Annotated in this window: 39 protein-coding genes and 1 pseudogene (1 of these 40 running past the window's edge); 22 read left to right on the forward strand and 18 right to left on the reverse strand. The window is 69.2% G+C overall.

Going from position 1 to position 57671, the window contains the following annotated elements; translation table 11 throughout:
* A partial coding sequence (locus DDF62_RS19785; protein WP_133244865.1) for a cation:dicarboxylate symporter family transporter occupies positions 1–234 on the reverse strand: 234 nt, incomplete at its 3' end.
* A gap of 208 nt (positions 235–442) precedes the next feature.
* Here DDF62_RS19785 and DDF62_RS19790 point away from each other — a divergent pair.
* Both DDF62_RS19790 and DDF62_RS19795 read left to right on the forward strand, forming a co-directional pair.
* Positions 443–2287, forward strand: a complete 1845-nt coding sequence (locus tag DDF62_RS19790; RefSeq protein ID WP_116490692.1) for a sensor histidine kinase — start codon at positions 443–445, stop codon at positions 2285–2287.
* A complete protein-coding gene (locus tag DDF62_RS19795; RefSeq protein WP_116490693.1) occupies positions 2284–3624 on the forward strand; it encodes a sigma-54-dependent transcriptional regulator in 1341 nt (446 codons plus the stop codon). The genes DDF62_RS19790 and DDF62_RS19795 overlap by 4 nt, the downstream gene beginning before the upstream one ends.
* On the opposite strand, the gene DDF62_RS19800 is transcribed toward DDF62_RS19795, so the two are convergent.
* Both DDF62_RS19800 and DDF62_RS19805 read right to left on the reverse strand, forming a co-directional pair.
* Positions 3621–4385 carry an alpha/beta fold hydrolase gene (locus tag DDF62_RS19800; RefSeq protein WP_116490694.1) on the reverse strand — a complete coding sequence of 255 codons (765 nt, stop codon included), beginning with the start codon at positions 4383–4385 and terminating at the stop codon, positions 3621–3623. The genes DDF62_RS19795 and DDF62_RS19800 overlap by 4 nt on opposite strands.
* Positions 4386–4602: 217 nt before the next feature.
* The gene (locus DDF62_RS19805; RefSeq protein ID WP_116490695.1) at positions 4603–5073 is read right to left on the reverse strand and encodes a MarR family winged helix-turn-helix transcriptional regulator; all 471 of its coding nucleotides are present in this window, start codon (positions 5071–5073) and stop codon (positions 4603–4605) included.
* 154 nt (positions 5074–5227) lie between these two features.
* On the opposite strand from DDF62_RS19805, the gene DDF62_RS19810 reads away from it, so the two are divergent.
* From DDF62_RS19810 to DDF62_RS25735, 9 genes are all read left to right on the forward strand, one after another.
* Positions 5228–5659, forward strand: coding sequence for an organic hydroperoxide resistance protein (locus DDF62_RS19810; RefSeq protein WP_116490696.1), 432 nt, complete (start codon positions 5228–5230; stop codon positions 5657–5659).
* Between the two features lie 99 nt (positions 5660–5758).
* Entirely contained in the window at positions 5759–6283 is a 525-nt protein-coding gene (locus DDF62_RS19815) for a DUF1097 domain-containing protein (protein WP_116490697.1), read from the forward strand.
* The gene (locus DDF62_RS19820; RefSeq protein WP_116490698.1) at positions 6276–6740 is read left to right on the forward strand and encodes a DUF6130 family protein; all 465 of its coding nucleotides are present in this window, start codon (positions 6276–6278) and stop codon (positions 6738–6740) included. Before DDF62_RS19815 ends, DDF62_RS19820 begins: the two co-directional genes overlap by 8 nt.
* 9 nt (positions 6741–6749) lie before the next feature.
* Entirely contained in the window at positions 6750–7763 is a 1014-nt protein-coding gene (locus tag DDF62_RS19825; RefSeq protein WP_116490699.1) for an alpha/beta fold hydrolase, read from the forward strand.
* A gap of 26 nt (positions 7764–7789) precedes the next feature.
* The gene (locus DDF62_RS19830; protein ID WP_123059544.1) at positions 7790–8881 is read left to right on the forward strand and encodes a redoxin domain-containing protein; all 1092 of its coding nucleotides are present in this window, start codon (positions 7790–7792) and stop codon (positions 8879–8881) included.
* Positions 8882–8959: 78 nt separating this feature from the next.
* Positions 8960–9745 carry an alpha/beta fold hydrolase gene (locus tag DDF62_RS19835; protein ID WP_116490701.1) on the forward strand — a complete coding sequence of 262 codons (786 nt, stop codon included), beginning with the start codon at positions 8960–8962 and terminating at the stop codon, positions 9743–9745.
* Positions 9746–9767: 22 nt separating this feature from the next.
* A complete protein-coding gene (locus tag DDF62_RS19840; protein WP_116490702.1) occupies positions 9768–10601 on the forward strand; it encodes an oxidoreductase in 834 nt (277 codons plus the stop codon).
* A 152-nt stretch (positions 10602–10753) separates the two neighbouring features.
* Positions 10754–12097 carry an LLM class flavin-dependent oxidoreductase gene (locus tag DDF62_RS19845; RefSeq protein ID WP_116490703.1) on the forward strand — a complete coding sequence of 448 codons (1344 nt, stop codon included), beginning with the start codon at positions 10754–10756 and terminating at the stop codon, positions 12095–12097.
* 2 nt (positions 12098–12099) lie between these two features.
* The gene (locus DDF62_RS25735) at positions 12100–12249 is read left to right on the forward strand and encodes a hypothetical protein (RefSeq protein WP_165832308.1); all 150 of its coding nucleotides are present in this window, start codon (positions 12100–12102) and stop codon (positions 12247–12249) included.
* Positions 12250–12416: 167 nt separating this feature from the next.
* Here the strand turns inward: DDF62_RS25735 and DDF62_RS19850 are convergent, their stop codons facing one another.
* Positions 12417–14423, reverse strand: a complete 2007-nt coding sequence (locus tag DDF62_RS19850) for a glycoside hydrolase family 43 protein (protein ID WP_244286882.1) — start codon at positions 14421–14423, stop codon at positions 12417–12419.
* Between the two features lie 355 nt (positions 14424–14778).
* Between DDF62_RS19850 and DDF62_RS19855 the strand changes: the two genes are divergently transcribed.
* Positions 14779–15057 carry an HU family DNA-binding protein gene (locus DDF62_RS19855; RefSeq protein WP_101715906.1) on the forward strand — a complete coding sequence of 93 codons (279 nt, stop codon included), beginning with the start codon at positions 14779–14781 and terminating at the stop codon, positions 15055–15057.
* A gap of 127 nt (positions 15058–15184) precedes the next feature.
* On the opposite strand, the gene manD is transcribed toward DDF62_RS19855, so the two are convergent.
* Positions 15185–16393 (reverse strand): D-mannonate dehydratase ManD, encoded by a 1209-nt coding sequence (gene manD, locus DDF62_RS19860; protein ID WP_116490704.1) that lies wholly within the window; start codon positions 16391–16393, stop codon positions 15185–15187.
* A gap of 141 nt (positions 16394–16534) precedes the next feature.
* Between manD and DDF62_RS19865 the strand changes: the two genes are divergently transcribed.
* On the forward strand, positions 16535–17278 hold the full coding sequence (locus tag DDF62_RS19865) for a FadR/GntR family transcriptional regulator (protein ID WP_116490705.1): 744 nt from the start codon (positions 16535–16537) through the stop codon (positions 17276–17278).
* Between the two features lie 53 nt (positions 17279–17331).
* On the forward strand, positions 17332–19314 hold the full coding sequence (locus DDF62_RS19870; protein ID WP_116490706.1) for a TonB-dependent receptor plug domain-containing protein: 1983 nt from the start codon (positions 17332–17334) through the stop codon (positions 19312–19314).
* Positions 19315–19344: 30 nt separating this feature from the next.
* Here DDF62_RS19870 and DDF62_RS19875 read toward each other — a convergent pair whose 3' ends face one another.
* Positions 19345–21582 (reverse strand): TonB-dependent receptor, encoded by a 2238-nt coding sequence (locus DDF62_RS19875; protein WP_165832309.1) that lies wholly within the window; start codon positions 21580–21582, stop codon positions 19345–19347.
* A 157-nt stretch (positions 21583–21739) separates the two neighbouring features.
* On the opposite strand from DDF62_RS19875, the gene DDF62_RS19880 reads away from it, so the two are divergent.
* Positions 21740–23620: a glycoside hydrolase family 2 protein gene (locus DDF62_RS19880; protein ID WP_116490708.1), complete on the forward strand. Its 1881-nt coding sequence runs from the start codon at positions 21740–21742 to the stop codon at positions 23618–23620.
* Positions 23617–24534 (forward strand): polysaccharide deacetylase family protein, encoded by a 918-nt coding sequence (locus tag DDF62_RS19885; RefSeq protein ID WP_165832310.1) that lies wholly within the window; start codon positions 23617–23619, stop codon positions 24532–24534. The genes DDF62_RS19880 and DDF62_RS19885 overlap by 4 nt, the downstream gene beginning before the upstream one ends.
* A 2-nt stretch (positions 24535–24536) precedes the next feature.
* On the opposite strand, the pseudogene DDF62_RS26755 reads toward DDF62_RS19885, so the two are convergent.
* From DDF62_RS26755 to DDF62_RS19915, 7 genes and pseudogenes are all read right to left on the reverse strand, one after another.
* Positions 24537–24648 (reverse strand): annotated as a pseudogene (locus tag DDF62_RS26755) (hypothetical protein); the annotation flags it as partial.
* Positions 24649–25184: 536 nt separating this feature from the next.
* Positions 25185–28811 (reverse strand): TonB-dependent receptor, encoded by a 3627-nt coding sequence (locus tag DDF62_RS19890; protein ID WP_165832311.1) that lies wholly within the window; start codon positions 28809–28811, stop codon positions 25185–25187.
* A 480-nt stretch (positions 28812–29291) separates the two neighbouring features.
* Entirely contained in the window at positions 29292–30548 is a 1257-nt protein-coding gene (locus tag DDF62_RS19895; RefSeq protein ID WP_116490710.1) for a pectate lyase family protein, read from the reverse strand.
* A 138-nt stretch (positions 30549–30686) separates the two neighbouring features.
* Positions 30687–34163 carry a TonB-dependent receptor domain-containing protein gene (locus DDF62_RS19900; protein WP_116490711.1) on the reverse strand — a complete coding sequence of 1159 codons (3477 nt, stop codon included), beginning with the start codon at positions 34161–34163 and terminating at the stop codon, positions 30687–30689.
* A 178-nt stretch (positions 34164–34341) separates the two neighbouring features.
* A complete protein-coding gene (locus tag DDF62_RS19905) occupies positions 34342–37479 on the reverse strand; it encodes a glycoside hydrolase family 2 TIM barrel-domain containing protein (RefSeq protein WP_116490712.1) in 3138 nt (1045 codons plus the stop codon).
* Complete coding sequence (locus DDF62_RS19910) at positions 37476–40127, reverse strand: glycoside hydrolase family 3 C-terminal domain-containing protein (protein ID WP_116490713.1); 2652 nt, start codon at positions 40125–40127, stop codon at positions 37476–37478. The genes DDF62_RS19905 and DDF62_RS19910 overlap by 4 nt, the downstream gene beginning before the upstream one ends.
* On the reverse strand, positions 40127–40471 hold the full coding sequence (locus DDF62_RS19915) for an HU family DNA-binding protein (RefSeq protein ID WP_165832312.1): 345 nt from the start codon (positions 40469–40471) through the stop codon (positions 40127–40129). The genes DDF62_RS19910 and DDF62_RS19915 overlap by 1 nt, the downstream gene beginning before the upstream one ends.
* 299 nt (positions 40472–40770) lie before the next feature.
* Here DDF62_RS19915 and DDF62_RS19920 point away from each other — a divergent pair, with 299 nt between their 5' ends.
* The 6 genes from DDF62_RS19920 (at position 40771) to DDF62_RS19945 (ending at position 50358) form a co-directional block, all read left to right on the forward strand.
* The gene (locus tag DDF62_RS19920) at positions 40771–41373 is read left to right on the forward strand and encodes an RNA polymerase sigma factor (protein ID WP_116490715.1); all 603 of its coding nucleotides are present in this window, start codon (positions 40771–40773) and stop codon (positions 41371–41373) included.
* The gene (locus DDF62_RS19925) at positions 41351–42316 is read left to right on the forward strand and encodes a FecR family protein (protein WP_116490716.1); all 966 of its coding nucleotides are present in this window, start codon (positions 41351–41353) and stop codon (positions 42314–42316) included. Before DDF62_RS19920 ends, DDF62_RS19925 begins: the two co-directional genes overlap by 23 nt.
* A 44-nt stretch (positions 42317–42360) precedes the next feature.
* A complete protein-coding gene (locus DDF62_RS19930) occupies positions 42361–45372 on the forward strand; it encodes a TonB-dependent receptor (RefSeq protein WP_165832313.1) in 3012 nt (1003 codons plus the stop codon).
* Positions 45373–45717: 345 nt separating this feature from the next.
* Entirely contained in the window at positions 45718–47304 is a 1587-nt protein-coding gene (locus DDF62_RS19935; protein ID WP_279629673.1) for a flavin monoamine oxidase family protein, read from the forward strand.
* Positions 47301–47777, forward strand: a complete 477-nt coding sequence (locus DDF62_RS19940; protein ID WP_116490718.1) for a Rid family hydrolase — start codon at positions 47301–47303, stop codon at positions 47775–47777. The genes DDF62_RS19935 and DDF62_RS19940 overlap by 4 nt, the downstream gene beginning before the upstream one ends.
* A gap of 136 nt (positions 47778–47913) precedes the next feature.
* A complete protein-coding gene (locus tag DDF62_RS19945; protein WP_116490719.1) occupies positions 47914–50358 on the forward strand; it encodes a TonB-dependent receptor plug domain-containing protein in 2445 nt (814 codons plus the stop codon).
* A gap of 41 nt (positions 50359–50399) precedes the next feature.
* Here DDF62_RS19945 and DDF62_RS19950 read toward each other — a convergent pair whose 3' ends face one another.
* The 5 genes from DDF62_RS19950 to DDF62_RS19970 form a co-directional block, all read right to left on the reverse strand.
* Positions 50400–52049: a GH35 family beta-galactosidase gene (locus DDF62_RS19950; RefSeq protein WP_116490720.1), complete on the reverse strand. Its 1650-nt coding sequence runs from the start codon at positions 52047–52049 to the stop codon at positions 50400–50402.
* 112 nt (positions 52050–52161) lie between these two features.
* Positions 52162–53691, reverse strand: a complete 1530-nt coding sequence (locus tag DDF62_RS19955; RefSeq protein ID WP_116490721.1) for a tryptophan halogenase family protein — start codon at positions 53689–53691, stop codon at positions 52162–52164.
* Positions 53688–55196, reverse strand: a complete 1509-nt coding sequence (locus tag DDF62_RS19960; protein WP_116490722.1) for a tryptophan 7-halogenase — start codon at positions 55194–55196, stop codon at positions 53688–53690. Before DDF62_RS19960 ends, DDF62_RS19955 begins: the two co-directional genes overlap by 4 nt.
* The gene (locus DDF62_RS19965) at positions 55193–56722 is read right to left on the reverse strand and encodes a tryptophan halogenase family protein (RefSeq protein ID WP_116490737.1); all 1530 of its coding nucleotides are present in this window, start codon (positions 56720–56722) and stop codon (positions 55193–55195) included. The genes DDF62_RS19960 and DDF62_RS19965 overlap by 4 nt, the downstream gene beginning before the upstream one ends.
* 95 nt (positions 56723–56817) lie before the next feature.
* On the reverse strand, positions 56818–57671 hold the 3' end of the coding sequence (locus DDF62_RS19970) for a TonB-dependent receptor (protein WP_116490723.1). Its footprint extends 2515 nt past the window's final position; the window shows 854 of its 3369 coding nt (coding positions 2516–3369); its start codon lies beyond the right edge, outside the window — the gene reads right to left on this strand; the stop codon is at positions 56818–56820.

The following is a 57671-nucleotide window of genomic DNA, read 5'->3' on the forward strand; positions in this document are numbered from 1 at the left end:
GCGCATGCCGGCGATGCCGGTGACCACGGTCAGGAAGATCACCGGGGCGATGACCATCTTCACCAGCTTGATGAAGGCGTCGCCCAGCGGCTTCAGGTCGGCCCCGAACTTGGGCCAGAAGTGGCCGATCAGCGCCCCCGCCACGATGGCGACCAGCACCTGCACATAGAGGTGGGTGTACCACGGCCCCTGGCGAGGCGGCGCGCCTCCGGCGGCGTTCGTCTGCGGGATCATCGGGCGGCTCCTGGCTCTCGTTTCCTCGCGCGTCCTTTGAAGGTCGGGCGCTTGGTTTAAGAGTGCGGGATTTCCCCGCCGCCGTGAGCCGATTTCGAAATTCCGAACCAAGCCCATGAATGTTCGAAAGAAATTCCAGATTCCGCCTCGTCACGCCCACGTTCTTCGTGCCATATTTCACCCACGCAGAACCGCACCCGTGTGGAATATGACACAACCAGATCCAAGCGCCGTCGATACGCGGTCCGCGCCCGAGCGCAGCATCTCGCGCCAGGGCCTGGCCCTGTTCGCGGCGATCGCCGTACTGATCGGCGCCGTCCTCGTCCTGGCCGTGGGAAGCCTGGCCCATGACCGCGCCATGACCACCTTGCGGGCGCGCGCCAACGCCTCGGCGGCCCTGCACGCGGCGGTGCTGCGCAGCGAGCTCGACAAGCAGCGCGCCCTGCCCCTGGTGCTGGCCGATGACGCCGACCTGGGAACGGCCCTGGCCACCCGCGACCCGCGCCGGCTGGAAGCCCTGTCGCGCAAGCTGGAGCAGTTGGGCGCCCAGACCCGCGCGGCGGTGATCTATGTGGTGGCCGCCGACGGCTTCACCGCCGCGGCCAGCAACTGGCGCCAGCCGACCAGCTTCCTCGGCTCGAACTACGGCTTCCGGCCCTATTTCGCGCAGGCCCTGCGCAGCGGGTACGCCGAGCAGTTCGCCCTGGGCACGGTCAGCCGCAAGCCCGGCCTCTACCTGGCGCGCCGTGTCGAGGGCCCCGACGGTCCGCTAGGCGTCGTCGTGGTCAAGCTGGAGTTCGACGCCGTCGAGGCCGCCTGGCGCGCCATCGGCGAACCGGCCTTCGTCGTGGACGACCAGGGCCTGGTGCTGATCACCAGCGAACCGAAATGGCGCTTCCACACCCGCGCGCCCCTGTCGCCGGCCGCCCGCCAGGCGCTGCGGACCCAGGGCCAGTTCGGCGAGGCGACCTTCGATCCCCTGCCCTTGCGATCCCGACGCGGCGACGGCGTCGCCCGCACCGACATCGCCCCGGCCGACCGCCAGATCGAGACCCGCCTGCCCGACGTCGCCCCCGGCTGGACCCTGCATCTGCTCAGCCCGGCCGCCCCCGCCGACCAGACCGCCGACGCCGCGCGCTGGATCACCGCCCTGGTCTGGACCCTGCTCAGCGCGGCCCTGCTGTGGCTTTGGGTGCGCCGCCGCCGCGTCCACCTGGCCGCCCTTCGCGACCGCGAGACCCGGCTGGAGCTGGAACGCCGCGTCGAGGCCCGCACCCATGAACTGACCCAGGCCAACCGCGCCCTCTCGCACGAGGTCGACGAGCGCCAGCACGCCGAGACCCGGTTGCGCTCGCTGCAGGCCGACCTTGTGCAGGCCAACAAGCTGGCGTCGCTGGGCCAGATCGCCGCCGGCGTGGCCCACGAGATCAATCAGCCGGTCGCGGCTATCCGCGCCAACGCCGACAACGGCCTCCTGCTGATCGCCCGGGGCCGCGCCGAGGCGGCCGGCGAGAACCTCACCGCCATCGCGTCGATGACCGAGCGCATCGGCCGCATCACCGACGAGCTTCGCGCCTTCTCGCGCAAGGCCGACGGCCGGGTCGAGCCGACCCTGGTCAGCGAGGTGATCGACGGCTCGGTGCTGCTGACCGCCAGCCGCTCGCGCCGGCAGCAGGCCCGCCTGGTGCGCAAGGGCGAGACGCCGGGCCTGGCCGTGCTGGGCGAACGGGTCCGGCTCGAGCAGGTGCTGGTCAATCTGCTGCAGAACGCCTTCGAGGCGGTGGAGGACCGGCCCGACGGCGCCGTCACCCTGACCGTCAGCGAGACCGAGGACGCCGTGCGGATCGCCGTCGCCGACAACGGCCCGGGCCTCGCGCCCGAGGTCGAGCGCGCCCTGTTCACGCCGTTCCTGACCACCAAGCCCCGGGGCCTGGGCCTGGGCCTCGTGATCGCCCACGACATCGCCGCCGGCTTCGGCGGCGAACTGACGGCCGCCTCGGCGCCCGGCGCCGGCGCGACCTTCACCCTGACCCTGCGCAAGGCCGTTCCATGAGCTCCCCCGCCGGCAAGATCCTGCTCGTCGACGACGACGACGCCCTGCGCGGCGCGGTGGCCCAGGGCCTGGAGCTGCGCGGCTACGAGGTGGCGGCCTTCGACAACGCGCCGGCGGCGCTGAAGACCCTGACCCGCGACTTCGACGGCGCCGTGGTCACCGACGTGCGCATGCCGGGCATGGACGGCCTGGCGCTGTTCGAGCGCGCGCGGGCCATCGACCCCGACATCCCCGTACTGCTGATCACCGGCCACGGCGACGTGGCCATGGCCGTGGCGGCGTTGCAGGACGGGGCTTACGACTTCGTCTCCAAGCCCTTCCCGATGGAGCGCCTGACCGCCGCCCTGGCGCGGGCCCTGGAGAAGCGGAGCCTGGTGCTCGACAACCGCCGCCTCGAGGCCGCCGCCCAGGCCGGCGGCGGCTCGCCGCTGCTGGGCGACACGCCGGTGATGCAAAGGCTGCGAGCCACCATCGCCCAGTTGGCCGAGGCCGAGGTCGACGTGCTGATCCAGGGCGAGACCGGGGCCGGCAAGGGCCTGGTCGCCCACGCCCTGCATCGCGGCGGCGCGCGGCGGAGCCGGCCGATGGTCACCGTCAACTGCGCCGCCCTGCCCGAGGCGGTGTTCGAGACCGAACTGTTCGGCGCGGCCGGCGGTTCGGCCCGCCCCAGCACCGGCCGCATCGAGCGCGCCGATCGCGGCGTATTGTTCCTCGACGAGATCGAGGGCCTGTCGCCCTCCATGCAGGCCAAGCTTCTGCGGGTGGTCGAGGAGCGCGAGATCTGGCCGGTCGGCGCGGCCGAGCCTCGGCACCTGGACCTGCGGATCATCGCGGCCAGCAAGGTCGACCTTGCCGAAGCCGTGCGCGAGGGCGCCTTTCGCGCCGACCTCTACTACCGCCTGAACGTGGTCACCCTGGTCGTGCCGCCGCTGCGCGAGCGCCGCGAGGACGTGCCGGCGCTGTTCGGCCACTTCCTGGCCGAGGCCGCCGCGCGGCTGCGACGCCCCGCCCCGCGCCTGACGGCGACGACCCGCGACCACCTGCTGGGCCACGACTGGCCGGGCAATGTGCGGGAGTTGGCGCACTACGCAGAGCGCGTGGCGCTGGGCCTGCCCTCGGCGCTGGTCGGCGAGGACGGCGGCGCGCAGGGGTCAGCCGAGAGCCTTTCCGACCGCACCGGCCGCTACGAGGCGATGGTCATCCGCGAGACCCTGGCGGCCTGCGGCGGCGACGCCCGCACGGCGATGGCGCTGCTGCAGACGCCGCGCAAGACCTTCTACGACAAGCTGCGCCGCCACGGCATCGAGATCGACCGCTATCGGCCGGGCAAGGCTTAGCCGGCCAGGAACTCGACGATCGCTCGGGCAAAGGCCGGCGCGGCCACGGCCGAGCGATGGTCGCCGCTCACCAGCAGCGAGCGCGCGCCCGGGATCACCGCGGCCAGGCGCTCGGGATGCACGGCCAGCGGGTCGTCGTCGCCGGCGACGACCAGGGTCGGGGCCGTGATGCGGTCCAGCGCGATCGGCTGGGCGTGGACGACGCTGGCCTGGGCGGCCAGGGCCTTGCGGTCGGCGCCGATGGCGTCGGCGAACAGCCGGAACGGCGCGGCGGCCGGATGCTCGATCATGGACACATCCTCGACCAGCAGGGCCTGGACGATCGCGTTGCTGGGCACATGGCGGGTATCGACGCCGCCGGTGGCCACCACACCCTCGCCCACCCCGCCGGTCACGAGGCGGCGCACGCGCGGCTCCTGGCTGGCGCAGATCAGGCTGACGATCGCCCCCATGGAATAGCCGGCCAGGTCGATGGCCGGGACGTCCAGGTGGTCGATCAGCTCGGAGACGTCGCGCGCCATCCGCGCCTCGCCGTAGAAGGCCGGATCGTGCGGCTTGTCCGACGCGCCATGGCCCCGGGCGTCGATGGCGATCACCCGCCGGCCGGCCGCGAGCAGCGCATCGACGATCCCCGGCGCCTTCCAGTTGATCAGGCCGCTGGCCGAAAAGCCGTGATGCAGCACGACCGGAGGCCGCGCGGCGTCCTCGCCCCATTCATGGCAGGCGATCGACAGGCCGTCGGCGGTGGTGAAGCGGAACATGCGCGGCTCACGGTTTCAAACGAACGTTTCAACCGATACCAAGCTTCACCGACGCCCGCAACGTGGGGGCAAGCGCCAAGATCCTCCCCCTGAAGGGGAGGAGGCCCGAAGGGCCGGAGAGGAATTGGCTTCGGACTTCAAAGCTGCCGCTGCCTCACAGTCCGCTTCCCCCTCAGTCGCTCCGCGACAGCTCCCCCTTCGGGAAGAACGCCTCCACTCACGCGTCGTTGGCGACGTGGGCGATCAGGTTGTCGCGCACGCGGGTGATGGTCTTCTGCACCTGGCGGAACTCGTCGGGCTCCAGGCCCGTGGCCTTGACCAGGGTCTTCTGGCCGCCCTTTTCGCGCAGGTCGCGACCGGCTTGCGTCAGGCTGATGATCACCTGGCGCTCATCCGACGGGTCGCGGCGACGCTGCAGGAAGCCCAGGCTCTCCAGCTTCTTGAGGATCGGGGTCAGGGTGTTGCTTTCCAGGAAGAGCTTGTCGCCCAGGCTCTTCACGCTCTGGCCGTCCTCCTCCCACAGCGCCACGATGATGATCCACTGGGTGTAGGTCACGCCCAGCTCGTCGAGGATCGGCTTGTAGGCGCGGCCATAGGCGAGGTTCGCCGAATAGACGGCGAAGCACAGGAAGTCGGCGAGCCTGGGGGCTTTGCCCAAAGAGGCGACAGGCGGGGCGGAGGTCGTCATCGGAGCCTTGCATTTCGGGGGCCGCGGGCGGTTCGCGGCGGTTCGGGACAAATATAAATCGGATCCGATCAAATCGGAAGGTTGACGATGTGCGAAACTTCGATCTATGAAGTCGGTACCGATTACATCGGATCCGATTGAAAAGGAGATCGACATGACCACCGCCCCGCAAACCACCATCGACACCGTCCTCTACACCGGTCGCACCCACGTCACCGGCGGCCGCGACGGCGCTGCCCGCAGCGACGACGGCAAGCTGGACGTCCGCCTATCGCCCCCCGGCGGCGCCGGCCCGGGCACGAACCCCGAGCAGTTGTTCGCCGCCGGCTGGTCGGCCTGCTTCATCGGCGCCATGGGCCTGGCCGCCCGCGCCCAAGGCGTTGCCCTGCCCGCCGACGTCGCCGTCGACGCCGAGGTCGACCTGGGCAAGTCAGGCGAGGGCTACCAGTTGCAGGCCCGCCTGAACGTCAGCCTGCCGGGCCTGTCCGCCGACGTCGCCCGCGCCCTGGTCGAGGCCGCCCACCAGACCTGCCCCTACTCCAAGGCCACGCGCGGCAACATCGGCGTGACCCTGAACCTGATCTGACCCGCCTGATCTGACCTGGAAGACCCGAGGCGCCGCCCCGCTTCGCCCTCAAGCCGCGGCGCCTCCATCCGCCCTCCCCGAACCCAAGGACACGCCCCCATGCCCGCCTTGCCCGCCCTCTCCGCCTTCGCCACGCCGAAGTCCGCGCAGTTCCACGCCGTCTCGCTCAGCGTCGCCGCCGTCGCGGGGATCGCCACCCTGGGCGTGACCTCGGTCATGCTCCCGCCGCCGGCCATGTTCCTGGGCTGGGCCGCCTTCAACCTGGCGGGCGACGACCTGCGCGGGGGACTGGCCAACACCGTCTCGCACCTGCTGGGCCTGGCGCTGGGCGCAGGAACCGCCCTGCTGATCGGGGCCATGACGCCCGCCCTCGGCCTGCTGGCCACGCCGCTCGCCGTGATCGGCGTCGTCATCGTCGTGCTGTCGCTGCGCGAGATCGCGCCGATCAACAATCCGCTGGCCTATTTCCTGGGCCTGACCAGCTTCTTCTATTCGGGCCTGGCTCCCTCGGCCTCGACCCTGGCGATGCTGGGCTCGGCCGCCGTCATCGGCGGCGCGGCCTGCGCGGTCGCCGCCTTCGCCCAGGACGCCGTGGCCCGCGCCGGCGAGGTTCGCCATGCGTAAGCCCTTCTTCCTCGCCTTGGCCACCGCCCTGCTGGCCGGCCCCGCCTTCGCCCAGAGCCTGCCGAACCTGTCGGCCGCAGAGGTCCTGGGCCCCGCCGGCGTCGTGCCGCTGACCACGCCCCAGCCGCCCGCGCGCCTGGTCGTCGATCCGCCCCTGCCGGGTCCCCTGTCACAGGGCCGGGTGTTCATCCAGTACCGGGCCGAGAACCTGCGCATCGAGCCGGTGTTCGGCCCCGCCGCCCTGGCCGTCACGCCCCGCATCGGCCACGTGCATGTCACCGTCGACGACGCCCCCTGGCACTGGGCCGACGCCAGCGGCGAGCCGATCATCCTGGTCGGCCTGACGCCCGGGTCGCACAGCGTTCAAATCACGCTCGCCGACGCCAATCATCGCCCGCTCGACAGCGCCACGATCCGCTTCGTCGTTCCGGCCGCCCCCGCCGGCCACCAGCACTAGGCACGCCCCATGACCTCGACGTTCGACCTTCCCCGCCGCCGCCTGCTGCAGGCCGTCGCCATCGCCGGCGCCGCGGGCCTCGCCTCCCGCGCCGTCGCCGCCACGGCCGCCGCCCCTGCGCCCGCCTGGACCCTGCGCCAGGTCACGACCCCCGATCTGGTCATCGGCTATGCAGAGGCCGGTCCGGCCGACGGCGCGCCGGTGATCCTGCTGCACGGCTGGCCTTACGACATCCACGCCTTCGCCGAGGTCGCCCCGATCCTGGCGGCGGCCGGCAAGCGGGTGATCGTCCCGCACCTGCGCGGCTACGGAACCACCCGCTTCGTCTCCGACGCCGCCCCGCGCAACGGCCAGCAGGCCGCCCTCGCCGTCGACGTCATCGCCCTGATGGACGCGCTGAACATCGGCAAGGCCGTGATCGGCGGCTTCGACTGGGGCGCGCGCACGGCCTGCATCGTCGCGGCCCTGTGGCCCGACCGCTGCTCGGCCCTGGTCAGCGTCAGCGGCTATCTGATCGGCAGCCAGGCGGCCAACGCCGCCCCCCTGCCCCCCGAGGCCGAGCTTTCCTGGTGGTACCAGTTCTATTTCGCCACCGAGCGCGGCGCGAAGGGCTACGCCCAGAACCGCGACGCCTTCGCCCGGCTGATCTGGAAGACCGCCTCGCCCAGGTGGGCGTTCGACGACGCGACCTTCGCCCGCTCGGCCGCCTCGCTGGCCAATCCCGACCACGTGGCCATCACCATCCACAACTACCGTTGGCGGCTGGGCCTGGCGCAGGGCGAGGCCCGCTTCGACGCGCTGGAGGCCAAGCTCGCCCAAGGCCCGGCCATCACCGTGCCGACTATCACCATGGAAGGCGACGGCAACGCCGCCCCGCACCCGCCGCCGGCCGCCTATGCCGGCAAGTTCAAGGGCCGCTACGAGCACCGCGATGTCGGCGGCGGCGTCGGCCACAACCTGCCCCAGGAAGCGCCGCGGGACTTCGCCCGCGCCATCCTGGACGTCGCCCGCTGGGCGGCCTGAAGCTTCGTTTTCAAGGAGCGGTCGTCGTGACCCGATCCGAACATCTCTCCCGCCGCGACTGGCTGAAGGGCGCCGCCGTCGGCCTCGTCCCGCTGTCGGTCGCCGCCGCCATCGGCCTGCCGCCGGCCCGCAAGGCCCTGGCCTGGGCCAGCGGCTCGTCCTCGGCTCTGGACGCCCTTTCCCTGTCGCCCCAATGGCTGAACGGCCCAGCGCCGACGCCCAAGGCCCTGGCCGGCAAGGTCGTGCTGGTCGCCTTCTGGACCTATTCCTGCATCAACAGCCTGCGGGTCCTGCCCTATCTGCGCGCCTGGCATGCCCGCTACCGCGACCGAGGCCTGGTGGTGATCGGCGTCCACACGCCCGAATTCGCCTTCGAGAAGGACCTCGCCAACGTGCGCCAGGCCCTCGGCGACCTGGACGTTCCGTTCCCGGTCGTGCTCGACAGCGACTGGCGGATCTGGCGGGCCTACGGCAACAACGCCTGGCCGGCCTTCTACTTCGTCGGCGCCGACGGCAAGGTGCGCGGCCATGCGGCGGGCGAAGGCGACTACGACCGCCACGAGCGGCGCATCCAGGCCCTGCTGGCCGACATCCCTCGTCCGGTGATCGCGCAGGGCCTGTCGCCGATCAAGGCCGCCGGTCCCGAAGGCGCGCCGGACTTCGCCGAGCTGGGCTCGCCCGAGAGCTATATCGGCTGGGGAAAGGCCGACGCCTTCGCCTCGCCCGGCGGCCTGCGCCAGGACGCCGCCAAGGCCTACCGCCTGCCCGGCGCCCTCGACCTCAACCGCTGGGGTCTGGCCGGCGAATGGCGGGCCGGCGAGGAATTCACCACCAGCCTCGCGCCCGGCGCCGTGATCGCCAGCCGCTTCCACGCCCGCGACCTGCACATGGTGCTGGCGCCCGACCAGCCGGGCCGACCCGTACGCTACCGCGTCCAGCTGGACGGCCGGGCGCCGGGTTCCGACCACGGCTGGGACGTGACGGCAGACGGAACCGGCGTGATCGACCGGCCCCGCATGTACCAGCTCGTCCGCCAGTCTCGCCCCGTCGCCGACCACGGCTTTACGATCGAGTTCCTCGATCCCGGCGTCCGCGCCTACGCCTTCACCTTCGGCTAACCCGCCCCCCTTCGTCAGACCTGAAACCCTGAACGGCCCCACGGCCGAACCCTTCCGCACGCCTAAAGGAGAGCCTCCATGTCCAAGAAAGCCCTCGCCCTTTCCTTCGCCTTCGCCCTGACCGGCCTGGCCGCCGCCCAGGCCGCTGCGCCGCCCGCCGCCAAGCCGACGGTGGTTCTGGTGCACGGCGCCTTCGCCGACTCCAGCAGCTGGGACGGCGTGGTCGCCGACCTCCGCCGCGACGGCTATCGCGTGGTCTCGGCCGCCAACCCGCTGCGCGGCGCGGCCAGCGACGCCGCCGCCGTGCGCACGGTGATCAACTCCATCCCCGGCCCGGTGGTGCTGGTCGGCCACTCCTACGGCGGCACGGTGATCTCGGCCGCCGCCGACGGCGCGGCCAACGTCAAGGCGCTGGTCTATGTCGCCGCCTTCGCCCCGGAGGTCGGCGAGAGCACCTTCGAGCTGGCCGGCAAGTTCCCCGGCTCCACCCTGCCCGCCGCCCTCGACAAGCCGGTCGACCTGCCCGGCGGCGTCCACGATCTCTATATCCGGCAGGACAAGTTCCCCGCCCAGTTCGCCGCCGACGTGCCGCTGGCCAAGGCCCACCTGATGGCGATCGCCCAGCGCCCGCTGACCGACGCCGCCGGCGGCGAGAAGGCCGTCTCGGCCGCCTGGAAGACCATCCCGTCCTGGTGGGTCTGGGGCGGCGGCGACCGCAACATCCCGCCGGCCGCCATGGCGTTCATGGCCGACCGCGCGCATGCCAAGCAGGTGGTGACCGTGCCCGGCGCCTCGCACGTGGTGATGATCTCGCACCCGCACGCGGTCTCGGCCCTGATCGAAGTCGCCGCCAAGGCCCAGTAACGAACGGAAGAAGGACAAGCCCATGACCAAGACATGGCTGATCACCGGGGCCTCGCGCGGTCTCGGACGCGCCCTGGCCGAAGCGGTGCTGGCCGCAGGCGACCGGCTGGTGGCCACCGCCCGCGATCCCCGCGCCCTCGAAGACCTCGCCCAGCGCCACGGCGACGCCGTGCGGCTGGCGGGCCTCGACGTTTCGGATCCGGCCGCGGCCGAAAGCGCCGTGGCCCTGGCGGCGCAGGCCTTCGGCCGGCTCGACGTGGTGGTAAACAACGCCGGCTACGGCGACGTCGGCTCGGTGGAGGACACCTCGCTCGACGACTTCCGCCGCCAGATCGAGACCAATCTCTTCGGCACGATCATCGTCACCAAGGCGGCGATCCCGCTGATGCGGCGGCAGGGATCCGGCCACGTGATCCAGCTGTCGTCCGTCGGCGGACGGATCGGCGCCCCGGGCCGCGCGCCCTACTCGGCCGCCAAGTGGGGCGTGGAGGGCTTTTCGGAGTCCCTGGCGCTCGAGATGGCCCTGGTCGGCGTCAGGGTGACCATCGTCGAGCCGGGCGGCTTCCGCACCGACTTCGCCGGCGCCTCGACGACGCTGAGCGCCGGCCGGGCCGAGTACGACGCCGTGGTCGGGGCCACCGCCCGGCGCCAGGCGGCCTATGACGGAACCCAGCCCGGCGACCCGGCCCGCGCCGCCCAGGCCATCCTCGCCATCGCCGCCATGGACGAGCCGCCGTTGCGCATCGCGCTCGGCAGCGACGCCGTCGGCATTATCCGCGACACCGACCAGCGGCGGCTGGCGCAGCTGGAACACTGGCGGGACTTGAGCGTCTCGACCGACTTTCCGGCCCAGTAATTCTGATCGGCCTTGCAGCCGAGCAGACGGCGGCGTTCGAAAAGCCCAGCGAAAGCAGGATGTTGAACGCCGCCAATAGGCCTCTTGAGAACACCTGATTTGTCGCCCGCCCTCCCCCGCCGCAAGCCTGCGGCCAAGACACGGAGGCGAACATGACCACGGCCGCGAAACGCCAACTGAAACTCGGCGCCATCCTCGAAGGCGTCGGCGCCGATCACGCCAGCTGGCGCGATCCCGACCTGGCCGGCGACGCCAGCATCGACATCGGCTGGTACATCGACAACGCCCGCCTGGCCGAGGCGGCCAAGTTCGACCTCGTCTTCATCGTCGACAGCCCGTTCATCACGCCCGACACCGCCCCGCACTTCCTCAACCGGCTGGAGCCGCTGACCCTGCTCTCGGCCCTGGCGGTCTCGACCTCGAAGATCGGCCTCGTCGGCACCCTGACCACCTCGTACTGGGAGCCCTACAACGTGGCCCGCCAGTTCGGCTCGCTGGACCACATCAGCAAGGGCCGCGCGGGCTGGAACGTGGTGACCACGGGCCTTGAGGGCGCCGCCCGCAACTACGGCCGCGACGCCCACTTCGACCACGCCGTGCGCTACGAGCGGGCCGGCGAGTTCGTCGACGTCGTCCAGGGCCTGTGGGACAGCTACGAGGACGACGCCTTCCCGCGCGACAAGGCCGCCGGCGTCTTCCTCGACAAGGACAAGCAGCACGCCCTGAACCACAAGGGCCCGCACTTCCAGGTGGCCGGGCCGCTGGCGCTGAGCCGCTCCAGCCAGGGCCAGCCGGTGATCTTCCAGGCCGGGGTCAGCGGCGCGGGCCGCGACCTGGGCGCCCGCATCGCCGAGGGCGTGTTCGCCGGCGTCGACGGCTTCGAGGACGCCCAGGAATACTACGCCGACCTCAAGGCCCGCGCGGCCGCGCAAGGCCGCGATCCCGACCACATCAGCGTGCTGCCGGGCCTCTCGCCCGTCATCGCCGAAACCGACAAGGAGGCCCGCGCCCTGGCCGAAGCCCAGCGCGGATCGGTCAGCATCGACAAGCTGCTGACCCAGCTTGGCCGCGCCTTCGGCTATCACGACTTCAAGCAGTACCCGCTGGACGGGCCGTTCCCCGATGTCTCGGGCCTCAGTCTCAACAGCTACAAGGGTCACGCCGAGCGCATCGTGCGGATCTCGCGGGAACAGAACCTGACCCTGCGCCAGGCCGCCGAGCGGTTCGGGACCTGGCGCAGCGATTTCGTCGGCTCGCCCCAGACCATCGCCAACGAGATCCAGCGCTGGTTCGAAGGCCGCGCCGCCGACGGCTTCATCCTGCGGGTGACGCGCCCGCGCGACTTCGCCCTGTTCCGCGAGGAGGTCGTGCCTATCCTGCAGGCCCGCGGCCTGTTCCGCACCGAGTACGAGCACGATACCCTGCGCGGGCACCTGGGCCTGCCCGTTCCCGAGAACCGCTGGACCCGCGCGCCCGGCCAACTGGCGGCGGAATAGCGATGAGCGAGCTTCTGGAAGCCGTGATCGAGGCGGCCCCGCCGCCTCGCCCGCCCGTCGTCGACCTCGCCCTGGCGGCGCTCGACTGGCCCGCGCCGGGGCTGGCCGATCGCATCGACGTGCTGGAGCGGGCGGCGCTGGACGCGGCTTGACCTCCGCCTCCTCCGTCATCCCGGCCGAAGCGAAGCGTAGAGCCGGGACCCAGGGGCCGTCGCATTGCGTCTGCCAGGGCCGGGCGGTGGACCCAGACTCGGAGCCCAGTCCCCCTGGGTCCCGGGTCTGCGGCGCTGCGCGCCTTCGCCCGGGATGACGATTTTTGCTATCGAGCTTCAGTCCACACGAACCTTGCCCCGTCCAGCCCGTCGGACTGAGGCCCAGGACTGTCGGCCGTCCAAACGCCCGCCAGCGACACCCGCAGGAAGCGGTTTGTGACCAGCGACATCAAAGCCAGCTCCCCCGTCGGGGTCTCGATCCACTGGAAGGCCTGGGCCTTGTCGTCACGCACTTTCGAGGCGCTCACCGTCCCGTCGGCGGCGACGGTCAGGTAGCCGCCCGCCCCGCGCAGCAAGGCCCGCCCCAGCGGCTGCTTCTCGACGCTCACCACTTTTTCCTGGCCCAGCGCCGACAACGTCACCTCGCGGCCGTCCGGGATCGGCCGGCGCAGGCCGCGCGGATGCGGCTCGAACACCTCGAAGGCGTCGAAGTCAGCATGGCCGCCCTCGCCGCCGGCCTCGTTGAACGCGAACAGGCCATAGCGCACGCCCTGGAAGGTGCGCAGCTGGAACACCATCGTCATCGGCTCGCCCAGCGCCGTGAACGCCTTGCCGTCAGTCGAATAGGAGAACCGCGCCGTCTCGGCCATGAAGTCGGCGTCGGCCTGCAGCCAGATCCGTGTCCCCGAAACCTTCGCCTTGGCGCTGTGGCCCGTACGCTGGTCGCGCTGCTCGACCTCCAACCCACCGGCGACCTTGCGCACGCCGATCCAGGCATGGGGCAGGTTCAGCAGGGCCAGCCCGGCCACGTCGCCCTCGGCCAGCCCCGAGGCGTCCAGCAGCGTCCGCGGTCGCGACGCCGGACCGATAGAGCGCTGGGTCAAGGTGTTGCGGGCCGTCCAGAAGTCGGCCGCCGGCAGGGTCTTCAGCCGCAGGAAGCCCGAACGCTCGGCCAGCGACCAACGGGCGTCGACGGGCACGTGGTTCCACTGCCAGATCGGCTTGAGCTTGCCGCCCGAGAAGTCGTCGCCGCGCTCGTAGGGGGCGTGAGGCGCTTCCCCCGCCACGGGCTTGACCCAGGTGCGCGGGTTGCGGCCCAGGTTCCCCGGCAGGCCGAAATAGGGCCAGCCGTCCTTCCAGGTCACCGGCGACAGGGCCGTCAGCCGTCCCACCGAGTTGTAGTCCATCATCGAATAGCCCCACCACGCGCCGCTCGGCGTCTGGACGTAGCCGCCCTGGTGCAGGGCGGTCCGGCCGCGCGGCCGGGGATCGGGCGGAACGATCTTGAACGGCGGCTTGGGCGCTTCCAGGCGGTTGCCCTCGGCCAGGCCGAAATCCTCGCCGACGCTGATCTCGCGATTGACCTCGTAGGGCCCTTCCGGCCGGTCGGCGCGCGCCACCGGCAGGCGCATCATCCCGTCGAACCAGGCGCTGGTGATCCAGTATTTGCCGCCGACCTTGGTGAAGTGCAGCCCCTCGCCCATGCCCTGCCCGGGCGCGATGATCTCGCGCTCGGTGCCCGGCACGATGTCGGTCAGGTCGGCGTTCAGCTGCGCCATGCGGATGCCGCGATAGCCCCAGACCACGTAGACCTTGCCGTCGTCGTCGAACAGCACCGACAGGTCGTGGAAGCCGCGCTTCATCCGCGTGCGCGTCCACGGCCCGGCCGGGTCCTTGGCCGTGAAGTGGAAGGTGGCCTCGCGGTTGACGTTGCTGAAGATGTGGAAGACGCCGTCGTGATGGCGGAAGCTCGGCGCCCAGAAGCCTTGGCCGTAGACGTCACCGCCCTCTAGCCGGAAGTTCGGGCCCAGGTCCAGCCTGTCGGCCGCGTAGCCGACGAACCGCCAGTTCACCAGGTCGCGCGAGCGCAGGATCGGCAGGCCCGGCATCGCGTGCATGGTGGTGCCGGTCAGGTAGTAGTCCTCGCCCACCCGGATCATGTCGGGGTCGGAGAACTCGTCGTAGAATAGCGGATTGGTGAACGTCCCGTCGCCGTTGTCGGCGGTCCAGGTACGGGGCGAGGGCTCGGCGGCCAGCCCCGGCTCGCCGCTTCCCATCAGCAGAAACGCCGCCAGGCCGGCCAGGAACACGCGGTGAGGCTTGCTCGACGTCATGCTGCTTCTTCCCTCGTCGCCGTCTCGAGCGGCGTCTGGAGCAGCCTTGCGAAGCTGCCGACTATTTGTCGGAGTATATACGACACCCATCGTCGTCAATCACTGGACGATCTGGATATGCGTGCACATGCAATATCCGAAAACCGCATTATTGTCTGAGTAAACCGCGCTCAGCTCCCCGCGCCCGCCCCGGATCCAGGCCACATCCGCGCCACAAGGCCGGTGCAACCAGGCGGATCAGCACTTTTTCGGCCTTCCACCGGTTGCGGCGGACGCTTGACGTCACATGGCGGCGCGTGACAAGGCCGATCTCACCAGTCAGTCTGGTTCTCCCGATTCTATAAGGAGTTACTCCATGAACACCGCCGATATCGCCGAAGCTCTGGTCGCCAGCGACGACAAGCTGACCAAGACCCAGGCCAAGGCCATCGTCGACGGCGTCTTCAAGGCCATCGCTGACGCCGCCGTGAAGGGCGAAGAAGTCTCGATCCCGGGCTTCGGCAAGTTCAAGGTCCAGGACAAGCCGGCCCGCACCGGCCGCAACCCGGCCACCGGCGCCACGATCGAGATCGCCGCCAGCAAGAAGGTCGGCTTCACGCCGGCCAAGCAACTGAAGGACGCCGTCAACGGCTGATCCTGACAGGAACGGCCTTCGGGTCTAACTCGAAGAAAAAAGAGGCGGAACGTCCCAGACGTTCCGCCTCTGCTGTTTTAGGGCCGCCCATCGCCGATGCGAGGGCGGCCTCGTCATATAAGCCCGCCTACCAGTTCCACATCGTCCCGTCTTCCAGGCGGGCCACAGGCAGTTGGCGCGGCTCATAGGGGTACTTGGCGGCCAGGGCCTCGTCGATGTCGACGCCGTGGCCCGGCGTGTCGCCGACATAGAGCATGCCCTTGTCGAACCGGTAGTCGTGCGGGAACACCGCGTCGGTCTCTTCCGAATGGCGCATGTATTCCTGGATGCCGAAGTTGGGCACCCAGGTGTCGAAGTGCAGCGCCGCCCCCATGGTCACCGGCGACAGGTCCGTCGCGCCATGGCAGCCCGTGCGCACCGACCACAGCGAGGCGAAGTCGGCGATGCGGCGCAGGTGGGTCAGGCCGCCGGCCCCGACGATGGTCGTGCGGATGTAGTCGATCAGCTGTTCCTGAATCAGGTCCTTGGCGTCCCAGATAGTGTTGAACACCTCGCCCACGGCCAGCGGCGTGGTGGTGTGCTGGCGGATCAGGCGGAAGGCCTCCTGGTTTTCGGCCGGCGTGGAATCCTCCAGCCAGAAGAGGTCGTAGGGCTCCAGGCTCTTGCCCAGTTGGGCCGCCTCGCGCGGGGTCATCCGGTGGTGGCCGTCGTGCAGCAAAGCCACGTCGAAGCCGTGCTCCTTGCGCAGCGCCTCGAACAGGGTCGGCAGGTAGCGCAGGTACTTGCGGGTGTCCCAGGTGGTCTCGGTCGGCAGGGTGGCGTCGGCCGGCTCGTAATACATGTCGCCGCGGCCCACGCCGTAGGCCAGGTCCAGGCCCGGCACGCCCGACTGGGCCCGCACGGCCTTGTAGCCGGCGTCGATATAGCGGCCGACGGCCTCGACGGTGTCTTCCAGGTCGCTGCCGTTGGCGTGGCCGTAGACCAGCACGCCGTCGCGCGAGCGACCGCCCAGCAGGTCGTACAGCGGCGCGCCCAGCGCCTTGGCCTTGATGTCCCACAGGGCCACGTCGACGGCGGCGATGGCGCGCATCGTCACCGGGCCGCGACGCCAGTAGGCCCCGCGATAGAGGTACTGCCAGATGTCTTCGATGCGGCGCGCGTCGCGGCCGATCAGCACCGGGATGACGTGGTCTTCCAGATAGGCGACGACCGACTTTTCGCGGCCGTTCAGGGTGGCGTCGCCGATGCCGTAGACGCCCTGGTCGGTCTCGATCTTCAGGGTGACGAAGTTGCGGCCGGGCGAAGTGACGATCACGCGGGCGCCGGTAATTCGCATCGGCGGCAGGCCGACTGCCTTGAACGCCTCGGTTTGGCTAGTATGCACGTCGAGATTCCCGTGGTCTTCCAGTTGGAAGACCCATAACTATCGACAACTGGCTTGTCCATATTGGTCAGACCAATTTTAGGAAGTCCCCGCATGTCCGTGAAGGGCGAGAACCGTCTGTACGAACGCGTCGCCAAGGATCTGGCCGGCCAGATCGCCGAGGGCCGCTACGCCGTCGGCCAGCGCCTGCCGTCCGAACGCGACCTCGCCCAGACCTATTCGGTCTCGCGCCCCACGATCCGCGAGGCGATCATCGCCCTGGAACTGGACGGCATGGTCGAGGTGCGCCTGGGCTCGGGCGTCTATGTCAAGGCCCAGACCCCCAACGAGGGCCAGGCCGGCGCCACCGACATCGGCCCGTTCGAACTTCTGGAAGCCCGCCGCGCCATCGAGGCCGAGGCCTGCGCCATGGCCGCCAAGCGCATCACCAACGAGGAGCTCGACCAGCTCGACGGCCTGGTGGCCGAGATGCAGGCCGAGAACGCCCGCGACGTCGACCGCTCGGAAGACGCCGACAAGCGCTTCCACATGCTGATCGCCGCCTCCACCCAGAACAGCGCCATGATCGCCGCCGTCGAGCTTCTGTGGGAGGCCCGCGAGCGCTCGCCCCAGACCAAGCTGATGGGCGAAAAGGCCCACGCCGCCGGCGTCATCCCGCGCATCGACGAGCACGCCGCCATCGTCTCGGCCCTGCGCGCCCGCTCGCCCGAGGACGCCCGCGACGCCATGCGCCGCCACCTCACCCGCGTGCTCAACTCGCTGCTGGCGGCCACCGAAGTGCAGGAGATGGAAGAGGCCCGCGCTCGCATCGCCGCCACCCGCGACCGCTACACCTGAGACGGCTGGCCGGCCCTTGACCCTGTAGCCACTACAGGGTGCAGCCTGCGGCCATGACGACTCGCCAGCTCCCACGCCGCCCGCTCGCCGCCATTGGCGGCGCCCTCGCCTGCGCCGCCTTCGCCTCGAGCGTTCAGGCGCAGGAGACAGCTCCCGACGACACCGAGGTCGAGGAGGTGATCGTCCAGTCCACGCGCTCGGGCCGCCGCGTGCAGGACGAGGCCATCCGGGTCGAGGTGATCAACCAGGAGGAGGTCGAGGAAAAGGTCCTGATGACCCCCGGCAACATCGCCATGATGGTCGCCGAGACCGGCGGGGTGCGGGTTCAGGTCACCTCCCCTGCCCTCGGCGCCGCCAGCATCCGCATGCAGGGCATGCGCGGCCGCTACACTCAGCTTCTGGCCGACGGCCTGCCGCTCTACGGCGGACAGGCCCTGGGCGTCCTGCAGATCCCGCCGTCGGACCTGGGGCAGGTCGAGGTCATCAAGGGCGCGGCCTCGGCGCTCTATGGTCCCTCGGCCCTGGGCGGGGTGATCAACCTGATCTCGCGCCGGCCCGAAGCCGACCCGCTGGCCGAAATCCTGCTGAACGCCACCAGCCGCGACGGCCAGGATGTCACGACCTACGCCGCCACACCCGTTTCGGAGACCTGGAGCGCCTCCGTCATGGGCGGGCTGCACCGCCAATCCTGGAAGGATCTGGACGGCGATGGCTGGATCGACACCCCTGGCTACGAGCGCTGGACCCTTCGACCCAGGCTGTTCTGGAAAGGCCAGAACGGCGGCAGCGCCTACTTCACCCTCGGTGCGATGGGCGAGGATCGCCAGGGCGGCACGGCCGCCGGCCGGACCACGCCCGACGGCCGGCCGTTCGTCCAGAACCAGAACAGTCGCCGCCTGGACGCCGGCTTCACCTCCCAGACGCCGATCGACGGCGTGGGCGTCGTGCACCTGCGCGCTTCGGCCGTGAACCAGAAGCACGGGCATCGCTTCGGCGACAGCATCGAGAACGATCGCCACCGCACCCTGTTCGCCGAGGCCTCGCTGGCCGCCGGTTCGGACAGCGCAACCGCCTGGCTGATCGGCGCCGCGGTGCAGAGCGACGACTATCGCAGCAAGGCCTTTTCCGCCTTCGACTACACCTTCACGACGCCGGCCGTCTTCGCACAGGCCGAGCACAAGCTTGCGGACGACCTGACGCTCGCGGGCAGCGCCCGTTGGGACCATCACAGCGAGTACGGCTCGCACCTCAGCCCCCGGGTCTCGCTGCTCTATCGTCCAGGCCGGTGGACGGTGCGGGGGTCTGTCGGTCGCGGCTTCTACGCCCCGACGCCGTTCGTGGAGGAGATCGAGGCGGCTGGCCTTTCACGCCTGCAACCGCTCAAGGGCCTCAGGGCCGAAACCGCCGACACCGCATCGCTTGAAGCGGGCTACGCCGCCGGGCCGCTGGAGGCCAACCTCACCCTGTTCGGATCGCAGATAGAGAACGCCGTGCAACTGCGCGACCTGGATCCGGCCACGATCGGCGGCGCGCGGCGGGTCGAGCTGGTCAATGTGTCCGGCTCGACCCAGACGGCCGGCCTGGAAGCCCTGTTGCGCTATCGGGTGGGCGATTTCACGGTCACCGGCAGCTATGTCTATGTCGACGCCACCGAGCCCGCGCCCGCCGCAGGACGCCGAACCGTGCCGAACACGCCGCGCCACACCGCCGGCGTCGTGGGCATGTGGGAAAAGGAAGACAAGGGCCGGCTCGGGATCGAGGCCTACTACACCGGCCGCCAGGATCTGGAGGAAAACCCCTATCGTGTCAGGGGCAAAGCCTATCTAGAGGTGGGCGTTCTGGGCGAGGTGGTCTTGAACGAGAAGGTCCGTCTGTTTCTCAATCTGGAAAACCTGCTCAACGTGCGCCAGACCAAGTATGACCCCCTGGTTCTGCCGCAGCGTGGTTCGGCCGGCGAATGGACGGTCGACGCCTGGGCGCCGACCGACGGCTTCGTGGCCAACGGCGGCGTCAGGATCCGGCTGGGAGGCGGGTGAGGCGCCCGCCGCCTGACCCGCCCCGCCCCATCAGAACGTCATCGACGCCCGGATCCCGCCGTAGCGCTTGAAGTCGCGCGGCAGGAAGGCCTGCACCGCCAGCTGGTTGCCGTAGGCGCCGTAGTTGTTGACCAGGTTGGTGTAGTAGCCCTCGTCGAACAGGTTGTTGACGAAGGCCGTCACCTGGTAGCCGCGCGCCTTGTCGCGCACGCCCACCGACAGGTTGACCACCGCATAGCCCTTCTGGACGGTCAGCGGGTCCTGGCTCAGCGAGTAGTTGACGCTGCTCTGGTAGTTGGCGGCGACATTGGCCACGCCCTCCAGGTCGCCGGCCAGCGGACGCACATATTCGGCGCCGGCGCTCAGCTTCCACTTCGGGGCCTGGGGCGGACGCTCGCCGGCCAGGTTCTGGCGGGCGGGCGAGCCGGTGCAGCCCTGGGCGGCCGTCTGGCCGGGCCAGCACTGGGCGCCGGCGAACTGGGTGATCTCGGCGTCCAGATAGGCGACCGAGCCCGACAGGGTCAGGCCGTCGACCAGGCGGGCGGTGCTTTCCAGCTCGACACCGCGCGTGCGGATCGCGCCCACATTGGTCAGGCGGAAGTTCTGGGTGCCGTCGGGCAGCAGTTCGGCGCCCTGGGCCTGGAAGTCCTCGTACTCGGTGTTGAACAGCGTGGCGTTCAGGGTCACGCGGCGATCCAGGAACCGCGAGCGTACGCCCACCTGGATGTCTTCCGAGCTTTCCGGACGCACGGGACCAAGGTCGGCGCGGGCCTGGTTGAAGCCTGTGGTCAGGTCGTAGCTCTGGCCCTTGTGGCCGGTGGCGAAGGTGGCGAACACCATCACGTCGTCGGCCAGCTTGTGCTGCACGCCCAGGCGATAGGTGGCGTAGTCGTCGCTGGAGCCATCGGCCCAGGCCGCGGCCGGCCCGCCGCGCAGGTCGCGGAAGGTGTAGCCGATCTTCTCGCGGCCCAGGCGCAGGCCGCCGATCAGGGTCGTGCCCTCGACCACGTCATATTCCAGCTGGCCGAACACCGAGTTCTCGTTCGAGCCCGAGGTGGCGTCCCAGTTGGCTTGCGAGAAGGCCGGGCCGCGGAAGAAGTAGCGGCGATAGTTCACGTCGGCGTGGAAGGCGCCCAGGGTGTAGCGCAGGCGGTTGGAGCCGTCCGAGACCAGGCGGATCTCCTGGCTGAACTGGTCGGCCGAGAACAGGCCCTTGGCGTAGTTGTTGACGCTCAGCGCCGTCTCGTCCTGGTCGAAGGCGTCCAGCATCTTGTAGCGGTCGTTGGCGGTGACCGAGATCAGGGTCGCGAAACCCAGGTCATAGGTCAGCTTCAGCGACTGGGCGAAGTCCTCGTAGTCCGAGCCGGTGGTGACGTTGTTGACCACCGAGCTGTTGTTCGGACCCACGTTCACGCCCGGCGCGAACACCGCCGGCGTCCAGGCCGCGTTGCCGCGCAGGCGGGCGTCGGGCGACAGGGCGATGAACGGCCGGCCCGCCGTGGTGTCGCCCTTCAGGTAGTCGACCGCCAGGGTGGCGCTGAACTTGTCGGTCGGGTCCCAGACCAGCTTGTTGCGGGTGGCGAAGGTCTCGCGGCCGTTGACCTTCTCGCCGTTGTAGAGGTTGTCGATGTTGCCCTCGAAGCTGGTGTAGCTGTTCGAGGAGCGGAACCGCAGGGTGTCGGTGATCGGGCCCGAGATCATGGCGCCCAGGCCGACTTCGTCGTCGGTGGTGGCCAGGGCGCTGACCTTGCCGGTCAGCTCGCGGGTCGGGCCGGGCGTGACGATGTTGATCAGGCCGGCCGAGGCCGACTTGCCGTAGAGCGTGCTCTGCGGGCCGCGCAGCACCTCGATCCGCTCGACGTCGGCCAGGTCGGCGAAGGCCCGGGCCTGGAAGGCGATCGGCACGTCGTCGACGACGACGGCGACGCTGGGCTCGACCCCCACCCCAAAGGCGAAGGTGCCCACGCCGCGGATCGAGACCGAGGCGTTCACCGGATTATCGGCCGGGCGCACGATCAGCGACGGCGCCACCTTGGTCAGGTCGGTGAACTCGCGCACGGCGGCGGCTTCCAGCTGGTCGCCGCCGATCACCTGCACGGCCATCGGCACGTCCTGGACGTTCTGCGAGCGCTTCTGGGCGGTGACGACGATCTCGCCGACGACCGCGTCGTCGACCGTCTCCTGGGCATGGGCGAGGCCCGCGAAGGCGGCCAGGGCGACCCCCGCCGAAATCCCGCCGAGCGCCGTCGTGTTGAAAAGCCGCCGCATACCTGACTCCCACATTTTGAAGGGTTCTTCGACCCGATGGGAGTGCAGATAGAGATTGGTCAGACCGATTGCAATAGCGGCCTGACCATGCGCCCTGGCCAAACTTGGCCAAACGCTCTAGGAAGGTCGCAAGTACGATTTAGGGAGAACGCCGCCCATGACGCCCAGCCGTCGCCAGCTCCTGGCCGGAGCCGCCCTGACCGCCAGCGCCGCCCTCGCGATGCAGGCCCAGGCGCAGGAAAAGGCCGCCTCCCCGCCCGCCGCCAGCCCGCCCGCCGCCGGAGACGAAGAGCCGCTGCTGCTGTTCGCCCAGCACGATCGGCCGCGCGTCACGCTGGACGGTCTGTGGGCCTACATCCTCGACCAGAACGACTCCGCCTTCCGCAAGCCCAACGCCCGCCGCGCCTTCTGGCTGGACGAGCCGCAGAAGCCCGGCGGCCCGGTCGTCGAGTACGACTGGAGCATCTCGCCGCGCATGGAGATCCCCGGCGACTGGAACACCCGCGATCCGTCGCTGGAATGGTACGACGGCCCGATCTACTTCCACCGCCGCTTCCAGGCCCCGGCCGATAAGGGCGGCCGCCGTTTCCTGAGCTTCGAGGCGGTGAACTACGACGCCGTCGTCTGGCTGAACGGCCAGGAGATCGGCCGCCACGAAGGCGGTTTCACCCCCTTCGTCTTCGAGGTCACCGGCAAGTTGAAGCCCGGCGAGAACGTCGTGGTGCTGCGGGTCGACGACCGGGTTGGCCCCGAGACCCTGCCCTCGCTCGACTTCGACTGGAAGAACTACGGCGGCATCACCCGCTCGGTCTGGCTGGTCGAGACGCCCACGACTTTCCTGCGCGACGCCTTCCTGCGCCTGGAGGGCGGCCAGATTGTCGCCGACCTGCGCGCCGACGGCCCGGCGGCCGCCGGCCTGGAGGTGTCGGTCGCCATCGCCGACCTGAACCTGACGCTGAGCGGCAAGACCGGCCCCGACGGCCGCGCCCGCCTGTCCGCCAAGCCGCCGCGCGGGCTGAAGCTGTGGTCGCCCGAAAGCCCCACGCTGTACGACGTGACCTTCAAGGCGGGCGAGGACGTCCGCCGCGACCGCGTCGGCTTCCGCACGCTGGAGGCCCGCGGCCGCCAGATCCTGGTCAACGGCAAGCCGCGCTTCATCCGTGGCATCGCCCTGCACGAAGAGCCCCTGGGCGCCCAGGGCGGCCGGGTCATGACCCCGCCCGAGGCCCGCGCCCTGCTGGAAGAGGCCAAGGCCCTGGGCTGCGACATGGTCCGACTGGCGCATTATCCGCATACGGAAAGCACCGTGCGCCTGTGCGACGAACTGGGCCTGCTGGTCTGGTCGGAAATCCCCGTCTACTGGGACGACGTCGCCTACGAGAGCCCCAGGACCCTGGCCCTGGCCCGCGCCATGGCCGCCGAAATGGTGGTGCGCGACCGCAACCGCGCCAGCGTCGCCTTCTGGTCGGTGGCCAACGAGACGCCCACCCACCAGGCCCGCACGACCTTCCTGCGCCACGTGGTGGCCGACATCCGCCGCCTCGACCCCACCCGCCTGCTGACCGCGGCCCTGAACAAGAACATCGACGTCGGCGGCGCCAAGGCCGGCCAGAACCAGTTCGTGGTCGACGACCCGCTGGCGCCCGACCTCGATGTCGTGGCCATCAACCAGTACGAGGGCTGGTACGGCCCGCGCACGCCCGACCAGGCCAAGACCGTCCGCTTCTCCAACCCGCACGACAAGCCGATGATGATGAGCGAGTTCGGCGCCGACGCCCTCTATGGCGAGCGCGGCCCCAAGGAGAACCGCTGGACCGAGGAATACCAGGCCTGGGTGTTCGAGGAGACGCTGGCCCTGCTCGAGCGCGACGGCTTCGTGGGCGTCAGTCCGTGGGTGCTGAAGGACTTCCGCTCGCCGCGCCGCTGGCACGCCCGCTACCAGGACTACTGGAACCGCAAGGGCCTAGTCAGCAACGAGGGCCACCGCAAGCTCGCCTTCGACACCCTGCGCCGCTACTACGCCGGCAAGGCCTCGTGAGGGCCGCCGCCCTTCTCGTCCTGGCCCTGCTGGCGCCCGGCGCGGCGCTGGCCCAGACCCAGGCCCAGGGCTTCGACGTCGCCGTGACGGTCGACGACCTGCCCGTGCACGGCGACCTGCCGCCGGGCATGACCCGCCCGTCGATCGCCCGCTCGCACATCGAGACCTTCAAGGCCCACGGCGTGAACGAGGCCTTCGGCTTCGTCAATTCGGCCAAGGCGACCGACGCGCAAAGCAACGCCGTGCTCGACGCCTGGCGGGCGGCCGGCCATCCGCTCGGCAACCACACCGCCAGCCATCTCAACCTCGAGAAGGCCGATACCCTGGAGGCCTGGATCGCCGACCTCGAGGCCGGCGAGCCGGCGTTGGCCGAGCGGATGAAGGGCCAGGACTGGCGGTATCTGAGGTTTCCCAACCTGACGGCCGGCACGCGCCCCGAGCGCCACCAGGGCGCGGCGGCTTACCTGGCCGCCCACGGCTACAAGGTCGCCCACGTCTCCCTCTCGTTCAGCGACTGGAGCTACAGCGACGCCTACGCCCGCTGCCAGACCAAGGGCGATCAGGCCGCCATCAGAACGATGGAAGGCCAGTACCTGCGCGGCGTCGACGAGGAGCTCGCGCACATGCAGGCCGTTTCCCAGGCGGTCTACGGCCGGATGATCCCGCAGGTGCTGCTGACCCATATCGGCGGCTGGTCGGCGCACATGCTGCCCCAGGTGCTCGACCGCCTCGACGCCGCCGGCGCCCGCTACGTCACGCTGGAGAAGGCCCAGAGGGATCCGGCCTATGCGCAGGCCCAGGCCATTCCCGGCGGCGGCGGGATCATGGAGCGCACGGCCAGGGCCCGTGGCATCGCGCTGCCCGCCGCCGCGCCGGCCGTCGAGCGCGTGGATCCCAAGATGCTTTGCCGCTGAGGGAGTCGTCCTCGTCCTTCGACAAGCTCAGGATGAGGACGACGGACAGCTCGGGCGCTTGAGAGCCTCCCCCTGAGCCTGTCGGAGGACGAGGCTCCAACCCCGCGACCGCACAAAAAAAGGCCGACCCGTCGTCGTGGTCGGCCGGAGGGGAACTATGAAGGTTGTGGTCGGCTCGCAGACGCCGAACACCCTTTATTTCTATCGGAAGGCGTCTGCCCACGCAACAGCGGCCTGACCAATTATCGCAACCTTCACGCTAATAGCGCTGTCATTGTCAAAACGAAAAATCCATGAACTATAACGACTTCCATTGACAAAGCGGATCACCCTCGCCTTCCCGCCACACCGAAGTGGGGACGCTTTTCGCAGCCTGGTCAGACCAATAGGCCGATGCCCCTGAGAGATATAGCCCCCCCCTTCAAAGGGAAAAGGGGTCGCGCCCCAAGATCCTCCCCCTCTGGGGGAGGTGGCCCGAAGGGCCGGAGGGGGGCCGTTCTCAGCTTGCGAGGAGCCGGAAAGTCACCTCCCCCACCGATCGCTGACGCGATCGCCTCCCCCACAGGGGGAGGTTCGCGGATCCAGCCGCCACAGCAAAAGGCCCTCCCCTGTTTCCAGGGAAGGGCCAGGAGCCGACCGGAACGGAGAGTCTAGTTCCGGTAGGTGAAGCCGAGGGCGAAGCGCGAGCCGCCGTACTGGACCGACCAGGGATTGGCGCGGCCTTCGAAGCCGCGGTCGTCCGAGCCCACCGACAGGCGGGCGGCCTGCAGAAGGTTGCGGCCTTCCAGGTAGACCTCGAGGTTCTTGTTGATCCGCCGCGAGATCTTGGCGTCGAGGTACTCGTACTGCTCCGAGTAGTAGGGCTCGCTCGGATTGTACGGGAAGCGCACGTAGTTGCCGATGTTGGTGTTGGGCGCGTTGGCCACCGGCGAGGCGCTGGTGTTGCCGCAAGGCGAGATGCAGGTCAGCACCCGGTCGCGGGTCTGGTAGGCGATACGGGCCTTGGTGACGCCGTCGTCATACCAGAACACCAGGTTGGCGAAGTACTTCGACTGCCCTTGCGGGTCGAGCGCCTCGGCGGTCAGCGGGTCCATGTAGGTGACCGCCGTGCCCGACTTGGTGGTCGAGATGTTGAAGTCCATGCCGGTCTTGCTGAGCTTCCACGGCAGGTAGGTGAAGGCGGTCCGCGCCACGAACTCCCAGCCCGACTGCACATAGCCAGGGCCGTTCTCGTAGGTGGTCATGCCGAACTCGTAGTCCGAGAACTTCTTGCCGCCGGTGCCCGGGATCTCGATGTCGGTGCCTTCGAAGACGTTGACGTTCTTGACCGGCACGGCCAGCGGCCCGCCGACCCGCACCTTCTGGCGGTAGTAGGCCAGGCTGAATGAGGTGTCCTTGTTGGGATACCACTCCAGGCTCGTGTTGTTCTTGGTCGCCTGGTACGGCTTCAGCTCGGCATTGCCGAACGTGCCGCAGGTCATGTCCTGCTCCGAACCGTCGACGTCGGTCACGCCGTCGCGACGCTCGTCGTAGGTGCAGGTGCCGCCCGGCCACAAGAACTTCATCGCCGGCGGGGCGATGGTCTTGGCCCACGAATAGCGCAGCACCACCTTGTCCGGGATCGCCCAGACGGCGGCGTTGTAGGACGGCAGCCAGCCGGTGTAGCTCTTGTTGATCGACACCGGGCGGACGCGGTTGGTGGTGACGATGCCCGCGGCGGCGTTGGGGTTGTTGGGGTCGAAGGCCGGGGTCTTGAAGGTGGTGGCCAGGGTCACGTAGCCCGAGCCCTCGACCTCGGTCTTGAACATCCGCGAGCCCAGGTTGCCGCGGAACTCCATGCCGAACGGCAGATCGTGAGCCAGGTCGGCCATCCAGTACCAGGAGCTCATGGTCTCCTCGGTCTCGTTGAACGGCTGCTTGTAGACCTTGCCGTCGCTGGCCGTGCACTCCTTGAGGCAGTCGAAGTTGTAGTTCACCGCGCCGGCCAGCTGCGAGAAGGCCTTCTTGACGTCGATGCTGTCCCACAGCTCCAGGCCCGAGACGCCCTTGTAGCCCGGCATGAACTTGCCCGAGTTATGCTCGATCGAGTTCTGGAAGATATCGATCAGCTGGGCCTGCGTGAGGGTCTCCAGGCCGTACAGGAAGTTGACGCCGGTGGTCGGGTTGGGGGCGTAGCCGTAGGCGCAGGCGTTGGCCGGCAGCGTCGAGGCCACGTTCGCGCAGGCCCGCACGTCGCCGCGCAGGGTCAGGGTCGGAACGAAGACGTTCGGGTCGGGCGAATAGCCGCCGCCGCCCCACGAGTTGGCCGAGGCCTTGCGATAGAGGATGCCCGCCTTGAAGCGCGTGAACAGCGGCATGTCGGGCAGGTAGGTGACGTCGAACTTCAGCTGGTCTTCGCCGCTCTCCACCTTCCGCGGGTTGAAGACCAGGCGGTAGGCGTTCGAATAGGCCGGCTGGCCCACCGCGGTCGGCGCGTTCAGCTGGGCGTAGTTGCGCATGTCGGTGTCATCGAAGTTCGACGGCATGTCGATCGTCCAGATGCCGTTCTCCAGCGCGCGCATGGTGGCGTTGCCGTAGGTGTAGCTGCGCGAGAAGCGCAGGTCGGTGCGCGAGTATTCGCTCTCGTTGCGGCCGAAGATCAGGTCCATGGTCAGCGGACCGCGATTGTAGTTGGCGCCGCCGGAGATGTAGTTCGTCTTCCAGATCTGGTCGTTCTGGATCTGGTCGATGCCCAGCGCGGCGTTGGTGATGTCGAACTGGGTCAGGTGGTGGTTGCCGTCCATCTGGATGGAGCCCGGCACGATGTTGGCCGCCACGCCCATCAGGGGGAACGAGTTGTTGGTCACGCTCGAGCCCGGCGTCGTGTCGATCGTGTAGGGCGCCGTCGGCATGCCGGGGTTGTAGATGTAGAAGCCGCCGCCGGGGATCGCGGACAGCACGTTGGGCGTGCCGGCCGGATAGAAGGTGTTGGTCAGCATCGAGACCGCGGTCTGGTTCTGCGAGATGCCGTACAGCGAGGTGATGCCGCCGCGGGTGCGCTGGCGGTTGTTCTCGTTCTGCTCGCGGTTGGCGACCTGGTACTTGGCGAAGATCGTCAGGTCGTCGGTGACGCGATAGTCGAAGCGCAGATCCCAGGACAGGCGGTCTTCGTACTGGGTCAGGTTCTGGTCGCGCACCAGGTTGGGCGCGTAGTCGTTCCACTGGTTGAGGCAGCTGATCTGGGCGTTGATCTGGGCGGCCTGGGCGGCCTGGCGGTTGGCGCCGTTGCTGCCGGCCACGATCGTGCCCAGCTGCGCGTCGGTCAGCGTCGGGAACGCGGTCAGGCACTCGGCCTTGGTCTTGGCCGCCGCCGACTTGGTGTAGACGTCCAGCGGCGTGGGCGCGTTGAACAGCCCTCCGCCGACCAGGGCCCAGGAGGCGATCGGGTCGGTGGCGCCGACGCCGTTGGCCGTCGCCGGATTGTAGGTGAAGGTCTTGTCCGGCGAATTGTCGAAGTCGGCGAAGCGGGTGTAGCCCTGAGCGTTGTTCGAGCCGCCGTTGTTCAGCGCGTGGCTGTCGTTCAGGCGCTTGCTGTAGCTGATGTTGCCGATCACCCCCAGGCGGTCGTCGAGGAACTTGCGCGAGGCGACTACGCCCAGTTCCGGCGAAGCCTTGCGCGACAGCGAGTTGCCGGCCGCCGCGCCGCGGATCGACAGATAGGGCTTCTTGAAGTCCAGGCCCGTGCGGGTCTGGATCTGCACGGTGGCGCCCAGGCCGCCAGGCGTCATGTCGGCCGTCTGGCCCTTGATGACGTCCAGGCTCTTGATCATCTCGGCCGGGAATTCGCGAAGGTCGGCCGCGCGGCCGCCGCCGTCGCCGACGGCCAGGCTGAAGCCCGAGGCCGCGACGCCCATGCCGTCCAGCTCGACGCGGGTCAGGTCGGCGCCGTTGCCGCGGATCGACACGCCGTCGCCTTCGCCGAAGCCGTTTCGCTCGATGGCGACGCCGGCGATGCGCGACATGGCTTCGTTGACGTTGCTGTCGGGGAACGAGCCGACGTCGTCGGCGACGATCGAGTCCTGGGCCGTCGCGCTGCGCTTCTTGCGCGCGATCGACGACTGCTGCGAGGCGCGGGCCCCGACGACGATGGCCTCGACCTCGGTCGGAGACTCGACCGATCCGGAGGTCTTGACGGTTTCGGATTGTGCGGCGGCTTGCTGGACCGGCCAGACGGCCGCGCTCAAGGCGATGATCGACACAGCCGCGGCCGTGCGGCCGCGCGCGCTGAAGCGCTTCATTACTTCCTCTCCCAAAGTCTTCTTATTTCTCGCGGGGAGCATCTTTGGCCGCCCGCCAGGCTCATGGACTGCAATCGGCGACGTCGCCCGGCCCTCCCTTCGCGGGACGGGTCCGGGCCGTCGCTATGCGCCAGCCGGTGCTGTCTTGATCATCGTTTTCTCCCGCCCTCGCTGACGGTCTTCGCCGTCAGGCCTCGCCATATTTGGCCTGACCACTCTGTTGCATAACCGAGATACTCAGACAAGTTATTGTTATGATCAATGCGACAAGGCTGCCGCTGCATATCCGCCGATGACAACGTTGACATATTGCCGGGCGAATTAGGCCTGAAAGCTCAAAACCTTCGACGAAACAACGAACAACGCTCGCCCAGGCGCGTCAGCCCGGGCGAGCGGTATGGCCACCTGAGGCAGCCATAAAAACTCCTACAAGTGGTCGGTGTTTTTCTAAAAGTGGCCGAAAAACGTCGGTTAGAGACGTCAGGCCTTCTTCCCGCCGGCCGTCGCGTAGCCGCCGACCTCGGCTTCGTCGTCGATCACCCGGCCGGTCCAATCCCTCACCTGGCGAAGGATTCGGACATCGACGGCGTCGCGGTCCCAGGGGCGAGCCCCGGCCCCGGCCAGGACGCTGGCCTCGACGGTCGAAGCCGGCAGGGCTCTCAGTCCCTTAAGCCAGAGCGGCGCGGCCGCCAGGCGCCGGACCTGCGGCAAGGGCGTGGTCGGCAGCACCCGAAGCTCGGGCATAGCCGCGCCGCCGGCATAGGTCGCGCGGTTGTCGTGGACGTAGAGATCGAGGTCCCCCTGCCCTTCCACGATCAGGAACGGCAGGTCGGGTCGGGTCGAGGCGCCGCCGCGCACGACATTGCCGACCAGGGCCAGCCGACCGACCTGCCAGGCCCGCCCCTCCCACTCCGGCGCGTTCAGCGCGTAGTGCATGGCCCGCGTGCCGGGGTCGTAGACCAGGTTGTTGACGGAAACCGCATGCACCGCCCCCTTGAACAGCTGGTTGCGCTCCAGGTTGTGGGCGTAGAGGTTCCCGGCGATCAGCACCTGCGTCGCGTTGTCGTGGATCAACGTGCCCTTGGAGTGCTCGCCCTTCACGTGGCTGGCGTGCGAGAGCCCCTCGGAGACGATGTTGTTGCTGAAGGTGATCCGGTGCGAGGTCCCCTTGCGCCAGGCCTCGACCGTGTCGCCGCCGTCGAAGCGCGGCCCAGAGGCCGACAGGTTCTCGTCGGTGGCCCAGGCTATGGAGCAGTGGTCGACGATGACGTCACGGGCCTTCCAGCAGGTGACGCCGTCGACCTCCCAGCCGCTGCGATCAGGGGCGCCGTCGCGGCCGGCCCGCACCCGCAGGTGACGCAGCACGACGTCGTGGCTTTCGATCTGGATGCCGCCGCGGATGAAGGTGATCCCCGGCGACGGCGCGGTCTCGCCGGCCACGGTCAGGAACGGCTCGCGGATCCGGATGCTCTTGCGGCCAAGGTCGATGACGCCTGCGACGTCGAACACCACCTTTCGCGGCCCCGAAGCCTCGACGGCGGCGCGGAACGAGCCCGGCCCATCGGCGGCCAGGGTGGTGACCCGCAAGGTGCGCCCGCCCTCCCCGCCCTTGGCGCTGGCCCAACCCAGCTTGGCGAAGTCGGGCGCCTTGGCCCACGCCGCCGACGGCGCCAGCAAGACCGCCCCGGCGCCCGCGAGCACCGTCCGACGCCCCACCACCAGGTCACTCGTCTTCATCGCCAACTCCTGGCCGAACTGAAAAAGAAGCGGCGGAGGACCGCGACGATCCTCCGCCGAGGCCGCCTTCGAGCCCTGGGGAAAGCCGAAGGGGTTGGCCGCCGCGCGGAGGGGCGCGGCGGCCAGTCTCGGGCAGCGCTAGTATTTGTAGCGCACGCCGATCCGGTAGTTGGGGCCGCTGCCGCCGTACGAGAGGATGACCGGATCGTTGTAGACGAACCGCTCGGACTTCTCGTCGGTGATGTTCAGGGCCTCGAAGGTGATGCTGACCTGCTTCATCGGCTGGTAGCGCATCGATAAGTCGACGTTCATCGTCGACTTGGCGCCTTCGAACTCGTTGATCAGCGGACCGTCGCAGGCCGAGCCGTTGGCCTGCAGGCCCGGATCGCAGTTGCCCGAGGCGATCGGGTACTTGGTGTAGTACTCGTCGCGCTGGGCCATCGAGACGCGGGCGTTGAACTTCTTTGTCTCGTAATAGACCGTGAAGTTGATCCCCTTGGGCGAAGCGCCCAGCCAGGGCCCCGTGCCGTAGACCGGCGCCTTGGTCACCGCGCCAGTGGTGGCGTTCACCGCGCCGGGGTCGAGGATGTACTTCAGCTCGGTGTCCAGCTTGGTCATGTTGAACTGGACGCCGAGGTTCTTGAAGTACCAGGGCAGGAAGGTGAAGTCCTGCTGATAGCTGAACTCCCAGCCCTGCAGCACGCCGCCGGGCGCGTCGCGGACCTGGCGGGCCAGCATCACGTTGTCGGCGTCGATATAGGCGCGGCGGAAGATGTCGCCGCCCGTCTCGCCCGGGAACTGCAGGCGCAGTTGGGCGATCGCGTCGGCGTCGAGGAACTCCGACAGCGGGGCCTCGTAGAACACCGTCTGCGGATAGGAATCGATGTCCTTGCGGAAGTAGCCCAGGCTGATCAGGCCGCCCTTGGCGAAGTACCACTCGGCGGCCACGTCGAAGGCCTTGCCGCGGAACGGCGAGAGCTTCGGGTTGCCCACCGTCAGCGTGCCGCCGGTGGTCGAGCCGTCGCCCGGGATGCTGACGCCGGTGACGGCCGGCGACAAATTGCCCAGCAGCGGACGGGCCATGACCTTGGCCGCGGCGAAGCGGATGTAGAGGTTGTCCATCGCCTCCCAGGTCAGGTTACCGGACGGAAGGGTGTCGCTGTACTTGTTCTCGCCGCGGATCGGACGGCCGGCCGTGGTCTCGCCGAGCGACTCGACCTCGGTCTCGGCCTGGCGGACGCCGATGTTGCCGAACAGGCGACGACCGCCCCAGACCTCGTAGTTGAACCCGAACTGGGCGTAGTAGGCGAGGTTTTTCTCGGCCACCTCGAACGAGGCCGAGCGGTTGCGCTTCCGGGTGATGCGGAAGTCGCCGTACTTGTTGATGCAGTCGCAGTCGAAGCCGAAGACGCTGCTGAAGGCCTCCAGGTTCGGCGCGTAGAAGCGCGTGGTCGAGCCCTGCGGCACGTCCAGACCCTGGCCGAACTCGATGATCTGGCCGAGCGAGGCGCTGGTCACGCCGGCTTCCTTCTCGGTCGGGTTCAACAGGTCGTTGTTGCGCTCGTACTGGTCTGTCGAGAACTCGTACTTGCGGCCGGTGATCCCGAACTTGATCGTCCAGTTGTCGTCCAGCTCGTAGGCGACGTCGATCTTGCCGCCGTTGTAGGTGTTCAGGGTGTTGCGCTTGTAGTGGCGCATGCCCGAGAAGCCCTTGACGATGCCCCATTTGGTCGCGTCGGCCGCGTCGAACCCGGCGTCGAAGCGCGGCATGCCCGAAGCGCCCCGCTCGTCGAAGATGAAGGGCTCCTGGGCGTCCATGTAGTTGAACTCGACCAGGGTGCCGGTGTTCTTGTTCTCCGACCGGGACGCGCCGTAGGAAGCGGTGGCCTTGAGCTTGTCGCTGAACTCGTGGGTCAGCTCGGCCGAAACCTGGCGGAAGTCGGTGGTGTAGGCCCCGCGGTCGGCGCCCGAGCGCCAGTCCACATTGCCCAGCTTCAGGTACTCGGCGTTCTGCCCCACCACCTCGGCGTCGAGCAGCTTCACCGACGGACGCCCGATCAGGTCGCCGCGGAACGGCAGGCTCGAGGCCGGGCCGGCGTAACCGGGCGAGGACGGGTTGGTGTAGTATTCGTACGGATCCAGGTTGTAGGGGTTGAAGCTGTAGGTGTAGCCGCTGACCGGGGCCTGTCCGTACAGTTGCTGGCCGCAGTCCTGGCCAGGGTTCAGGTCGGTCTCGGCGGTAAAGGTGCAGCCGCCCGGATAGAGCGCGCGACGCTGGGCGTCGGTCATGGCGCTGCCGTTTCGGGCCGTGGCCGTGGGCACGTTGGCGCCGTACTGGTAGCTGGCGTTGGTGTTGTTGCGGTTCAGGCCGACGGGCGAGAGCTGGTAGTTGGTGCTGACGCTCTCGAAGCGCGAATAGAGGCCGTCGACCGTCAGCTTGGTGCGCGAGGTGATCTCGAACTGGACCGAGCCGGTCAGGCCTAGGCGCTCGGTCTCGACGTCGCGCTGGGCGATCGACGGCAGGGCCGGAAAGCGGATCTGGCTGTCGTTGCAGCCCGGCGAGGTCGGGGTCAGGCCAGCCACCGGCTGGCCGCTGGTCGCCGCGCAGTTCGGATAGAGCTTGGCGTACGCCGCCGGGTCCGATCCCGTCATCTCGGCATAGGCCAGCGGGTTGGCGATCGGATTGTAGTAGTTGGCCGGATTGGCCTTGTAGGCGTCCAGGGCAGCCCCGGTCAGGGTGGTCGGGATCAGGGCGGTGAACACCGTGCCCGTCGGGGCCGCGAAGCCGGCGCGGCCGGGAAGCTCGTCGCCGGTCCAGGTCGAGCCGCGATAGACGTAGTCCGACGAGCCGCCGCCGCGGGCGTAGGTGTCGTCCTCCGAGGTGCGCTTGGCGTAGGCGGCCGACATCAGCACACCAAGGCGGCCGTCGAACCAACGGTTGGAGACCAGGCCCGTGATGCGCGGGCTGTGCTTCTTGCCGTTCTGGTAATAGCTGTCCTCGGCCGACAGGGCGAAGGCGCTCTTCTTGTAATCGAAGGGCCGGCCGGTGATCAGATCGACGGTGGCGCCCAGCGAGCCTTCATCGGCCTCGGCCGACGAGGACTTGCGCACCCGCACCGAGCTGAACAGCTCCGAGGCGAAGGCGTTGAAGTCGAAGGCGCGCGAGCGGTTGGGGCTGGAGCCGGAGTCGTTGGCGGCGCCGGTCGACAGGGCCTCCATGTTGTTGATCCGCACACGGCTGAAGTCGCCCGACAGGCCGCGGACGCTGATCGTGCGACCCTCGCCGTTGTCGCGGTCGATCGAGATGCCCGGCAGGCGCTGCAGCGATTCCGCGAGGTTGGAGTCGGGGAAGTCGGCGATGTCCTCGGCGTTGATGGCGTCGAGCATCACGTCCGAGTTCTTCTTGGTGTCGATGGCGCTGCGCAGGGCGGCGCGATAGCCGGTGACGACCACCTCGCTGACCGCGTTGTCGGCGATCGGCTGGTCGGCCGGCGGCGGCGCGGCCGCCTGGGCCAGGGCCACGGCCGGCGTCAGCAGCGCGGCCACCGTCAGGCTCGAAATTCCGGCCATCAGCCGCGTGCGCGGCGGCGCCTTGCCCGTCTTGTGATTGGTCATCCCTATTTCCCTCCCAATTGTTGATCGCGTCGCTTCGGACGCGTCGGCTTTGGCGCAAGCGCTCTCGTTCGCCGCGCCAGGGACGCGGCGGCGAGAAAGCCCACACTGATCTCTTGGTCTTCACGGACGGCGGCAGGCCGCCGCCTTGGTCTCGGCTCTAGGCGCTAGACATCGTCGCTCACCCTCCTGGGCTCGTGATCGGATCGGCCGCCAGCCAGTCCAGCGCGTTGCTCAGCCAGCGCGTCTGGAGCGGGGCGACCATGTCGGGAAGGCGGTGGACCAGCACCCGCGCCGCGCCCCTGCGCGCGATGAAGCTGGCCGCGCCATTATGGCGGTCGTGGTCACGGCTGTAGGCGGCGATCACCTCGACGCCCTGTCCATCGACCAGCAGGCCGTTCGAGGGCTGGCCCTCCACCTGATGCAGCACGCTCATGGCCATGTCGGTGGGGATTCCGGCGAAGGTCGGATGGGACCGGACATAGTTCCAGTTGCCCATCCACGGCGCCCGCAGGCCGCCGACCTGGCCGGCGTAGGAGAAGAGACCAAGGCCCGCCAGTTGCTTGGCCACGCCTTCGGCCAGGCCATCTTCCTGCACCATGGCCAGCAGAGGCATCCCGGCGGAAACGGCCGCCAAAACCTCGGGCGGAAGCTCGCCGAGCACCAGCTCGACCTTCTCGCCCTTCTTCGGCTGGGCCTCGAGACCGGTCTGCTCGCCGACCTGGCGGCGGACGATCTCGTCGACCTTCAGGCCCGAGGCGACGATCCCGTCGTAGCGAACGCCGGCTTTGAAGTCCTCGACCGTGATGCCCGGCTGCTTCTCAAGCCGGGTGCGCAGGCTTTTCGCAACGCCCGAGACAGCCAGCTTCAGCTTACGGCGCGCATCGCCATGCGGCGCGGCGACCCAGACCTCACGGTCGGACACGACCTGGTCGGAGCCCGACAAGGCGACACGGATCACATGCCGCCCTTCCCGCTCGAAGACCGGCGTACGGACGCTCTCGGCGACCAGCCAGGACATGCGATCGGCCTCGTGCGGCGGCGCCGGCCAGCGGCCCGCCGCCCGCGCCACGCCGTCCGGCCCGACGATGCTGAGCGCAAGTTCGCCGGCGATCGGCTTGCCGGTGTCGTTGAACAGCCAGAGATCCAGCTCAGCCGCCTCGCCAGGCGCGTAGGCCAGCTTGCGGGGCTTGGCCACGGCCAGGGCGGGCCGCAGGCTCTGGCTCATCAGGGTCGGATCGGCCTTGAAGCCGCGCAGCGCGTCGACGATGCCGGAATGGTTCTCGATCGCCGTGCTTTCCCAGCCCGAGATGGCGGCGACGTCGACCGTCTCGCCCAGGCGGATGTTCTCCAGGTAGTTGCGCCAGGCCTCGTAGGCCTTGCGCCCCACCGACAGGAACAGCGCCTCGGTGGTCGGGAACGCTTTGCGGAAGCCCCAGCGATCCAGATAGGCGTTCGTGCGCTCGACGATGACCTTGTGGTCTTCCAGGTCGTAGCTCTTGCCGCCCTTGGCCAGGATCTCGGCGACCATGGCCACGTGGTTGTCGGCGACGGCGCAGCCCTGCATCTCGCCGAACTCGACGATGAAGGGCTTGCCCTTCTGCATGTGGATGTAGTCGTCCTTGGACGCGTAGAACCTGTCGTACCACTGGTCGCCGGCGCCCTGGTGCTCCACCCACCAACCGCCCCATTCCTCGGCGTCCGAACGGAAGTAGTGATCGTTGTACGGCAGGTACATCGCCTGGGCCGCGCCGCGCTTGACGAAGCCGTCGTTGAGGATGACCGCCCGGCTGGGGTCCAGGTCGTGCATGGCCTTCAGCACGAACTGCACGTCGGGGTTGGCCAGGTTCGCACCGATCTCGTTCTGCAGCGTGTAGTGGGCCAGCGACGGATGCGAGCGGAAGGCCCGCACCATGGCCTGGCACTTCTCGACCATGAACCGGCGGCTGAAGGCGTCGGCGGGATTGAGGCTCTCGCCGGGCTTGAGGTCGCGGCCGATGGCGTGGCGCCCGCCGCCGGGCTCCATCACCCGCAGCAGGCCCATCTCGTCCATGGCCTGGAAGACCTCGGGCTTGCCGACGTTGCGGTGGAAGTGCAGCGCGTTGAGGCCCAGCGTGTGGGCGGCGGTGACTTCGCGGCGGGCCAGCTCCCTGGTCGGCCACAGGCCGTTGAAGCCCCAGTAGCCCCAGGAGATCGCCGAATAGAGCCGGATCCGGCGACCGTTGAGCCTCAGCAGAGCGTTCGTCCCTACGCCCTCGACGCCGAACCAGCGGAAGCCGAAGCGCACCTCTCGCGTATCGACCTCGCGCCGGGCCTCCGCCCACGACAGGCGCAGGCGATGCAGGCGCGGCGCATCGAGGTCCCAGAGATCGGCCTTGGGCGCGGTCACCGAGAACCGGGCTCGCAGGCGGCGACCACCTTCGAGGGCCTCCAGCTCTTCCAGCCTGATATCGGCGGCGACCGGCGCGCCCTTGTCGTCGACCAGCGTGGCGGACGCCTTGGCGCGCAGCGTCTGCGGATCGGCGACCGGCTTTTCCAGCACCACGTCCATGAAGGCCGTGACCGTGCGCGGCTGTGGCGTGTTCAGCACCCAGGCGTCGTCGATGCGGGCGGCCAGCGGATGGACGCTCAGCGTCATGCCGCGGTCGAGGCCGCCGAAGCCGTGCGAGGCGAACAGCTTCACCTTGCCCCAGACCATGGTGGTGCTGTCGCGCCAGTCGAACCGGCCGCCGGGATTGGTGATGCGGATGGAAAGGCGGTTGGCCTGGCCCGGCTTCATCGCCGCCGTCAGGTCGCAGGCGAACGGCAGCTCCGACATGATCGAATAGCCGATCAGGTGCTCGTTCAGGAACACCTCGGCTCGCAGCCGCGCGCCGCGCAGGTTCAGAAGCACCCGCTTGCCCTTGGCCGACGCGGGAATGTCGATCGACCGCGACCACCAGGAGACGCCCTTGTAGGCGCCGTAGCGCGGCACGTCGTCGTCCTCGGCGTAGCGGTACTCGTCCGCGCCGTAGGGGCGCGAGGCGAACCTGCCCCAGAAGTGCTCCTCGACCGTGGTCGGCAGGCTGACGGTTATGGCCTCGGAAGAGCCAAGCGCGCCCCAGCCGCCGGTCGGCGGATTGACGGGCAGCGCCTTCAGGTCGACGGCGCTGGGCAGATGCAGCGTATCGTCCTTCCAGGGCGCCGCCTGGTCGATCCAGAGGCTCCAGCCTTCGTCGGGCACGGCCAGCAGGTCAGCGGCCGACGCGGGCGCGCTCATGCCGGTCGCGGCAAAGCCGGCGCCGCCGGCGGCCAGGAAGGAACGGCGATCCAGCTTCACGGCAGCACCTTCCGGCCCGAAACGGCGAAGCGGGCGGAAACGCCGGCGGGCTTGGCCAGACCCGGACGTGACACCGGCTGGCCGCCGCCGATCCAGAGCTCGACCGGCCCCGCCTCGACGGCGCGCACGCCGGCGGCGTCGACGACGCTGAGCGCCGACGGATCGAGCTCGAAGGTCAGGGTCCTGGTCTCGCCGGCCTTGAGGGCCACGCGCTGGAAACCTTTCAGCGAACGGATCGGCGCGCCGGCCCCGCCGCGCGAGACATAGAGCTGGGCGACCTCGTCGCCCTCGCGGGCGCCGGTGTTGGAGACGTCGATGCTGACCTTCACGGCTTCGCCAGCCTTAACCGACTTGGCCAGCTTCGGCTGGCCGTACCTGAAGCTGGTGAAGCTCAGACCATGGCCGAACGGATAGAGCGCCTCGCCGCCGAAGTAGCGATAGGTGCGCCCGGCCATGCCGTAGTCCTTGAACGGCGGCAGTTGGTCGGCCGAGCGGTAGAAGGTCAGCGGCAGACGGCCCGAGGGGCTGTAGTCGCCGGCGATCAGGCCGGCCACGGCATGGCCGCCCTCCCCGCCCGGATACCAGGCCTCGACGATGGCCGGCAGCTTCTCGTCGGCCCAGTTCACGGCCATGGCCGAACCGTTCATCAGCACCAGCACCACGGGCTTGCCGGTGGCGTGCAGGCCCTCCAGCAGGCTCTGCTGCGGCGCGGGCAGGTCGATGCGGGTGCGGTCGCCGCCCGCGAAGCCCGGAGCGCGGACCGACATCTCCTCGCCTTCCAGCTTGGCGGTCAGGCCGCCGACGAACACCACCAGATCCGCGTCCTTGGCCGCGGCCATCGCGGCATCGGCGCCCTGGCTGGGCTTGCTCCAGGTCAGACGCTGGTCGCCCCGGTCGCCGTCCTGCCAGGCCTCGACCGTGATGGCGTGCGCCTGGCCGGCGGTCAGGGCCACAGCGCCCTCGGGCGTCGCGTCGGCCGGACGCTTCCAGGCGTCGACCACGACCTTGCCGTCGACGATCACCCGATAGCCGCCCTCGCCGCGCAGCGTGAAGCGATGGACGCCGGTCTCGGTCGGTTTGACGAAGCCCGTCCAGCGCGTCGAGGCCTGCCGCTTCTCGCGATTGGGCCGCCCCCAACTCACTTGGACGTTGGCGACGCTCTCGGCCTTGGCTTCGCCGGCCAGGTCAAGGCCCTGGAAAGTCTTGAGCTTGACGCCCTTCACGGTGCAGGCGGCGTCGGCGCAGAGGACGTCACCCGGCAGGGTGTTCATCGGCGCGCCGACCAGGCCCGTCCCCTCGACATAGCTCACCTGGGCGTCCGGGTAGCGCGCGCGGATCCCGGCCAGCACGGTCACCGGCTTGGACGGCGTGCCGTTGTAATTGCCGACCAGGGCGTCGAGGCTGTCGGCGTTCGGGCCGATCACCGCGATGCGCCTGGGCGCGGCCTTCAGCGGCAGCAGGCCGTCGTTCTTCAGCAGCACCATCGAGGCCTGCGCCGTCTTCAGCGACAGGGCCCGGTTGGCGGGCGTATCGTTATCGGCCGGCGTGATCCTCGAATAGGCGACATTGGCGGGCGGATCGAAGAGGCCCAGCTTAATGCGGGCCACGAAAAGGCGACGGACGGCCTGGTCGAGCTCGGCCTCGGTCATCAGGCCGCTCTTCACCGCGTCGACGATCGGGCCGATCTCCGAGCTCTTGTTGGCTCCAAACTCGGCGCAGATCAGGTCGGTGCCGGCCTTCAGGCTGACGGCGACGCCCTCGGCCGGAGTCTTGGCGTAGTTGTGCGAGGTCGGCAGGAAGACGTCGGCGATCGCCGCGCAGTCCGAGACCACGTGCCCCTTGAAGCCCCACTTGCCGCGCAGGGTGTCCTTCAGCAGGAAGTCGCTGGCGCAGGCCGGCACGCCGTCGACGGCGTTATAGGCGCACATCACGGCTTCGACCTTGCCGCGCTTCACCAATGCCTCGAAGGCCGGCAGGTAAGTGTCCGCCAGATCATGTTTCGACGGATGGATGTCGTCGTGGTGGCGATCGGCCTCCGGACCGCTGTGCACGGCGAAGTGCTTGGCGGTGGCGGCGGTCTTGTAGTGCTTGGGATCTTCGCCCTGCAGGCCATGAACGAAGGCCACGCCGAACTCGGCGGTCAGGTGCGGGTCCTCGCCCCAGGTCTCCTGGCCTCGGCCCCAGCGCGGATCGCGGAAGATGTTGATGTTGGGCGACCACACGGTCAGGCCGCGATACTGGCCGGAGCTTCCGTCAGCGCCCCGCTTCTCGACATACTTGGCGCGGAACTCGGTGGCGATGGTGTCGGCGACGTCCTGGATCAGCGGGACATCCCAGGTGGCCGCCATGCCGATGGCCTGCGGAAATACGGTGGCCTCGCCGGCGCGGGCCACGCCGTGCAGCCCCTCGCTCCACCAGTTGAAGGCGGGCACGCCAAGGCGCGGCACGCCTGGCGCAGCGTGCTTCAGCTGGCCGGCCTTCTCCTCCAGGGTCATGCGCGAGACGAGATCGGCGGCGCGGGCCTCGGGCGAAAGGCCGACGTCATGGAAGGCGTCGGCGCGCGCCATCGCGACGGCCGGCGCGGTCGCCATGGAAAGCGCCAGAAGGGAGACCACGACGAAGCGACGGCTACGGACGGATACGCTCATCAAACATCGCCTCGGGAAGAATTCAGGTCGCGCAGCAGCTTGCGGTCGGGCCGGTAGACGACGGCGCGCTCGCCGCCGAGGTCGGCGCGGACGCCGTTCATCGGATTGACGAGGCCGTAGCGGCGCTTGTCACGGATTTCGAAACGCCCGACGCCCGGCAGGTCGACGACCTTTCCTTCGAGCAGGGCTTCACGGATCTGGCGGCAGAGAGAGCGGGTCAGCATGTCGCCGACGTCGGTTTGAAAGGCCCGGGCGATGTCGAAGACGGGCTCTTCGGCGGGCCGCTCGTCGCCTGAGGACAGGCCATGCGGCGCAGCGCCCGAGTCGCGCGCAGAGCTGTTCATCGAACCGCCTCCCCTTCCCATGTTGCGGCCTTGGCGACCGTCTCGCCCGGTTAGCCACCGGTGTCATGATTGAAATAAGCATGTCGCAATCGACACGAAAAGAGAAAAAGGTACCGGTAACTTAAATAAATTCGGAGATTTTCTCCGCTTTTCTTCCCGACATTGAACGACGCCTGGCGGGCGCCGATCCGCACAAGAAAACGACCGATGATCCATAATTTTTCGTCGTCCATTGATCGGGCGGACTTTCGCCAGCATCGTCGCGCCAACCGGCGAGACCGGATGTTTGGGGAGACCTCGTGTCGACGGCGGAGCGGCCAGAAGCTCGCAACGACGAGCTGTGGAAAGACCGATCGGCTTATCGGCGCGCCTACGCCCAGGACTGGGGCGACCTGTGCGCCTTCCTGCGCGCGCGGTTCGGGCCGGGCCCGCCCGATCCCGAGGACGTCGCTCAACAGGCCTTCCTCAAGCTCGGGGAACGGCCGTCGGACCGTTCGCTGGAGAGCCCGCGCGCCTTCGTCTTCCGCGTCGCCATCAACCTGACGCTCGACGGCCGTCGGCGTCGCCAGCGCACCGCCCGCCTGCTGGACGCTTCCGCACCGGCGCTGGAACCGGACGATGCGCCCGACATCGAGCGAGCGCTCATCGCGCGCGACGACCTGAAGCTGCTGGAAAAGGTGGTGGCGGGCCTGCCGGACCGGCATCGCCGCTATCTCGCGGCCAACCGGATCGAGGGTCTCAGCTTCGCCGAGATCGGCCGCCGCGAGGGCGTCTCCGAAGCCCTGGTCCGTAAGACCATCGACGAAACCACCGCCGTCTGCCAGCGCGCCCTGGCGCGCGGCGTTATCGACTACAAAGCCGACTACAGGGGCCTGTCGCGTGAACGCAACCGTCGATCCTGACTCGCCGATCGGGCGGGAAGCCCGGGCCTGGGCCCTGGCGGTGTCGGGCGAGCCGTTCCCGCCGGAGCGCTCGGCCGACCTGCGCCGCTGGCTCGACGCCGATCCGGCGCATGCGCGCGCCTATGAAGAAGCCGAGACCGTGCTGCTGGCGCTGAGCGAACTGCAATCGCTGGCGCATCCTCCCGTCGACGCGCCGCGCCGCGCCTTCCTCACGCGCCCCGCCGCCTGGGCTGGCGGGCTGACAGCGCTGGCCGCGTGCCTGGCCATCGCGGTCTTCGCCGCAACGCCGCCCGCCCCGCTGGAGACCGGCGCCCAGGCCCGGCAGGTCGCCCTGAAAGACGGCAGCTCGGCGACCCTGGCGCCGGGCAGCAGGCTGGCCCAGGCGTCGCGCTGGAACGACCGCAGATACGTGCTTGAACGCGGCGAGGCCTTCTTCGCGGTGCGCAAGGCCGACGGTCGTCGCTTCCAGGTCGAGATCGGGCAGACGGAAGTCGAGGTGCTGGGTACGCGCTTCGATGCTCGCACCAGCGCCAGCGGCCAGGTCCGCGTGGCGGTCGAGGAAGGCCGGGTCGCCGTCTATCAGGGCGAGGCGCGCAAGGAGGTCGCCAGACTGGGGGCCGGCGACTACGTGCTTGTCGAGAACGGCCGCGCCCAAGGGGGGCGCCTGCCCGCCCCGACCGAAGCCGCCGCCTGGCGCGCCGGACGCCTGGCCTATGCCGACGCCCCTTTGGGCGACGTGGTCGCCGACCTGGTCGCCCGGGGTCATGCCGGACTACAGGTCACGCCCCGCGCCGCCGCCCTTCGGATCACCGCCAGCTTCCAGCTCGACCAGGCCGACCGGTTCATCGCCAGCCTGCCCGAGATCCTGCCGGTCAACGTTCGCACCTCCGGCGGCCAGCGGACGATCGACGTCCGGCCCGGACCCACCTCCTCGCCGCCGTGATGAACGCCGCTCCCGCGATCGGGGCGATGGCGGCGGGCTGGTTGATGGCCGCCCCCGTCCTGGCGGCGACGCCCGAACGATCCTTCGCCTTCGACCAGCCGGCCCAGCCCCTGGCCACGGCCCTGCTGTCGGTGTCGGCGCGCACCGGCGCGGTGATCGCCGCCCCATCGGCCCTGACCGCCGGCCGCCGTGCGCCCGGTCTGTCGGGATCGATGTCGTTGAACCAGGCCCTCCGGATGCTGCTGGCGGGCTCGGACCTGGATTTCTCGATCTCGTCATCTGGCGTCGTGACCCTGAACCGCCACACCCGGGCCGTCGCGACCGCGCCGCCCTCGCCGCTCCGCTCCTCGACACCCCAAGGCGATGAACCGACCCTGGTCACGCCGATCAGCGTGCTGGCCCGCCCCCTGGCCGAGCCCGCGACCGAACAGGCGCGGGACGCCCCGGCCCAGGTCGACGTCCTGCTGGAGGAACAGCTTCGCGGCGCCGGCGCGCTGGGCCTGGGCGACGCCCTGCGGCAGATGCCGGGCGTGACCGCCGGTCCGGAGGCCGGAGAGGCGCGCCAGATCGCCGTCCGGGGCGTGGGAGGCCGCTTCACGCGCGTACGGGTCAACGGCATGGAAACCCTGGCCACCTTCGGCGCCAGCAACGCCGTCGGCGGCACCAATCGCGGCCGGGCCTTCGACTACAACATCTTCGCCGCCGACCTGTTCAAGCAGGTGCGATTGCAGAAGACCGCCTCGGCCGACGTCGACGAGGGCTCGCTGGGGGCGACGATCGACATGCGCACCCGCTCGCCCCTGGAGCTGCCGCGCCGCCACGCGGTGTTCATCGTCGAGGCCGGCTACCAGGCCCTGTCGCGCGAGGCCCGGCCCCGGGTCTCGGCGGTGCTTTCCCGACGCGACGCCGCGGGCCGGCTGGGCGTCCTGGTCTCGGCCGCCTATTCAGGCCGTTCGGTGGTCGAGGCCGGCGCCAGCGCCGGCCAGTGGGAGACCGGCGTCGCCATCGCGCCCGGTTTCGGGTCCGCCGCCGCACCGCTCGACCTCGCCACCGTCAACGCCGCCCTGCACGCCCGTATTCCCCGGCTGGAGCTGATGGAGATCGACCAGGAGCGCGTGGGCCTGACCGGTTCCCTGGAATGGCGGCCGGACGACGCCACCCGCATCGCGCTGGACACGATCTATGCCGAGCTGCGCTCCAGCCGGCGCGAGAACCTGCTGGAAAGCTTCACCTTCCGCACGCCCGGCGCCTGCGCCGCATCGCCCGATCCGCGCTGCGGCATAAACGCCGTGGCGGTCACGGCGGCCGACATCGCCCTGTTCGGCGGCCGCAAGCCAGTGCTGATCGCCGGCCGGTTCGACAATGTCGATGTGCGCTCCGAGGCCCGCCGCGACGAGCTGAACACCATCTTCCGCCAGACCACCCTGGCGGCGACCCACCGGTTTCGCGAGGGCCTGGAAGGCCGGCTGCTGGCCGGCTTCAGTCGATCGGACTTCAGCAATCCCGTCCAGCAGACGCTCTATCTGGAGCAGTTCGATGTCGACGGTTTCGCGTACGACTTCTCCGACAGAAGCCGTCCGGCGCTGAGCTTCGGCGACGCCGCCCTGGCCACGCCCGACGCCTGGACGATCAGCGAGTTCCGCTCCGATCCCAACTGGGTCGACAACAGCTATCGGTCGCTGGCGCTGGATCTCGAAAACCGCTCGGGTCCGGTGGATTGGCGCGTCGGCCTGCTGGCCAAGACCTATCGCAACGTCGGCTCGGCCCGGATGCGCTCGGACGGCGGGATCGGCAACATCAACGCCGAGCTTCCGGCGAGCCTGCGCACGCTCTCCCTGGCCGACTATGTGCGCCTCGTCGGCCGGGGCGTCGACTTCGGCGTCGTCGGCGCCCCCGCCCAATGGCTGGCGATCGACACCCGCGCGGCGCTCGCGGCGGCCTGCGCGACAAGTGAATGTCCAGGCTTCGAACTGGGCCCCGGCACCGTCGCCGGCCTGAACTACGATGTCACCGAACGCTCCGACGCGGCCTTCCTGCAACTGGCCCTGCCCCGCTCCCCCTCGCGCCGCTTCTGGGGCGAAGCGGGCGTGCGCGTGATCCACACAAGGGTCGACGCGGCCAGCCTCGATGTCGGAGCCGACGCCGTCGCGCGCTGGACCAGCGCCGCCAATGACTACTGGTCCACCCTGCCGTCGCTGAACCTGGCCTGGAGCCTGTCGCCCGACATCATCATGCGGCTGGGCGCGGCAAGGGTGATGGTGCGTCCTGACCTGATCAGCCTGCGGCCCGGTGTCAGCGTCTCGACCACCGGCGCCAAGTCGGCCTCGTCGGGCAATCCGGACCTGCGCCCCACACGCGCCGACGCCTTTGATCTCTCCGTGGACTGGCGACCACGCCAGGGCGTGCAAGTCTCGGCCGCCGTCTATCGCAAGGCCATCGCCACCACCGTGCAGGGCACGAGCACCCGGCCCGCCCCGTTCTCGGCCAACCCGTTCGGACTGCCCGACAGCGTCGCGCTCGAGGCCTGCGGGACAGCGCCGGACTGCTCGCCTGGCCTGCCGATCTGGCAGTTCTCGCGTCCGATCAATTCGGGTCCAGGCAGACTGACGGGCGTGGAAATCTCGTTTCGCGCCCCGCTCGGCGAAAACTGGAGCGTCCAGGGCGCGGCGGCCTACACGCGCACGGTGGTGAGGCTGCTCGACCAGAGCGGGACCTGGGTCGACATGCAGGATGCCCTGGGCGCGCCGCGCGTGGCGGCCAACATCGGCCTCGCCTACCAGCGCCCCAGGCTGGAGGCGCGCGCCGCTCTCAGCCACCGCAGCCGCTATCTCGCCACCATCCCCGCCCCCAACGGCGGCGACGTCGACGGGGTGGATCCGCTGACCACGCTGGACGCCGCCGCCAGGCTCACCCTGTCGCCGCGCTTGGCCCTGACGGCCGAGGCCGCCAACCTGACCGACGCCTATCAGCGCCAGTTCAGCGACCGGACGCTGATCCCGACCTATCGCCACCACACCGGCCGAGAGTTCCGACTGGGCCTGCGCTGGACGATGTAGTCGCCGCGCTGATCGGCGCCGATGACGCCCGCTCAACGATCCGCGGCTCATCAAGAGATGCAGAATTACTCATAAGGCTGCGCAAGTACGACAAGGCGTGCGCAGACAATCTGATTAGCCATCAAATTCAATGCACAAACAATTTCAGACGAAACGCTGAAAGCCGAACCGCAAGCGAACGCAGTTTTTCTGAATACCAGAACACCCAGAGCAGCAGCCGAATACCACTCGGAGGCGACGCAGCGCGCCGCTCTCCTTCTTTGGCGACTTCCCCGCGTTCACCTGGGCCGCCGCTTCGGCGGCGGCCGCTTCTTGGGGAGGTCCTAGTACGGGGCGTTCTCAATCTTGGTCAGCCGTCGCTCGTTCATCACCCGCGCCTTCGCCCTTGGAGGCTTCGCCGCCGGCTACGCGGCCCTCCAGGGCCTGGGTCTGACATCCACGGCCTTCGCGCAGGAAGCGCCCGACCTGCCGCGCGATTTCGGCAAGGGGCGCTCGGTGGTCGTCCTGGGCGCCGGGATCGCCGGCCTGGTCGCCGCCTACGAACTCGAACGCGCCGGCTTTTCCGTCACCGTGGTCGAGGCCCGTGATCGGGTCGGCGGCCGCAACTGGACCATCCGCGGCGGCGACCGCGTCGAGACGCTGGACCGTCCCGACCAGACCGCAGCCTTCTCGCACGGTCTCTATTTCAACGCCGGCCCCGCCCGCCTGCCCAGCCACCACCAGGGCGTCCTGTCCTACGCCAAGGCCCTGAACGTGCCGCTGGAGGTGGAGGTCAATTCCAGCCGCAGCAGCCTGCTGCAATCCGACGCCGCATTCGGCGGCAAGCCGATCCAGCAGCGCCAGGCGATCAACGACCTGCGCGGCGGGCTGTCGGAACTACTGGCCAAGGCCACGCGCGGCGGCGGCCTGGACCAGGAACTCACCGTCCCCGACAAGGAACGGCTGCTGGCCTTCCTCAAGACCTACGGCGACCTCGACTCCGGCGGCGCCTACAGGGGGTCTGAGCGGTCCGGCTATGTCACCGCGCCCGGCGCGGCCGGCCAGAAGGGCGTGGCGCGGCCGCCGCTGGCCCTGCGCGACCTGCTGTCCGACGAAACCCTGCCCTACGCCCTGTTCGAGGAGAACATCCTCATGCAGGCCACCATGCTGGAGCCGACCGGCGGCATGGACGCCATTCCCAAGGCCCTGGCCAAGGCGCTGAAGGGACCGCTGCTGCTCGGCGCCGAGGTCACGGCCTTCCGCCAGAACCAGCACACGGCCGAGGTCGCCATCCGCGACCGCAAAGGCGGCGCCTCGCGCAAGCTGACCGCCGACTACCTGGTCGTCACCGTGCCGCTGCCGATCCTGGCCAAGGTCGCCAACGACCTGCCCGGCGAGGTCCAGGCCGCCATCGCCGGCGCCCGCTACGACAACGCCACCAAGGTGGCCTTCGACTCCCCACGCTTCTGGGAGGCCGAGCAGATCTATGGCGGCCTGTCGTTCGTGGGCGGCGAGACCACGCTCGTCTGGTACCCCAGCGGCGGCTTCCACCAACCGCGCGGCCTGCTGGTCGGCGCCTACACCGTCGGGGCGGCGGCGCGGACCTTCCAGGCGCGAAGCTTCGACGACCAGGTCGCCGTCACCCGCGCCGCGATCGACAAGCTGCACCCCGGCAAGGGCCGCGAGCTTTCGGCTCCGCTGGTGATCGACTGGAACCGCCAGGCCCTCAACCTCGGCCCCTGGATCCACTGGGAAGGCGACGGCAACGACCCTGCCGCCTACGGCCTGCTGAACCAGCCCCAGGGCCGGATCTTCCTGTCCGGCGCCCACCTCTCGCAACTGCCCAGCTGGCAGGAGGGCGGCGTCGCCGCCGCCCGCCGCACGGTCGGCCTGATCGCCCAGCACGTCCGCGCCGACCGCCTCACCCTTTCCCGAACGGAGACCCGTCCATGATCCGCAAGCTCGCCTTCGCTCTTGTTCTGACCGCCGCTTTCGCGGCGGGCTCGGCAAGCGCGGCCGAAATCCGCCGCGCGCCGTCATCCGGCGCGATCGCCATCACCCCGTCCGTGGCTGTCCCGGCCGGGACCGAACTCGTCTTCCTCAGCGGCGCCCTGCCCACCATCGCCGACAAGGCCAAACCCGGCACGACCGAGGAACAGACCCGCTCGGTGCTGTCCAAGCTGGAAGCGGCGCTGAAGGCCGAGGGCCTTGGCCATGGCGACGTGGTCAAGGCCACCGTCTTCCTGGTCGGCGATCCGGCCAAGAGCGGCGAGATCGACTTCGCGGGCCTGAACAAGGCCTGGGCCGAAGCCTTCGGCACGACCGCCCAGCCCAACAAGCCGGCGCGCAGCACGGTGAAGGTGGCGGGTCTGGTCCTGCCCGGCTCGCTGGTCGAGATCGAATTCGTCGCCGCCAAGACCCGCTGACGGGCTGCTAGCGACAACCAACCCGAGCGTGGCGGCCACCCAGTTCGGTCGCCACGCCCGACACCCGCCGTGCGACGGGGCCGCTTCCCAGGCCGATCGCCCATCTCAACAATCTGAACTTTCATCGGGGGATAGGATGAAAACCCAAATTCTGGGCGCGTCGACGCTCGCCTTGACGACGGCCCTGTGGGGCGGGGCCGCGCTCGCCGATCCGGCGCCGGAACCGGCAGCGCCCGATGTCGCCTCGGTCGAGGCGGTGATCGTCACCGGCACCCGCCAGAGCGGCGTCCGCGCGGTCGACAGCGCCGCGCCGGTGCAAGTGATCGGCGACGAGGCCCTGGCGCGCACCGGCCAGTCCGACCTGCGTCTCGCCATCAGCAACCTCGTGCCGTCGTTCACCGCCCAGGCCTTCGGCGGCGACGCGGCCAACTTGACCCTGTCTGCCCGCCTGCGCGGGGTCAGCGCCAACCAGACCTTGGTGCTGATCAACGGCAAGCGCCGCCACGGCACCGCCAACCTCGCCGTGCTGGCCGGGGCATACCAGGGCTCGGCGGCGGCCGATCTCAACTTCATCCCGACCGCCGCGATCGCTCGCATCGAGGTTCTGACCGACGGCGCGGCCGCCCAGTACGGCACCGACGCCATCGCAGGCGTCATCAACATCATCCTCAAGGACGACGACCACGGCGGCAGCGCCTCGGCGACCGGCGGCGCCTATTACGAAAGCGACGGCGAGACCTACAGCCTGTCGGCCAACGCCGGCTTCGCGCCCGCGCCCGGCGCCTATGTCAACGTCACGCTGGAGAACCGCTTCCACGACTTCAGCTTCCGCGGCGCGCCGGACGCGCGGATCGTCGCCCCCGCCGCCGTCGCCGCCAATCCGAGCTGGCCGACCGCCCTGCCCGGCTATCCGTACGTGAACCGCATCGCCGGCGACGCCCGCTACCAGATCACCGCCGGCACGGTCTCGGCCGGCTGGAAGGCCAGCGACCAGCTCGAGGTCTACGGCTTCGGCACCTACGGCGTGAAGAAGGCCACGGCCTACGAGAACTATCGCCTGCCCAACCGCCTGCCGGCGATCTATCCCAAGGGCTTCAGCCCGATGTTGGAAACGCTGGAGACCGACTACGCCCTGACCGGGGGGATCAAGGGCCAGGCGCTTGGCGGCTGGCGTTACGATCTCTCCAGCACCTACGGCCGTGACGACCACGAGGTGCGGGTGCGCAAGTCGGCCAACCTTCAACTCTATGCCGACACCGGCGCCACCCCGACCGAGTTCCACGCCGGCGACTTCATCTCCACCCAATGGACCAACAATCTGGACTTCAGCCGCGAGTTCGAGGTCGGCTGGGCCTCGCCGCTGACGCTGGCCCTGGGCGCCGAGCAGCGCAACGAAAGCTATGAAATCCAGGCCGGCGACGCAGCCGCGCGCTACAAGTCCGGCTCGCAGTCCTATCCGGGCTTCGCGCTCACCGACGCCGGCAAGCACAAGCGCGACAGCTGGGCGGTCTATGCCGACCTCGCCGCCTCGCCGGTCGAGAACCTGAAGCTCGATTTCGCGGTCCGCCACGAGGACTTCAGCGACTTCGGCTCGGCCGACATCGCCAAGCTGACCGGCCGCTACGACTTCACGCCGGCCTTCGCGGTGCGCGGCACGGTCAGCAGCGGCTTCCGCGCGCCGACCCTGGCGGAGCTCTATTACTCAGCCACCAACGTCTCGCCGACCACCGCCTTCGTCCAGCTGCCGCCGGGCTCGGCCGGCGCCAGGCTGCTGGGCCTGGACGGACTGGACCCCGAGAAGTCGACCAATCTCAGCGTCGGGATCGTCGCTACGCCCCTGCCGCGCGTGTCGCTGACCATCGACGCCTACCAGATCAAGATCGAAGACCGCATCGTCGGCAGCGGCGCGCTGTACGGCAAGATTGGCGGCGCCGTGGTCAATGCGGCGATCACCAACGCCATCACCGCCAACGGCAATGTGCTCGACCCCACCGTGGGCACGACGGGCATAAACCTTTTCTCCAACGGCCTTGACACCCGCACGCGCGGCGTCGAGATCCTCGCCACCACCTGGACCGATCTTGGCGACCTCGGAAAGATCGACTGGACCCTGGGCGTCAACGTCAACCAGACCAAGGTCACCCACATCGCCGCCCCGCCCTCGGGCCTGGGCAGCGCCGTGCTCTACGACCGGGCCGCCATCGCTTTCCTCGAACACGCCTCGCCGCGCTACAAGGCCAACCTGACGGCGGTCTACGCCAAGGACCGCTGGACCGTGAGCCTGACCAACACGCTCTACGGCCTCGCCTGGGCCTACACCAACGTCAACGGGACCTACTTCAAGGACCGCATCAAGTCGCACCTGATCACCGACCTGGAACTGACCTATGCGGTCACCGAGGCGGTGAAGACGTCGATCGGGGCCAACAACCTGTTCGACGTCTACCCAGAGAACCTGAACCAAGCGGGCACGGCCGCCTCGATCGCGGCCGGCAATCCGGGCGTGGCGCTCTATCCCAGCTTCTCGCCGTTCGGGATCAATGGCGGCTACTACTATGCCCGCGTGACCTACAGCTTCTGACGGCGCGGGACCTCCGGACCGATCCGGAGGTCCCGTCCTGGTCAGCGATAGCGGTAGAACTTCACCCGCTGGATCTGGAACTGATCGGGCGACAGGCGGATGTGACGTCCCTGGTGGGTCTGATCGCCGTTGAGCAGGCGGCCGGGGACCCAGCGCCCCTGGGCGTCGAACACGCCCTCCTCGGCCTTGTCGATCCCGGCGAGCGGCGGTCCCTTGCCGGCGCCGGCGAAGGTGACGACGATCCCGCGACCGGCGATCAGATACTCCTCGGGACCGGTCTGGATGATCAGCCCGCCTTGGGTCGCGGGCTTCTGCGAGGCCTTGGGCGTCCAGGGATCGATGAAGCCGACCTCGAAGCGATAGTCACCCATCACCTGGCTGACCGGCGCGTCCTGCACGGTCCCGTCCTCCAGCACCCTGGGCTTGAAACCGGCCATGGTCCCTTTGCCCTGGGCGTGCAGCAGCACGGGCGTCAGTTGGCGCAGGACGTCATAGGCGTCAGCGATCGCCTTGTGCTCCTCGGCGTTGACGCTCTCTATGGCGAAAGGCGAGAAGCCCAGCGCATCGAGCTTGCCGAAGGCGTAGAAGGCGTTGGCCGGGGTTTCCGGGGCGCTGGCGTTGTTGGCCTCGGGCACGAACAGCGCGTTGTCGGGCCGCACGAACCGCGCGGCCAGGTCATTGAAGTTCGGGAAGTAGATGTCGGGCGACAGCAGGTCGAGGCTCGGCGCGCCGGCCTTCCAGACGTCGAGCAGATGCGGCAGCGGCCCGCCGCTGGGATACTCGCCTGGCTTCTTGCCTGTGCGGTTCAGGGCTGCGTTGACGTACATCGGCAGTGGATAGGCCGCCTTGCCCGCCGCCGTCACGGCCTCGGTGTAGCGGGCGTAGGACCAGGCGGTGAACACCTCCTGCCCGGCCTCGTCGGCGCCGAAGACAGAAGCCCAGGTTCCCTTGTCCTTGCTTCCGTTGCGCTTCCAGAGATCGCGCAGTTCCGGCTCGATCGCCTCGCCGCCAGCTTTCAACTTCTGGATCAGGGCCGGCGGAACCTGGCCGGCATAGGCCGCATCGGCGGCGGCGCCATGTTCGCGGGCCGAGGGCAGCATGCCGATCTCGTTCTCGACCTGGACCATCAGGACGGTGCTGCGCTCGCCATCGACCTTCTTCAGGTGGGCCAGCAGCGCGGCATAGGCCCTGGCGTCGACGGCGCGGGTGTTGTCGGAGAAGGCCGACAGGATCTCGACCGTCGAACCGTCCTGCGCCCTCACGCGCGGGAACCGCGTCTGGTCGCGCTTCACCCAGGCCGGGACGTAGGTCGACATGCTGTTCTTCCAGGCCCCGAACCACAGCAGAACCAGCTTCATGTCGTGAGCGCGGGCGTCGGCGATAAGGTCGTCGACGCTGGAGAAGTCGTAGACGCCCTCCTTCGGTTCGATCAGCTCCCAGGAGACCGGCGCCAGCACCGTGTTGAGGTTCATCGCCTTCAGGCGCGGCCAGTGCCTGGCCATGTAGGCGCGGCTTGAGGCGCTGGAGTTGCCAAGTTCGCCGCCCAGGATCAGCATCGGCTTGCCGTCGACGACCAGCCGCGCCGAGGCGCCGTGCTTTTCGAGACGCGGGATCTCCGCCGCCGCCACGCTTGCCGTGAGCAGGGCGGCCATCGCGACGCTCGCACCGAGCCAGGCGCCGAAACCTCTCATCGAATAACCTCCCGAGCCCCGCGCCTGCGCGCTTGTTACCGCTAGCATTCGCGGGATCGCAGGCGATTTGTCAAACTGGAAGTCATACCAATTCGACAAATGGTCGGACCAATCAGGCCGGTACGCGTCTGCCCGCGCGGGCGGCGGCGCCCAGAAGGCCGGCCTTTTCGAGATAGAGGTCGTGCGGCGGCATGCCCGCCACCCGCTCGTTGATCGCCGCCCGGATGCGGCCCATGCGCGAACGCAGTTCCTCCGACGAGATGGCGTCAGCGACGGCGTGGTGGCCGTCGGGCACAAGTCCCTGCCCCACCAGGATGGCGAACCAGTTGGTCTCCTTGAAGAGCTCCTTCTGGTCGATCAGCACCTCGCCGCGCGCGCGGAACACCTCCAGCCGCTGGGCCAGGCTGTCGGGCGGAACCATGTCGCGGCACCAGCGCCAGAACGGCGTGTCGTCGCGCTCGCCGACCTTGTAGTGGGCGATGATGAAGTCGCGGACCTGCTCGTATTCCAGCGCCATCTCGCGATTGAACTTGTCGACCACGAAGGGATCGAAGCCCGTTTTCGGAAAGAGGGTCAGCAGCTTGGCGATGGCGGCCTGGATCAGGTGGATGCTGGTCGACTCCAGCGGCTCCAGGAAGCCGCTCGACAGGCCGATGGCCAGCACGTTGCCGATCCAGCTCTTGCGACGACGACCGGCGGTGAACTTCAGGATCTTGGCGTCGGCCAGGGCAGCGCCGTCCAGCCGCTCGCCCAGCAGGCGCACGGCCTCGTCCTCGCCGATGAAGGCGTCGCAGAACACGTAGCCGTTGCCACTGCGATGCTGCAGCGGGATGCGCCATTGCCAGCCGGCCTCGCGCGCCGTGGCCCGCGTGTAGGGCGTCAGTTCGCCGGCCCGTTCGCAGGGCACGGCGGCGGCGCGGTTGCAGGGCAGCCAGCGGCTCCAGTCGTCGTAGCCCGCCCCCATCGTCTCCTCGATGAGCAGGCCGCGGAAGCCCGAGCAGTCGACGAAGAAGTCGCCGCCGATCGTCCGGCCGTCGTCCAGCACCAGCCGCGAGACCTGGCCGCTTTCGCCGTCCCGCTCGACGCCGGCGATCTTGCCCTCGACACGGACCACGCCCCTGGCCTCGGCATAGCGGCGCAGGAAGGCCGCATAGAGCGCCGCGTCGAACTGGAAGGCGTAGTTGATCTTGGGCAGGTTCGGCGCCGGCGGCGTGCGCATGAACCGCCCGGTCGCCGCCGCCAGGGTCTCGGCGTTGAAGCCGTCGTGGTTGCGGTCGCCGCTCTCGCGCGCCCAGCGCAGCCAGAAGTGCTGGAAGCCGACGCCGTCCATGTCCGCGCCGTAGAGGCCGAACGGATGGAAATAGCTGTGCCCCAGCCGCCGCCAGTCGACGAATTCGATGCCCAGCTTGAAGGTGGCGTTGGTCTCGCGGATGAAGACGTCCTCATCCAGGCCCAGCACCTTGTTGAACAGCAGGATCATCGGGATGGTGGCCTCGCCCACCCCCACGGTTCCGATCTGCTCGGACTCGACCAGGGTGATCGAATAGCGGCGCGTCCCGACCGTCTGGGCCAGCGCCGCGGCGGTCATCCAGCCGGCCGTGCCGCCGCCTACGACGACGATGTCGCGGATCGCCTCGCTCACGTGAACCGCAGGGGCGCGGGAGCCTGCGCGGCGGGCCGCTGGGCCATTGCCGCCAGCCTGGCCTCCAGCGGACGCATCCGGCCGACATCGGCGGCGATGCGGCCCAGGATCTTCTGGAAGATCTGGATCTGCTCGGCCTCGCTGACGCCCTCGGCCAACGGATCATGCGCCTGCGGAATGACGCCGTGACCGATCAGGCAGGCCGCCCAGTTGGCGGGCTGGAAGGCCTCGTCCTCGCGGGTCGGCACGACGCCGCGAGCGCCGAACAGTCGCAGCTTGTAGGCCAGGTCGGCCGGCGGTTCGACGCGTCGGGCGGCTTCCCACGGCAAGCCGCTTCGGCGGTTCAGGTGATAGTGCATGGCCTGGAAATCCCGCAGGCTCCGGCCATGCGCCGCCATAGCCGCACCGTAGGCCCTAGCTTCGGGGCCGCTATCGATGTCGGCCGGAAACAGCGTCACCAGATGCGACAGACCCGCCTGCAAGGCGTGCATCGGCGCGGCGTCGGAGGGGTCCAGCGCGATCGCCGCGGCGCCCAGCGCCACGCAGTTGCCGATCCAGGGCCGCGTCTGCATGCCCGGCTTCAGGACCATCGCCTCGCCCTGCCGCCAGCCCAGGGGCGAGACGCCCTCGGCCCGACGGACCATGCCTTGCGCGTCGGCGACCTGGGAGTCGTAGACCGCAAGGCCCGCCGTATGGTCCTGCAACGGATAGAGCCCCACCCAACCGCCGTCGACGGCCTCGATGTGAGCGTAGGCCGGCAAGGTGTTCAGGCGTTGCCCGGCCATCGGCAGAACCCGGTCGAACGGCAGCCAGGCGCTCCAGGCCTCGAAGCCCGCGCCCGGCATCTGGCCGATCAAAGCGCCGTCGCCGACATCGACGAACAGGTCGCCGGCCACCACCGCGCCGCCTTCCAGGCGCAGCGCTTCGATGCGCTCGCCCTCGCGCTCGACCTCAGTCACGGCGCCCTGCTCGACGCTCACGCCGTCCGTCAGCGCCCGCTGCCGCAACAGCGCGGCATAGGCCATCGCGTCGACATGCAGGCCGACGCCCGGCGAGGACAGCCGGCCGGGATCGTCGCCCTCGACGATCCGCCCCTGTTTGGCGGCGGCCGCGCCCAGCGAGAAGTCCTCCAGCCCGGTCTTCAGCCCGCGCCGACGCGCCAGCACCCAGTGGTGGACGAAGTCGACATAATCGACGGCATGCCCGTGGGTGTCGTAGGGGTGCAGGAAGGCCGAGCCGTCGCCCGCAAAGCCGGCGAACCGCTGGCCCAGGGATGGAACGGCGCCGCAACGGCGCGCCAGTTCGACATCCGACAGGCCCAGCAGCTGATGCAGGTTGCCGACGGCCGGGAGGCCCGCGTGAGAAAGACCCGGCGTCGGCGGCGCGGTCTCGACGGCGCGCACCACCAGGCCGCCGGCCCCGAAGGCCTTGCGCAGGGCCAGGGCCGTCAGCCACAGCGGCGCGCCGGCGCCGACCACCACGACGGTTCGCACGGGCCGGCTCATGCCACGGCCTCCGCGATCGGACGAGGAATTGCGCAATGGCTGGCGACGAAGTCGGCGTGCGTCGGCATGGACGGAACCCGCCGGGTAATCGCCGAGCGCTGGCGCTCCATCTCGGCCAGGGCTTGCGACAGCGGCACATTGTCGACCATCCGGTCATATCCGCCCGGCAAGACGCCCTGCCCCAGCAGCACCGAGATCCAGCTCGGCAGGGCGAACAGGCCGTCATGGTAGTTGGGCGCCACGCCGCGATGCCGGAACAGCTCCAGCTTGTGCTTGAGGCTCTCTGGAATTTCCATCTCGCGGCAATGCTTCCAGAGCGCGCCGTCGGTGCGGGTGTTGGCGTGATAATGCAGGATCAGGAAGTCGCGCACCCGGTCGTATTCCATGTCGACCCGGCGGTTGAACTCTTCGACCAGGGCCGGCTCGACCCGCTTGCCCGGAAACAGCTTGAGCAGGTTCATGACCGCGATCTGGACCAGGTAGATGCTGGTCGACTCCAGCGGCTCCAGGAAGCCGCTGGCCAGGCCCGCGGCCATGACGTTGCGCGTCCAGGAAGCCGTCCGCCGACCGGCCTTGAAGCGGATCTGGCGCGGTTCGGCCAGGGCTTCGCCGTCGAGATTGGCCATCAGGGTGGCGGCCGCCTCGTCGTCGCTGATGTAGCGGCTCGAATAGACGTAGCCGTTGCCGGTGCGGTGCTGCAGCGGGATGCGCCACTGCCAGCCGGCCTCGCGGGCGGTCGAGCGGGTGAAGGGCGTGAAGCGGTCGGCGCGGGCGCAGGGCACGGCCCAGGCCCGGTCGCAGGGCAGCCAGTCGGTCCATTCCTCGAACGGGCTATTGAGGGTCTGGCCGATCAGCAGGCCGCGGAAGCCCGTGCAGTCGACGAAGAAGTCGCCCCTGATCACCTCGCCGGAGGCCAGGGTGATCGAGGCCACGTCGCCGGACAGCGGATCGCGCGTGACGTCGACGACCTTGCCCTCGGTGCGCTTGAGGCCCCGCCCCTCGGCCACCTTGCGCAGGTACTTCGCATAGAGGCTGGCGTCGAAGTGATAGGCGTAGCTGTAGGTGGAATCGATCTTGTCGGGATCGGGATTGGGGAACTCGAAGCGATCGTCCCGCGCCGCGGCGATGGCGTAGGAGAACTGCTCGATGTCGAAGTCGTGGCCCGCCAGCCGGGCCCGATTCCAGTGATGGTGAAAGCCCGCGCCGCCGATGGCCGCGCCATGCACCCCGAACGGATGGTGGTAGGACGAGCCCTTGAAGCCCCAGTCGAGGAACTCGATGCCGAGTTTGAACGTGCCGTTCGTCTCGCGCATCATCTCGACCTCGTCGATGCCGACGAAGCGGTTGTAGTCGCGCATGGCCGGGATCGTGGCCTCGCCGACGCCGACGGTGGCGATCTCGTCGGACTCCACCAGCCGCACCCGCGCCTGATGCGGGCGCAGGCCGCTGACCAAGGCCGTGCCCACCATCCAGCCGGCCGTTCCCCCGCCGACGATGACGATATCCAGGGGCGCGCTTGTTTCCATGCCGCCGTTCCCACCCATTTTCGGGCGCCGATCGAGCGGGCCCGTCTTCTTGTGACGAAGGGGCGGACCGATGGCCCGCCCCTTCTCCAGATCGATCAATACTTGAAGCGGAACGTCAACAGGTAACGCTTGTCGGTGCGGTTCCAGGCGTTGTCCTTCAGGAGGCCGCCGGCCGACGCGTCGTTGACCTGCTGCTTGAGCACGGACTCGGTGTTCAGCAGGTTGCTGCCTTGCAGGCTGATCTCGAGGTTGTCGCTGGCCCGATACCGGATCGAGGCGTCGAGATAGCCCGCGTCGTCCTGCCAGATCGGGAAGGCCAGGCAGCAGTCCATGGCGGTCAGCAGGTACTTCGAGCGCCAGTTGTAGGCCGCCCGCACCGCCCAGCGACCTTTCTCGTACATGCCCACGAGGTTGTAGGCGTACTTCGAGAGGCCTTCGAGCGAGTCCACCTGCACCGCCCCGTCGGCCTGGCTGAGGCCGCCGCCGCTGGTGTTGGAGCCGCCGCCGCCCGAGGCGTTGCTCAGATTGCTGTTCGTGATCCCCTTGTTCTCGACATAGGTGAAGTTGGCCTGGATCCCGAGGCCGTCGAACGGCGCGGGCAGGAAGTCGAAGTAGCGCTGGTAGGCTGCTTCGGCGCCGCGGATCTTGGCCCCGTCGCCATTGACCGGACCACGCGTCAGCACCGTGCGGGTGACGCCGTTGACCGTGACGTCCTGGTTGAAGCCGCCGTACTGGATGTAGTCGTTGAACTTCTTGTAGAAAACCGCCAGCGAGAACGACCCCACCTCGGCGAAGTAGTGCTCGAGGCTGATGTCGATCTGGTCGGCCGTCATCGGCTTCAGGTACGGATTGTAGGAATCCGCCGTGTAGCGAAGGTTGGCCCCGGTGATGTTGCCCGCGCTGTCCTTGACCCACAGGGGATCATTGACGTTGTTCATGTCCGGCCCAG

Source organism: Caulobacter radicis (genome assembly GCF_003094615.1).
Classification (GTDB): domain Bacteria; phylum Pseudomonadota; class Alphaproteobacteria; order Caulobacterales; family Caulobacteraceae; genus Caulobacter; species Caulobacter radicis.

What these genes read in the sequence shown, in the direction of transcription:
- DDF62_RS19790 (WP_116490692.1), top strand. Translation starts at nt 443, where the DNA reads ATGACACAACCAGATCCAAGCGCCGTCGATACGCGGTCCGCGCCCGAG.
- DDF62_RS19795 (WP_116490693.1), top strand. Translation starts at nt 2,284, where the DNA reads ATGAGCTCCCCCGCCGGCAAGATCCTGCTCGTCGACGACGACGACGCC.
- DDF62_RS19800 (WP_116490694.1), bottom strand. Translation starts at nt 4,385, where the DNA reads ATGTTCCGCTTCACCACCGCCGACGGCCTGTCGATCGCCTGCCATGAA.
- DDF62_RS19805 (WP_116490695.1), bottom strand. Translation starts at nt 5,073, where the DNA reads ATGACGACCTCCGCCCCGCCTGTCGCCTCTTTGGGCAAAGCCCCCAGG.
- DDF62_RS19810 (WP_116490696.1), top strand. Translation starts at nt 5,228, where the DNA reads ATGACCACCGCCCCGCAAACCACCATCGACACCGTCCTCTACACCGGT.
- DDF62_RS19815 (WP_116490697.1), top strand. Translation starts at nt 5,759, where the DNA reads ATGCCCGCCTTGCCCGCCCTCTCCGCCTTCGCCACGCCGAAGTCCGCG.
- DDF62_RS19820 (WP_116490698.1), top strand. Translation starts at nt 6,276, where the DNA reads ATGCGTAAGCCCTTCTTCCTCGCCTTGGCCACCGCCCTGCTGGCCGGC.
- DDF62_RS19825 (WP_116490699.1), top strand. Translation starts at nt 6,750, where the DNA reads ATGACCTCGACGTTCGACCTTCCCCGCCGCCGCCTGCTGCAGGCCGTC.
- DDF62_RS19835 (WP_116490701.1), top strand. Translation starts at nt 8,960, where the DNA reads ATGTCCAAGAAAGCCCTCGCCCTTTCCTTCGCCTTCGCCCTGACCGGC.
- DDF62_RS19840 (WP_116490702.1), top strand. Translation starts at nt 9,768, where the DNA reads ATGACCAAGACATGGCTGATCACCGGGGCCTCGCGCGGTCTCGGACGC.
- DDF62_RS19845 (WP_116490703.1), top strand. Translation starts at nt 10,754, where the DNA reads ATGACCACGGCCGCGAAACGCCAACTGAAACTCGGCGCCATCCTCGAA.
- DDF62_RS25735 (WP_165832308.1), top strand. Translation starts at nt 12,100, where the DNA reads ATGAGCGAGCTTCTGGAAGCCGTGATCGAGGCGGCCCCGCCGCCTCGC.
- DDF62_RS19850 (WP_244286882.1), bottom strand. Translation starts at nt 14,423, where the DNA reads ATGACGTCGAGCAAGCCTCACCGCGTGTTCCTGGCCGGCCTGGCGGCG.
- DDF62_RS19855 (WP_101715906.1), top strand. Translation starts at nt 14,779, where the DNA reads ATGAACACCGCCGATATCGCCGAAGCTCTGGTCGCCAGCGACGACAAG.
- manD (WP_116490704.1), bottom strand. Translation starts at nt 16,393, where the DNA reads ATGCGAATTACCGGCGCCCGCGTGATCGTCACTTCGCCCGGCCGCAAC.
- DDF62_RS19865 (WP_116490705.1), top strand. Translation starts at nt 16,535, where the DNA reads ATGTCCGTGAAGGGCGAGAACCGTCTGTACGAACGCGTCGCCAAGGAT.
- DDF62_RS19870 (WP_116490706.1), top strand. Translation starts at nt 17,332, where the DNA reads ATGACGACTCGCCAGCTCCCACGCCGCCCGCTCGCCGCCATTGGCGGC.
- DDF62_RS19875 (WP_165832309.1), bottom strand. Translation starts at nt 21,582, where the DNA reads ATGCGGCGGCTTTTCAACACGACGGCGCTCGGCGGGATTTCGGCGGGG.
- DDF62_RS19880 (WP_116490708.1), top strand. Translation starts at nt 21,740, where the DNA reads ATGACGCCCAGCCGTCGCCAGCTCCTGGCCGGAGCCGCCCTGACCGCC.
- DDF62_RS19890 (WP_165832311.1), bottom strand. Translation starts at nt 28,811, where the DNA reads ATGAAGCGCTTCAGCGCGCGCGGCCGCACGGCCGCGGCTGTGTCGATC.
- DDF62_RS19895 (WP_116490710.1), bottom strand. Translation starts at nt 30,548, where the DNA reads ATGAAGACGAGTGACCTGGTGGTGGGGCGTCGGACGGTGCTCGCGGGC.
- DDF62_RS19900 (WP_116490711.1), bottom strand. Translation starts at nt 34,163, where the DNA reads ATGACCAATCACAAGACGGGCAAGGCGCCGCCGCGCACGCGGCTGATG.
- DDF62_RS19910 (WP_116490713.1), bottom strand. Translation starts at nt 40,127, where the DNA reads ATGAGCGTATCCGTCCGTAGCCGTCGCTTCGTCGTGGTCTCCCTTCTG.
- DDF62_RS19915 (WP_165832312.1), bottom strand. Translation starts at nt 40,471, where the DNA reads ATGAACAGCTCTGCGCGCGACTCGGGCGCTGCGCCGCATGGCCTGTCC.
- DDF62_RS19930 (WP_165832313.1), top strand. Translation starts at nt 42,361, where the DNA reads ATGGCCGCCCCCGTCCTGGCGGCGACGCCCGAACGATCCTTCGCCTTC.
- DDF62_RS19940 (WP_116490718.1), top strand. Translation starts at nt 47,301, where the DNA reads ATGATCCGCAAGCTCGCCTTCGCTCTTGTTCTGACCGCCGCTTTCGCG.
- DDF62_RS19945 (WP_116490719.1), top strand. Translation starts at nt 47,914, where the DNA reads ATGAAAACCCAAATTCTGGGCGCGTCGACGCTCGCCTTGACGACGGCC.
- DDF62_RS19950 (WP_116490720.1), bottom strand. Translation starts at nt 52,049, where the DNA reads ATGAGAGGTTTCGGCGCCTGGCTCGGTGCGAGCGTCGCGATGGCCGCC.
- DDF62_RS19960 (WP_116490722.1), bottom strand. Translation starts at nt 55,196, where the DNA reads ATGAGCCGGCCCGTGCGAACCGTCGTGGTGGTCGGCGCCGGCGCGCCG.
- DDF62_RS19965 (WP_116490737.1), bottom strand. Translation starts at nt 56,722, where the DNA reads ATGGAAACAAGCGCGCCCCTGGATATCGTCATCGTCGGCGGGGGAACG.